Raw genomic sequence first — 56,013 nt, 5'->3', positions numbered from 1 at the left:
ATCGGTCAGTTCTTGCGGTACGCCGACGGCCGCACGCCGGTCTGCCGCAGGAAGGCCGACGACAACGAGCCCGCACCGGCGAACCCGCACCGCCCGGCGATCTGCTCGACGCTGAGCGAGGTGGACGACAACAGCCGCCGCGCCTCCTCGACGCGCAACCGGGTGAGGTACCGGTGGGGCGTCTGGCCGGTGCCCTCCCGGAACACCCGGACGAAGTGGTACACGCTCAGATGCACCTCGGCCGCGACGGCGGCCAGCGTCAGCGGCTCGGCCAGGCGCTCGGTCATGACGGCGACAGCCGCCCGGACGGCCGCGTGCTCCGGGCCGGGCAGGCGCTCGTCCCCGCCCTGGGTCAGCAGGTGCGTCACGAGGAAGGCGGCGGCGGACTCGGCGTACAGGTCGCCGGCCGCCGCGCGGCCGGGCAGCGCGCGCAGGAGCTGCTCGACGACCGGATCACCGGCCGCCAGGGCCGCGGCGGTCGCCTCGAGGTCGGGCTCGCGACCGCCCAGCGCGTCGGCGGCCCGCCGGACGGCCGCCGCGGGCACGTGCACCTGGACGGTGCGCAGCCCGGCCGCCGCCCGGTAGCTGATCGACCCGGCGCGGCCGGGGACCATGAGCTCCAGGTGGCCCGGGACCCAGCGCCGCCGGGCCGGCCTGCCGCCCGCGTGCATCCGCAGGTCGGCGTTCCCCGCCACGCAGAGCACGAGATGCAGGTCGGACACGGCGGGCAGCGCGAAGTGCTCGGCCTCGGGCGCGTGCCGGAAGCCCTGCACCAGCAGCGACCGCCAGCCGGCGTCGTCCCAGCTGTTGTACGTGTGCCGCACGTACGCCGAGGTGTCGAGGCCGGCGTAGGGCGCCAGGTCGAAGTCGGGCGAGTCGAACACGTCCCGAGCCTAACCGGATCACCGCGGCGGGGCCTCGGCGAGCGAGAGGCTGTTGCCGTCCGGGTCGAGGACGTCCACGTGACGCACGCCGTTGCCGTACGTCTCCACGGGCCCGTGCTCGATGCCGTGCCCGGCCAGCCTGGCCAGGATGTCGTCGAGCCCGGACACGCCGAACGTGATCATGGTGCCGCCGACGCGCGCGGCCCGCATGTGCCGGTCGTCGATGACGACCCACGCGTTCTCGCCGACCTGCCACAGGTGCTCCTCGCCGACGACCTCGTCCGCCGGGCGGCCGAAGAACGCCTCGTACCACTGCTGCGCCGCCGCCCGGTCGCGTACGCACACCACGCTGTACAGATCCACTCGGACCACTCCTTCCTGTCGCCATGGAGACTGCGCCGGTGGGGCGAACTCATCGGCTGACAGTGGGATGTGTGCGGTTTGTGAGCGGGGGGCCGGAGGGTGGGGGCGTTGGTGTCACCCGATGGAGGAGGAACCGGTTCATGTACCCCTGTGATGTCCCGTCCCGGCGGGCTGCCCGGCCGCGGTGGCGGCGCGCGCTCACGGCCGCCGTGCCGGCTGTGGGCCTGGCCGTGGTCGCGGCGCTCCCGGCCGCCGCCACGTCCCGGCCGGCCCTGGACGGGACGCCCGCCCTGCTGCAGCGCCTGGCGCGGGAGGTGGTGGCGGCCGGGGCGCCCGGCGTGCTCGTCCGGGTCGACGACGGCCGCGGCCGGCCCGTCGAGATCGCCGAGCAGGCCGCCTGGACCAGACGCGACCACCTGCTCAAGCCGGGCGACGAGTTCCGCATGGGGTCCAACACCAAGACCATGGTCGCCGTGCTGGTGCTGCAACTCGTGGCCGAGGGCAGGCTCGCCCTGACCGACCCGGTGGACAAGTGGCTGCCCGGCCAGGTGCCCGGCGGCGGCGCGATCACGCTGCGCATGCTGCTGAACCACACCAGCGGCCTGTACGACTACACCGACGACCCCGCGATCCGGCCCTCGCTGCTCGGCAAGGACAGGCGGCGGTGGACCCCGGCGAAACTGCTGGCCTTGGGGGTGAAGCACGCTCCGCTGTTCGCGCCCGGCGCCAAGTGGTCCTACAGCAACACCGGCTATGCCGCCGTCGGCGCGGTCCTGGAGCGGGTCACCGGGACGAGCCTGGCCGGCCTGGTCAGGGACCGGATCGCCCGGCCGCTCGGCCTCGCTCATACCTACTACGCGACCGGGCCCGCCTGGCGCGGCACGTACGCGCGCGGCTACGAGCCGGACGCCGCCCACCAGCCGCCCGCGGTGCCGGCCGCGTTCCGGCGGCTCGCCGGGCCGCGCCACGACGGGCATGTGGACGTCTCCGGCCACGACCCGGGCTGGGGCGGCCCGGCCGGGGCGATGGTGTCCAGCACCCGCGACTGGGCCCGCTTCCACGCCGCGCTCATGTCCGGCAGGCTGCTGCCCGCCGCCCAGCTCGCCCAGCTGCGCACCACCGTCCCGATGGACCCGCGGCAGCCGGACGGGCCCGGTTACGGGCTGGGCATCCAGACCGCCGCCCATCCGTGCGGCACGTTCTGGGGGCACGACGGCGGCATGCCGGGCTACCTGACCACCGGCCTCACCGACCGGACCGGCAGCCGCACGGCCACCGTGCTCGTCGCGTCGGAGTACTGGGCCGAGTTCGAGGCCGACCCGAAGCTCGCCAAGGCCGTCCAGGCGTTGCAGACGGCGGTGACCTGCACGATGTTCGGCAAGCCGGTGCCGGGCGCCGGCTGAGCGGCGCGTTGACCGGACAGCGCCGGCTGAGCGGCGCGTTGACCGGGCGGCGTCGGCTGAGCGGCGCGTAACCGGGCGGCACGTTGACCGGGCGGCGTCGGCTGGGCGGCGCTAGCTGGGCGGCGGCGTGACGGCTGCTGCCACCAGGCTCTCGGCCTGTGCTCGTGACATCGCCGCGCCGCCCGCGTGTGCGGCGGCGAACGCGGCGGGGCCCAGGGCGGTCTCGGCCCGGTGGGTGAGCCGCCGCAGGTCGGGGCCGCCGGGGCCGGTCCAGCCGCCCAGGACGGTGGCGGCCCCGAGCAGTCGGCCGGCCCGTTCCGGCCGGTCCCGGCCGAGCTCGATCGCGGCGGCCACCACCGCGGTCGCGGCCGCGACCGGCGTGTGCCAGGTCAGCGTCAGGCGCACCGCCGGGTGGTCGAGCCGGCGGGCCGCGCGGTCGGGGAACCCCTCCGCGAGGTCCGCCCGAGCCAGTACGCCCAGCAGCAGCGCGGTCAGCGGCGGCGTGGTGGATCGATCGGGAGGGGCGCAGGCCAGGCCGGCCAAGGCATGTTCGCGGGCCGCCGCCGCCCGCCCGGCGGCCAGCTCCAGCCGGGCCAGCCCCAGGCGCGCCTGGGTGCTCGACTCGGCCGACCCGCTGCGTCCGGCCCGGTCGAGCAGGCCGGTCAGGTCCCGCCGGCCGCCGTCCACGTCGCCGGACTCGGCCCGGTGCAGCGCGGCGGCCACTTCGTTCTCCATGGTGTGCTCGGGCATGCCGAGCTCGCGGAAGCACCGGGTGGCGCGCTCGGCCAGGGCGGGCGCGGCGGCCGCCGCGCCGGACCGGACCAGCGCCGAGCCGAGGGCGCTCAGCGTCATGCCCTGGCCCCACCGTTCGCCGAGCTGCTCGAACCCGGCCAGCGCGCGGCCCAGCGTGTCCTCGGCCTCGGCGAGGTGGCCGTTGTTCATGGCCAGCACGCCGCTGACCAGCAACGCCAGCGACCGGCTCCACGGATCCGTCCCCTCGGCCGGTGCGGCGTGGTCGCCCTTCGCGGCTATGCCGACCGCCAGGCGGGCCATCTCGGCGATGGGATGCGTGCCCGGGACGAGCTGGGCCAGGGCCGTCCTGATCCGGTCGAAGGCGGCGTCGGTCTCCTCCGGCCCGGCGGCCTCGACGGTGGCGATCGCGTGGGCGGCCGTGACCAGCGCGCGGGAGCGCGGGTCGGCCGGGCCGTCGGCCTGGAGCACCCGGCCGAGCAGGTCGAGCGACTCCGGCGGGAAGTCCCGCAGGAACCAGTACCAGCTCAGCGCGACGCCGAACCGGACGGCCCGTCCGGCGTCCCCGGACTCGACCGTCCAGCGGATCGCGGCCGACAGGTCGTCCCGTTCCGCCGACAGGCGGGCCAGCGGGCGGAGCTGGTCCGCCGTGCGCAGGTGGAGGTCGGCGGCCTCGGCCAGCCGCAGGAAGAACCGGGCGTGCCGGTCGCGCGTGGCGGCGACCTCGGCGCGTTGGGCCAGGCGCTGCAGACCGTACTCGCGGATGGTCTCCAGCAGGCGGTAGCGCGGCTCGGCCGGGTCGGCGGAGTCCACCAGGTGCAGCAGGGACTTGTCCACCAGCGCCGCCAGCAACTCCGGCACGTCGCCCGCCCCGCCGATGACCGCCGCGGTCTCCGAGCCACCGATGGCGGCCGCGGCGGCCTCGGTGAAGCTGCCGCGCACGACGGACAACCGTTCCAGCAGGGACCGTTCGCCGGGGTCGAGCAGGTCCCAGCTCCACGCGACGGCGGCGGCCAGGGTGCGGTGGCGCGGCAGCGCCGTCCGGCTGCCGGCGGTGAGCAGCCGGAACCGGTCGTCCAGCCGGGCCGCGACGGCCTCGACCGGCAGGACGCGCAGCCGGGCGGCGGCCAGCTCGATCGCCAGCGGCAGGCCGTCGAGGCGACGGCAGATCTCGACCGCCGCCGCCAGCGCACCGCCCTCCAGGACGAAGCCGGGCCGTACGGCGGCGGCGCGGTCACGGAACAGCCGGACCGCCGCGACGGACCGTGCCGCCTCCGGCGTCGAGCCCGGTTCCGGCAGGTCCAGCGGCGGCACCGGGTGCAGGGTCTCGCCGTCGATGCGCAGGGGTTCGCGGCTGGTGGCCAGCACCCGCAGCCGCGGGCAGCGGCTGAGCAGCGTCCCGCACAGCGTGGCGGCGGCCTCGATCACGTGCTCGCAGTTGTCCAGCACCAGGACCAGGTCGTCGTCCGCGAGGAGTTCGACCAGGTCGTCCGGCTCGGCCCGCGCGGGCGCGCCCTCCTTGCGCGTCCGGAGCAGGTCGAGCAGCACGCGGGGGACGTCGTCGGGCCCGACCGCGGCCAGCGGCACGAACCACACCCCGCCGGACGGCGTGAGCCGCCGGCCGACCGCGCCGGCCAACCGGGTCTTGCCCGCCCCGCCGGGGCCGACCAGGGTGACCAGCCGTGCCCGGCCGAGCAGGCCGGTCACCCGCCGCACGTCCTCGTCGCGGCCCACGAAGCTGGTGAGCGGGACGTCGAGATTGCCATGCGACCGGCTCGACGGCAACGGCCCGGACAGCCCAAGCGCCCCGGATGGCACAGGCGGCCCAGGGGACCCGGAGGGCACAGAGGGCCCACCCGGCCCGGATGTTCCGGGGGGACCGGCCGCCTGGCGGGGGCCGGGAAGGTCGCCGCGCAGGACCGCCAGGTGGGCTTGCTGGAGGTGCGGTCCTGGGTCGCCGCCGAAGTCGTCGGCGAGCCGGACACGGATGCGCTGGTAGGCGGCCAGCGCCTCGGCCCCGCGCCCGTCGCGGGCGAGCGCCCGGATGAGCTGGGCGTGCAGGCGCTCGCGCAGCGGGTGGGCGGCGGCCAGCGATTCCAGCTCGGCGACCAGGCCGAGGCCACCGCCCAGCCTCAGGCCAGCGCGCAACGGGTCGCCGTCCAGCGTCAGGTCACCGTCCAACCTCAGGTCAGCACCCAGCGTCAGGCCGGCGCCCAGTGTCAGGTCGGCCTCGATGCGGTCTTCCAGGGCGGCCAGCCGGGCGCGTTCGAGCCGGTCGGCCTCGACGGCGGCGAACGGGGCCGCCCGCACGTCGGCCAGGGCCGGTCCGCGCCACAGGCCCAGGGCCTCCCGCAGGACGGCGGCCGCCTCGGCGGGCCGGTCCCGAGCGGCCGCCCGCCCCTGACTGACCAGCCGCTCGAACCGCACGGCGTCGACGGCGTCCGGCTCGACGGCCAGCCGGTACCCGGCGGGGCCGGAGGTGAGCAGCCCGGGATGCCCGAGGACGCGCCGGAGCCGGGACACCAGCGACTGCAGCGCGTGCATGGGGGCCTCCGGCGGCGCGTCGTCCCACAACGCCTCGGCCAGGGTCTCGGGCCGGACGGCCCGACCGGCGTCCAGGGCCAGCCTGGCCAGCAGCGCCCGCAGCCGCGCGCCGCCGACCCGCGCCGGGCCACCGGCGGTCACCAGCGACAGAGGGCCGAGGACGCCCACGCGCAGCTGCCCGCCGTCGCCGTCCGGCCTGGTCGAGTCCGCCATGGCCAGGAGTCTGGCATGCGGCAGCGGGTCGTGCCGCCCTTGACTAACCGGACCGCAGTCCGATACGTTGCCGGACGTATTCGGACCGCAGTCCACTTGGAGATCGAGATGCTCAGGAAAATGATCACAGCCGGTTCGCTGGCGCTCATGGTGCTCGGCGCCCCGAGCGCGTACGCCGACTCGGGCCCCGGCAAGGTCGTCCACCACTCGCACAAGGAGGCCGGATCACCCTGCGAGGGGCTGAAGGGCTGCACGTTCGTGCAGCTGAAGGGCGACCCGAAGACCGGCCCCTCGGAGGCCGTGTTCACCCTCAAGGCCGGCACGCCCTTCCCGCCGCACTGGCACACCAGCCCCGAGCACGTCGTCGGCGTCTCCGGCGTGATGTTGTGGAACGTCAAGGGCCACAAGACGTACCGGATCGGCGCGGGCGACTACCTGTACTACCCGTCGAAGGCCGAGCACTGGGGCAAGTGCGCCGCGGGCGCCGACTGCGTCTACTACGTGTACGACTCCAAGCCCTACGACTTCCACCCCGCCGGCCGCTGAGCGGGCGTCGCCCCGCGGGCGCGGAAGGTGCGCCGGTAGGCGTCCGGAGGCACGCCGACCGTGCGGTTGAAGTGCCGGCGCAGCGTGGCCGCGGTGCCCATGCCGGTGGCCTCGGCGATGGCGTCCACGCCGTCGTCGGTGGTCTCCAGGAGCTCCTGGGCGCGGCGGATGCGCTGGGTGAGCAGCCACTGCAACGGGGTGGTGCCGGTCATCGACCTGAAGTGGCGGCCGAGGTGGCGCGAGCTCAGGTTCGCCCGGCGGGCCAGGTCCTCCACCGTCAGGGGCTGGTCCAGGTGCCGGCCCGCCCAGGCGAGCAGGTCGCTGAGGGGATGCCCGTGCGGCTCGGGGACGGGGGTGGCGACGAACTGGGCCTGGCCGCCGGGCCGGTGCGGCGCCACGACCAGGCGGCGCGCGATCGCGTTGGCGACCGCCGAGCCGTGGTCGCGGCGGACCAGATGCAGGCACAGGTCCAGGGCGGCGGCCTTGCCCGCGGCCGTGAGCACGCTGCCCTCGTCCACGTAGAGCACGTCGGGATCGACCTCGATCCGGGGATGGCGGGCGGCCAGGGTCTCGGTGTGGGCCCAGTGGGTGGTGGCCCGCCGTCCGTCCAGCAGGCCGGCCGCGGCCAGGACGAACGCGCCCGTGCACAGCGAGGCGACCCGCGCGCCCGCCTCGTGCGCCGCGCGCACGGCCGCGACGAGGTCGGCCGGCGGCTCCTCGTCCACCTCTGCCCAGCCGGGGACGATCACCGTGTCGGCCCCGACGAGCCGGTCCAGCCCGGCGTCGGGTTCGAGCAGGAACCGTCCGTCGGCCCGTACGGGACCGGCTCCGCAGATGACCGGCTCGTACCAGCGTTCGACGGGGACGGGCGGGGGTGAGCTGAACAGCTCGTAGGCCAGGGCCAGCTCGAAGTGCAGGATCCCGTCGGCGACGGCTACCGCGACTGTGGTCACGTCCGGAATTGTACGCATCACGTCGTTCCGGACGCTCGTGCGGCGGGGCGGTGGGCCGCCAGGATGTCCGCATGACGCATTCAGAGCTGACGAAGAACAAGGTGGCGGTCTACGGCGCGTACGGGCACACGGGCCGTTTCGTGGTGGCGGAGTTGCTGCGGCGCGGGCTGGCGCCCGTCCTGGCGGGCCGCGACGGCGAGGCGCTCAAGGCGCTGGCCGAGGCGTACCCCGGGCTGTCGGTCAGGCAGGCGTCGGTGGACGATCCGGCGGCGCTGGACCGCGTCCTGGACGGAGTGACCGCGGTGATCAACTGTGCCGGGCCCTTCGCCGCCACGGCCGCCCCCGTGATCGAGGCGGCCCTGCGCGCCGGCGTCCCGTACGTGGACGTCGCGGCCGAGATCGAGGCCAACGTGGACACCTTCGAGCTGTTCGCGGAGCGCGCCCGGGAGGCGGGGGCGGTGATCGTGCCCGCGATGGCCTTCTTCGGCGGGCTCGGCGACCTGCTGGTCACGGCGGCGATGGACGACTGGACCGGCGCCGACGAGGCGCACGTGGCCTACGGGCTGGACAGCTGGCACCCCACGAGCGGCACCCGGGCCGCGGGCAAGGTCTCCAGGGAGCGGCGCGGCGGCCGGCGCGTCCGCCATGCCGGCGGCCGGCTGGAGTACCGCGACGACCGGGCGCCGGCCGGGAAGTGGGCCTTCCCCGAGCCGACCGGGACGCGCGACGTCATCGCGGAGTTCTCGATGGCCGACATCGTGACCGTCCCGAGCCACCTGGACATCCCCGAGGTGCGCAACTACATGACGGTCGAGGCGGCCACGGACGTGGTGAACCCCGACACCCCGGCCCCGGTCGCGGCCGACGAGCACGGGCGGTCGGCGCAGCCGTTCGTCGTGGACGTGGTCGTGCGTTCGGGCGCCGGGGAACGCCGGGCGGTGGCCCGCGGCCGGGACATCTACGCCGTCAGCGCGCCGCTCGCGGTGGAGGCCGTCGAGCGCGTCCTCACCGGTCGGACCAGGACCGCCGGGGTGGCGTCGGCGGGGCGCATCTTCGACGCGCCGGACTTCCTGCGGGCGCTGTCGCCCCACATCGAGGTCGAGCTCGGCACCACCGCGCAGCGCTGAGGTGCGCGCCTGAACCACGTGCGCGTCGCGGCGGATCCTCCTGCCAGGCCCTGGTGGACACCGCGCGCCTGCGGCGGGCGCGGCGGGCGGGTTCAGCCCGGCAGCACCGACAGTTCGCAGGCGTAGGAGTCGGCCGGCGCGTTCAGCGCCCACACGACCATCGCGGCCAGCGATTCCGGCCGGATGCACGCCTGCGGGTCGTACGGGCGGCCGAAGGCGGCCCTGACCTCGCCCAGCAGGTCGGTCGCCGTGGCCGCGGGGTAGACCGTGGTGACCCGGACCCCGTGGACGGCCTCCTCCTCGCGCAGCGAGTCGGCCAGTTCGCGCAGCGCCGCCTTGCTGGCCACGAACGCCGACCAGCGCGGGACGCCGGTCAGCCCGGGGGAGGCGTTCACGAAGATCACATGGCCCTTGGACCGCCGCAACGCGGGCAGCGCGAGCCGGACGAGCTCGGCGGCGGAGGCCACGTTCACCGCCATCGTGCGCCGCCACGTGTCGGGGCCGGCCTCGGCGACGGCCTCCACGGGGGAGATGCCGGCGCAGTGCACCACGGCACGTATCTCCGTGACCTCCGCCGTCAGCGCTTCCATGGCGGGGGCCAGCGACGCGGGGTCAGCCAGGTCGGCCTCGATCCCGCGGACGTCCAGCCGCCCGACGTCACGTCCGACGGCGATCACCCGATGCCCGGCCGCGCCGAGCGCGGCGGCCAGCGGCCTTCCGATTCCTCCGGTGGCGCCGGTCAGCAGCACGTTCCCCATGGCGGCCGATCATTCCGGCAGGACGAGCAGGACGCAACGGCCTTTCCGCCCGTCCGCTCACATCCATCGGGAACGGTTCGATTTCACCTCTGGTGCACCAGGCGTATTCAGCGTACGTTACTCAGCACTCAGTATTCAGAGTGTGACATGTTACAGATCCAGAGGTCACCGTGAAGATCCACACAATCGCCGCCGGGCTGCTGGCCACCGGACTTCTCGCCGCCGGATGCGCCACCGGCGGAACCGGCACGGCCAAGGGACCCGCTCCCTCGATCGCCGCGTCCACCCCCGCGGAGTTGTCCGGTGAGGTCAAGGTGTGGTCGTTCGACGTGGGTGCGACCGCCCTGAAGCGTCTGGCGCCCGAGTTCACCAAGCTGCACCCCAAGGTGAAGATCGACGTGACGGACGTCGGCTACGACAACATCTACGAGAAGGTCACGGTCGGCATGCAGTCGGGCACCGGCCTGCCCGACGTCGTGCACCTTGAGGACGAGCGGGTCCCCGGCTACGCCAAGAACTTCCCCAACGGGCTGGCCGACCTCGGGCCGGTCGCCGGCAAGCTGAAGGCCGACTTCGACCCGGCCAAGTGGCAGACGGCCTCCGGCGAGGGCGGCAAGCTGTTCGCGCTGCCGTGGGACTCCGCGCCCGTCGGGCTGTTCTACCGGCGCGACTACTTCGAGCAGGCCGGCATCAAGGCCGAGGACATCCAGACCTGGGACGACCTGATCAAGGCCGGCGAGACGCTGAAGGCCAAGACCGGCAAGAAGCTCATGGTCTCCGACCTGGGCAACAGCGAGCCGCTGTTCACCACCCTGTTGCAGCAGCAGAAGCAGGGCAGGTTCGTGGACGGCAAGGTCGCGGTCAACACCCCGGCCGCCGTCAAGGCGCTGACCCTGATCAAGACGATGAACGACAAGGGCCTGCTGCAGAACGAGCAGGGGTGGGACGGCCGGGTCACCGCGACCAAGGAGGGCAAGGCGGCCGTCGCGCCCACCGCCGTCTGGTGGACGGGCACGCTGGTGTCGGAGATGCCGGAGCTCAAGGGCAAGTTCGGCGTGATCCCGCTGCCCGCGTTCGAGCCGGGCGGGGTGCGCACCTCGGCCAACGGCGGGTCCATGCTGGCGGTCACCGGCCAGACGAAGAACCAGCAGGCGGCGTGGGCGTTCGTCGAGTTCGTCACGGCGAACAAGGACAGCCAGCTGTCGATGATGAAGCAGGAGTCGCTCTTCCCGGCCTACCTGCCCGCGCTGGCCGACCCGTACTTCTCCGAGCCGGTCGAGTACTTCGACGGGCAGCCGGTCAACAAGATCTTCGCCGACCAGGTGCGCGCCATCCCGGCCGTGGAGTCCACCGACGACGACGCCGAGGCCAGTGAGCTGCTGAAGAAGCTGCTGCAGCGTGCGGTGGTGGGCGGCAAGGACCCCAAGGCCGTGCTGGACGAGGCGGCCGAGCAGATCGCGTCCGCCACGAAGCGGGAGATCGGATGACCGTTCGGCGCCGCCTGGTCCCCTGGATCTTCGCTGGGCCCGCCGCCGCGCTGCTGGCGCTCTTCTTCGCCTACCCCCTCGGGGCCAGCCTCTGGCAGAGCCTCCAGCGGACCGAGGACGGCCTGACCGAATGGGCCGGCCTGGAGAACTACCAGCGCCTCCTGCACGACGACAGGTTCCTGCAGTCCCTGGTCAACGTGGGGCTGATCCTGGTCGTGCAGGTCCCGATCATGATCGGGCTGGCGCTGGCGCTGGCGTACGTGCTCAACCAGTCGTGGCTGCGGTTCCGCGCCACGCTGCGGATCGCGTACTTCCTGCCCGCCGTGACGACGCTGGTCGCCTACGCGGTGGTCTTCCGGGTGCTGCTGCGCACCGACGGCGGCATGGTCAACCAGCTGCTCGGCGCCGAGATCGCCTGGCTGGACGACCCGGCCTGGGCGCGGGTGGCGCTGATCGCGTCCATCACCTGGCGGTGGACGGGCTACAACATGATCATCCTGCTGGCCGGCCTGCAGGCGATCGGCAAGGAGCAGTACGAGGCCGCCTCGATCGACGGGGCCGGGCCGCTGCGGTCGTTCGTCAGCGTGATCGTGCCGCAGCTCAAGCCGGTGATCCTGTTCTGCTCGATCACCTCCACGATCGGCACGCTCCAGCTGTTCGACGAGAACAAGCTGCTCACCGACGGCGGCCCCGACGACGCGACCACCTCGCCGATCCTGCTGCTCTACCAGGTCGGCTTCAAGCAGTTCGACTTCGGTTACGCCGCGGCGATGGCCTGGGTGGTGGTGCTGCTCATCGGGGTGCTCTCCTACGCCCAGTTCAAGTGGTTCGGGAAGGAGAAGTCATGAAACGCCTGCTGCTCTGGCTGCTCATGGCGGCCGGCGCGGTGGTCAGCATCGCGCCGTTCTACTGGATGTTCGTCGCCTCCACGCACGACACGTCGGAGCTGTTCCGCAGCCCGCCCCCGTTCCTGCCCGGCGACGACCTGCTGGACAACCTGCGGTCGCTGGAGGAGACGATCGGCTTCTCCCGCGTGGTGCTCAACAGCCTCGGCACGGCCCTCGTCTACACCGCGCTGTCCGTGCTGATCAGCGCCATGGGCGGGTACGGCCTGGCCAAGTACCGCTTCCGCGGGCGCGGCCTGCTGCTCGCGGTGATCCTGGCGACGATGATGATCCCGTTCCAGGTGCTGCTGGTGCCGCTGTTCCAGATGATGGCCAGCATCGGCTGGGTCGACTCCTACGAGTCGATCGTCATCCCGTTCCTGGCCAACTCCTTCGGCATCTTCCTCATGCGCCAGGCATTCCTCGACTTCCCCGACCAGCTCATCGAGAGCGGACGCCTGGACGGCGCCGGAGACCTGCGGATCTTCTACCGGATCGTGCTGCCCGTGGTCCGACCGCAGCTCGGCGCGCTGGTCATCTTCACGTTCATGAGCCAGTGGAACTCCTTCATCTGGCCCCTGCTCATGCTCACCAGCGAGGAGAAGTACGTGCTGCCGGTCGCGCTCAGCCACCTCACCGGGCTGACCCGCGTCGACTACTCGGGCCTGATGCTGGGCGCCCTGCTGGCCACGCTGCCGCTGATGCTCATCTTCTTCGTCTTCCAGAAGCAGTTCGTCTCCGGGCTGCTCGGCGGAGCGGTGAAGGGGTGAGTTCGCGGCCCGCCGGAACGCCTCGACTCCGGCGGGCCGCCCGCCTCGAACGACCTCGTATGACGTAACTCACCCTCCTCGACGTCACATCTCGGCCGCCGATCCCGTCTTGAAGGCGAAGGCGAAACGAGGAGGGTCCGATGCGCTCATCGGTGCGGAAACGTCAGTCGTCGGGGCTCGGTCATTGGTCGTTCATGTTCGCCGAGGTGGCGATCTGGTCCTTCGCCGTCCTGGTGGTGACCGGGCTGTTCCTCATGGTGTTCTTCGACCCGGACATGTCCCCGGTGCTCTACCACGGCGTGTACACGCCGCTGAGCGGCGTCCCGGTCAGCAGGGCGTTCGACTCGACCATGCGGCTGAGCCTGGAGGTGCGCGGCGGGCTCTTCGTCCGGCAGGTGCACCACTGGTCGGCGCTGGTGTTCGTGGCGGCGGTCGCGATGCAGTTGCTGCGCATGTTCGTGACCGGCGCGTTCCGGCGGCCGCGCGTGCCGCAGTGGCTGATCTGGGTGACGCTGCTGCCGCTCGGGATGGCCGCGGGGGAGACCGGCAACATCCTGCCCGACGACATGCTCTCCGGCGGCAGCCTGTGGCTGATCCAGTCGGTGCTGCTGTCGATCCCCGTCGTGGGGTCGTACGGCGCGCAGCTGCTCTTCGGCGCCGGGTTCCCCGGCGACAGCATCATCCCCACCATGTACTGGACGCACGTGCTGGTGATTCCGGCGGCCATGGTCGCGCTGCTGGCCGCCCGTGAATGGCTGGTGCGGCGGCACGGGCACTCGCGGTTCGCCGCGCCGGTCCCGGCCCGGGCGGGCGTGCGGCCGTTGATGGCCGGCACGACGATCGGCGTCCTGGTCATCCTAGGCCTGGCCTTCCAGATCGCCCCCATCTGGTTGTACGGCCCGGCCGGGCCCGGCCAGATCTCGGCCGGCTCGGTGCCCGACTGGTACATGGGCTTCCTCGACGGCGCTCTGCGGATCATGCCGGGCTGGGAGCTGACGATCGGGGGGTACACGCTCAGCCTCGCGGTCCTGGTGCCCACGCTGGTGGTCCCCGGGGCGTTCTTCACCGTCCTGGCCGGCTACCCGCTGGGCGAGCGCCTCATCCTGCGGCGTCCCGGCCGGCGCGACGCGCTCGGCCGGCCCAAGAGCAGGAGCCGCCTGGCCGCCGAGGCGAGCGGGCCGGCCGTGCTGGACCGGCCGCGCGAGGCGCCCGTGCGAACCGCCGTCGCCGCCGCCGGGGTCGCCTTCTACGGGCTGCTGTGGGCCGCCGCGGCCAACGACCAGCTCGCCCACCAGTTCCACCTCTCGGTGGAGGCCGTGACGATCTTCTTCAGGTACGCCGTCCTGCTCGGCCCGGTCGTCGCCTTCTGGCTGACCCACCGGCTCTGCCTCGGCCTGCGACTCCAGGACCGGCACGACGCGGAGCACGGGCCGGAGAGCGGCGTGATCGTCCGGACCGCGCAGGGCGGCTTCCACGAACGCCCGATGCCCGTGGAGCCCGAGCGGCAGCACGCGGTCACCGGGCCGCGCGACTGACCGCGCGGGCCGGGCCGCTTGACCTTGACACTGTGACAAGGTCTTCACTGGTCGCCGAGGAGGTGGTCCCGATGACCAGGCAGGAACAGGACCCGGACCCGAGCGGCGCCGTCGGAGGGCTGGCGGCCGGCGACCCGTCCGTACGGCTGCGGGCGGCCCTGGCGGTGGGCACGACGCCGGACCCGCGCCTCGTCGGCGCGCTCGTCGAGCGCTGCGCGGTCGAGCCGGAGTTCCACGTGCGCGACATGCTCACCTGGGCGCTCACCCGCCACCCGGCGGAGCTGACGGTCCCGAGGCTGCTCGGCGAGCTGCGTTCGGAACGCGCGCAGGCCCGCAGCCAGGCGCTGCACACGCTGTCCAAGATCGGCGACCGGCGGGCGTGGCCGGCGATCACCCGCGAGCTGCTGACCGACGCCGACGACGAGGTGGCGCGGAGCGCCTGGCGGACCGCGGTGCTGCTGGCACCCGAAGAGGAGAAGCCCGGACTGGCCGAAGTATTGTCGACACAGCTCGGGCGCGGCCGACGGGAGACCCAGCTGAGCCTCAGCCGGGCGCTGGTCGCGCTCGGCGAGGTGATCGAGCCGGTGCTGCGGGCCGCGATGGCCGACCCGGATCCCGGCGTGCGCACGCACGCCGGGGCCACGGAACGGCTGCTGCGCGACCCGGAGGCCGGATTCGAGTTCGCGATCGAGGAGGCGAAGCGCGTCGTGGCCCTCGGCGCCGGCGGCCAGGAGGGATGATGGGCTGTGCTGATCGGCGACGTCGCGCGACGGTCCGGGGTGAGCGCCCGCATGCTGCGCCACTACGACGCGCTCGGGCTGGTGCGCCCGACGGGCCGCAGCCACGCCGGCTATCGCGAGTACTCCGGCGAGGACATCCGGCGGATCTTCCACATCGAGAGCCTGCGGTCGCTGGGCCTGTCGCTGCGTGACGTCGGACGGGCGCTCGACGATCCGGGCTTCACGCCGTCCGGGCTCGTCGAGGACCTCATCCGGCGCACCCGGGAGCGCATCGCGGCCGAGACGGAGCTGCTCACGCGCCTGCGCCGGATCGACGCCGCCGACCCCGCCGGCTGGGACGACGTGCTCCAGGTCGTCTCCCTCCTGCAGGGGCTCGGGTCGAAGAACGCCGGCCGGCGCCAGAGCGCGGCGCTGTCCGCGGTCGCCGAGGTCCCGGTGGAGGCGCTGGTCGAGGCGGCGCTGGGCGAGAGCGACCCGAACGTCGCCGGAGCCCTGCGATGGGCTCTGGCGCAGTCGGGCGAGGGCGCCGCCGCGCTGCTGGCGCAGGGTCTGCACGCACCGGCGGCCGAGGTGCGCAAGCGCGCGGTCCAGTCGATCGCCGAGCTCCCGGACGTCACGGCGACCGCCCTGCTCCAGGACGCCCTGACCAGCCCCGACGTCGTGGTCCGCCGCTACGCGGCCCTGGCGCTCGGGGCACGCGGCGTGGACGAGGCCATCCCCACGCTCATCGACATGGTCGTCGAGGGGACGAACGACGTCGACGCGGCCGACGCCCTGAGCACGCTGGCGGGCCGCCCCGGCGCGGCGGACCCGATCGCCGCCGGGCTCGTGGACCGCCTCGCCCGGCGTGGCGCCGAGCCGTCCGCGCGCCGGCGGCTGACGCAGGCGCTCGCCGACATCCCGGGCGCCACCGCGTCACGCGCCCTCGCCGACCTGACGCAGGACGACGACCGCGCCGTCGCGCTCACCGCGACCTACATCCTGGGGCTGCGCGACACGCGATGAGCGCTCGGCCCCGTTCGGGGAGCGTGTCACCCTGCCGGGGTCCGGCGCTGCGCCGCCGCGGCGGCCTGGCCGACACCCTGCCTGATGCGGCTCTCCACCCGCGCGACCGCGCCCGTGCCGGCCGCCATGCTGGCCCCGGTGACCTGGGCCTGGCCGGTGACGAAGATGCCGTTGTTCAGGATGGTCGTCTGGCGGTCGCGCAGGTCGCTCACGTCGACGTTGTGCTCCTCCAGGAAGTCGGCGACGGCGTCCATGATGCGCTGCTCGGCGGCCTTGACGTACATCTCCTTGTCGAGCTGCTGGAAGTAGCGGTGGTAGAGGTGGTCGGTGGCGTGCTCGCGGGGGTTGTAGGCCGCGCCGTAGTTGAAGGTGTGGCCGCGGATGGCCTTGATGCTCGCCTTCTGCTGCCGCCTGCGCCTTCTCGGCTCCGAGAGCGCGGCGAGGGTGTTGGGCAGGGCCAGCACCAGCCCCGCGGCGGTGCGCCCCAGCGCCGACAGCGCGATGCGGGCCATCCGCTCCGAGGGCGCGCAGTTGACCAGCCGGTCGACGTCGCGGTAGGCCTCCCGCAGCGGCGGCAGCAGCGAGTAGCCGGCCTCGGTGAACATCATGCCCTTCTCGGCGAGCAGCACGAACCGCAGGAAGATCGAGATCACCACCTCGCCCTCCCAGCCGGTCACGCTCACCGTGAGGTAGGGGCGGGCCCGCGTGCGCGGGTTGTCGCGCAGCTGGTGGATGAACCGCTCGCTCACCGTCGGCACCGGCGGCAGGAGGGCGTCGGGCAGCACGGCGGCCTGGAGCTCGGGGTCGGTCTCGTAACGCAGGTCGAGGCCGTTGACGAAGAGCTTGTCGCCGACGGTGAGACCGGGCAGGCCGAGGGCGGCGATCTCGGCGGCCACCCGGTCGTAGAGCTCGCCGACCGCGAAGGGCACGACCGTCTCGCCGGGCCGGGCCTTGGCGACGTTCATGGTGAACGACCAGTTGTTGATCCTGCTGCCGTAGCCGACGAAGGGGGAGTAGTCGGCGAACACCGTGACGTTCCCGGCGCCGCGGTCGGCGATGTCCACCAGGTGATCGCGCAGGGCGGGCGAGTTGGGCAGCGGCGCCTCGGCCGGGTCGAAGGAGTCGCGGGTCAGCTTGGTCAGGATGACCGACTCGTAGGCGTCGTAGAGCTCCGCGAAGACGACGAGCCAGGCCACGAAGATCGGGAGCAGGACGAGCGGGCTGGACAGCAGGGCCAGGGTGGCCACGGCGAGCCCGGCCAGCACGGCGTCGCGCACGTGCTGGCGTCTTCGGGCCATCAGGCCGTACTTGAGCATCGTGGCCAGGTCGACGCCGGGGGACTGGGCGACGGCGCGGAAGCGGTCATGAAGAATCGAGCGAATGGTGGAATTACGCACTTTCGCGTCGAGCATCATGGCGATGCAGAGATATCGGGTGACTTCCGTCGCGGCCGGGCGATCGCCCTGGAAATGGCGGCCACAATTAGCGCAGACCAGGGAATCGGGCAGGTTGGGGCTGTCGCAGTGACCGCAGTTCATCAGCTCAGTCCTCTGGTTGGGGCTTCGTGGAGCCTGACGTCACCCCGACTTTAACGAGCGCGCGTCCGGCGTCGCCACGCAAAAAGAATTCGCCCTGAGGACATTATTCGCCAAACATAATAAACAACAATGCCGGACCTCAGATCTCCTTGAGGAAGACGATCGCGTCCGCCTGGTGGACGGTCGCGGGGTCGAGGGCCAGGTACGTGTGGTCCACCGGGACGCGGGGCGCCGGCCCGCGGTCGAGCGCCCCGGCCAGGCGGCGGGGATCGACGACGGCGCGGGCGTCGCACACCTCCGACAACATGCCTTCGAGGGTGTCGGGGGCCGGGACGTCGGCGCCGCGGGAGCCGAACGTCGAGGCGGCGAAGGCGTACCGGTCGCCGAGGCACGCGGCGAGCACCGCCCCCGCGCTCCACCACCGCAGCTCCTCGCCCGCGAACCGCAACCGGCTCTCGTCGCGCTGCAGGTGGCGGTTGTGGGCGAAGACGAGGGTGGGGCCCCGGCGCTCCTCGCGCCGGACGATCGCGTCGAGGTTGCCGGCCATCATCGCGTCGCGCAGGCTCATGAGCGCGCCGAGCCGGCGGGGCGAGGGGTCGGCCATGCCGGCGTGGTGGCGCAGCAGCCCGGTGGCGGCGCGGGCGTGCAGGCCGGCGCGCCACCGGTCGTCGCCGGACGTGACGGCCGCCAGGTGCGGGGCGTGCGCGGTGAGCAGCACGCCGAGGTCGTCGGCGATCAGGCGCAGTTCCCTGGCCTCCGGCGCGGCGCCGATCGAGCGGGCCGGGTCCGTGAGGGCGGCCGGGTCGGTCCAGCGCTCGTCGGGGCCGAGCAGCGCGTCGAGCCTTTCGCGGGTCAGGGGCAGGTCGAGGTGGGGGGCCAGGTAGTCGTACAGGGCGGTCAGGGCCGGGCGCGGGGCGGCCGGGCCGGTGATCTCCACCGGGGCGTCGAAGCCGTCGAAGCGCAGCCGGTCGCGCGGCGCGGACCGCTCGTTGCGGGCCCGCATCCAGCGCAGGAGCTCGCGGTTGGCGGGCGAGGCGCCGAACCCGTGGCTGAAGCCGCGGCTCATCGCCTCGTCGAGGCTGACGTCGCCGCCGGTGACGTACGCGTCGGCGGTCAGGCCGGCCAGGCAGTCGCTCTCGATGGCGATCGACCGGTAGCCCTCGTGCTCCACGAGGTGACGGAAGAGCTCGTTGCGCAGCTCCAGGAAGGCTTCGACGCCATGCGTGGGCTCGCCCAGGCCCAGCACGCGGACGCCGGGGGGCAGCAGCGCGGCGAGGGCGCCGCCGGTGAACGCCTGGGCGGCGTCCCGGATCGAGGTCGTCATGCCTTCAACCGTATCGTTGAACTTCTCGTGTAAACTTCCGGCCGTTCCCCCAGCGGGCAGGAGGGCATACCTTCAACATGCGGCCCATCGATCTGGCGCGCGCGCACGGCCTGTCCACGCAGGCGGTGCGCAACTACGAGGAGGCGGAGATCCTGCCGCCGTCCGAGCGTTCCGCGCACGGCTACCGCGTCTACACCCCACGCCACGCGGCGGCGCTGCGGACGTTCCTGGCGCTGGTCCCCGCCCACGGGCACGCGACCGCGACCGCGATCATGCGGGCCGTGCACGGCGGCGGCCTGGCGGCGGCGCTGCGCCTGATCGACGAGGGCCATGCCCAGCTCGCCGAGGACCGCGGCACGCTGGAGGCCGTCGAACGCGCGCTGCGCGACCTGGCGCCGCCGCGCGAGCCGGAGCCGGGCGTGACGTTCATCGGCCCGCTGGCCCGCCGGCTGCGCATCAAGCCGGCGACGTTGCGCAAGTGGGAGCGGGCCGGGCTGACCGTGCCCCGGCGCGACCCGCGTACCGGCTACCGGGTCTACACCGCCGCCGACGTCCGCGACGTGCTGCTGGCCCACCAGTTGCGGCGCGGCGGCTACGGGCTGGAGCAGATCCGGCAGGTGCTGGAGCAGGTGCGCGCGGCGGGCGGCATGGAACCCCTGCAGGCGACGCTGCGCGACTGGCACGACCGGCTCACGGCCAGGGGCCTGGCCATGCTCACCGCCGCCGGCGCGCTGGACGCCTACCTGCGCGAGGGGAACTTTGCGACCGGAGAGGGCATCTAACACGCCGTGGAAGCGTCGAACGCCGGAGAACCGCAGCGTATAGGGCAATACTGGCTGGCCGGACGGCTCGGGTCCGGGGGCCAGGGGGTGGTGTACGACGCCTACGACCCCGAAGGCCGCCGGGTCGCGCTCAAGGTCCTGCACATGGCCGACAGCCCGGTGAGCCGTGAGCGGTTCGCCAAGGAGGCGGCCGCGGCCGGGCGGGTGGCGTCGTTCTGCACGGCGCGGGTGCTCGACTGCGACCTGTCGGGCAGCAGGCCGTACATCGTCAGCGAGTACGTGCCGGGCCCCAGCCTGCGCCGGGCGGTCGAGCAGGGGCGCCGGTTCGCCGGGGACGACCTGCACCGGCTGGCCACGGCGATCGCCACCGCCCTGACCGCCGTGCACGACGCGGGGGTGATCCACCGGGACCTGAAGCCGGACAACGTGCTGCTCGGCACCGACGGCCCGCGGGTGATCGACTTCGGGGTCGCGCGCACCCTGGACATGTCGCTGACCAGGACCGGCGAGGTGGCCGGCACGCCCACGTACATGGCGCCCGAGGTGTTCACCGGACAGCGGGCGGGCGCGCCCGCCGACGTGTTCGCCTGGGGCGCGATCATCGTGTTCGCCGCCACGGGCGAGGACCCGTTCCGCGCCGACAACCTCGGCGGGGTCATGCACCGGGTGTTGTCGAGCCAGCCCGACCTGAGCGGGCTGCCGCCCCGGCTGGCCTCGCTGGTGTCGGCCGCGCTGGAGAAGGACCCGGCGGCCCGTCCCACCGCCCGCGACCTGCTGCTCGCCCTGGTCAGCGGCAACAGCGCCGACACCCGCGGGCTGCTGACGGCGGGCAGCCGCGCCGCCAGGGGCGTGCACGTGCCCGAGCAGGGCGACCCGGCGCTCGGCACGATCGCCGAGGACGCCTACGGCGCGCTCGCGCCCGAGGAGCGCGAGCTGGCCGCCGAGGTGTTCCTGCGCCTGGTGACGGTCACCGAGGACGGGCACGAGGCCGTGCGCTGGGCGTTGAAGGAGGACCTGCTGGCCGGGCGCTCCGAGGGGGAGACGCGCGCGATCGAGCACATCCTCCAGGTGTTCTCCTACCTGGTGACGCAGAAGAACGAGGCGGTGGCGCTGTCGCGTCCCGCGCTGCTGCGCGCCTGGCCGCGGCTGCGCGTCTGGGTGGACGGCGACCGCGACGGGCTCGCCGTGCTAGGCCAGCTCAGCGACGCCGCCCGCCAGTGGGCAGGCAACGGCCGCAAGGACGGCGACCTGCTCCAGGGCAGCCGCCTCGACCAGGCGCTGACCTGGGCCGCCACCGGCCGCAGGCACATCACGCTGACCCCGCTCGAACGTGACTTCCTGGCCGCGGGCACCGGCCTGGCCAGACGGCGCGTGCGCCGCCGGCGGCTGACCACGGCCGCGCTGGCCGGGCTGCTGGTGGTGGCGCTGGCCGCGGGCGGCCTCGCCGTGCTGCGCGGCAGGCAGGTGACCGAGCAGAGCAGCCTGGCGGGCCGGCAGCGCGACCAGGCGGTCGGGCGGCAGGCCGCCGCCGAGGCCGACCGGCTGCGGACGAGCGACCCGGTCACGGCGATGCTGCTCAGCGTGGCGGGCTGGCGGCTGGCTCCCACTCCCGGCACCCGGCGGAGCCTGACGACCTCGCTGACGATGCCGGAGAGCGCCGTCTTCCGCGACCCCGGCGCCAAGGGCGTCTCGGCGTCGGCGTCGGCGGCCGGCGGGCGCGTCCGGGCCATCGCCGGCGAGGACGGCGTGCGGGTCTACGACGTGCCCTCCGGGCGGCAGACCGCGTTCTGGCGGTGGCCGCGCGGCCTGGACGCGCTGCCGTCGGCGGCGGCGCTCAGCCCGAGCGGGCGCACGCTGGTGGTGGTCAGCAGGGACACGGCCTACGCCTGGGACGCCAGGACAGGCGCCAAGCTGCGCGAGCACCGCGTCGGCGAGGGCGGCGTGCAGGTCGCCTTCGACGGCAACGAGAACCTGGCCGCGGTGATGCGCGACAGCACCCTGGACTTCCTGTGGGACACCAGGACCGGCGCCTCCTACACCCCGAAGCTGGAGGCGAGCGGCGCTCCGGCGATCGCGCCCTCCGGCGCCTACATCGCGGGCGTCGGGCCGAACCAGGGCGGCCTCAAGGTGATCCGCCTGCCCGGTCTCACCGTGGACACCCGCCTGCCGAAGGCGTGCGGGCCGGTGGTGGCGTTCACGCCGGACAGCAGGCGGCTGCTGTGCGCGAACGGCGACATCGCGGCCTTCGACCTGGACACCGCCAGGAAGGTGCCCGACGCCGACCGGCCCTTCTGGCAGGAGTCGGCCCTGGACGACACGCTGGCCGGACGGCTGCGGCTGAGCCCCGACGGCCGCCGGATGCTGGCCGTCGAGGGCCGCACCCTGCACCTGCTCGACGCCGACGACGGCGACGAGGTGGCCCTCTACCAGGCCGAGGGCGAGCCCGAGGACGTCTGGCTGGAGGCCGACGGCCACACCGTCCGCTACGTGCTCGACAACTCGACCGTCACCGCCGACCTGACCTCCCGCCTTCCCTCCACCCGGCTGCCGCAGGGCTACGAGCTGGACGCCTTCAGCCAGGACGGCCGCCTGGCCGCCGCCACCAAGGACTCGGGGCCGGTCCGCGTGTGGGACGGCGGCCGGCTCGGCGTCCCGATGGCCGGCAGCGCGGGCGTCACCGGGCAGCTGTTCGACCCGGCGGGCGCCCGGCTGTCCGCCGAGGGCGCGGACTCCTCGGCCGGCCTCTGGGACGTCGCCACCGGCCGCCGGTTGTGGCGCCACGCCGTGCCGCGCACGCAGTTCGTGCTGTCGAAGACGTTCACCCCCGACGGCCGCCGCCTGGTGCTGTCGCTCAAGGAGCTCAGCCAGCGGGACGCCCGCAACGAGCTGGTCGTCCTCGACGCCGGCACCGGCCGGACGCTCGCCCGCCACCCCCTGGCCACGGCCACCGAGACCATCGTGTCCACCCGCGACGGCACGGGCGTGGTGACCGCCACCGGCAAGGTCTACGACCTGCGCACAGGCAAGGCCGTCGGCCCCGGCTTCAACCGGTCGGGCCTGGCGATCGCGCTCAGCCCCACGGCGCAGGTGCTCGCCCTCGGCTCGGCCACGGTCGAGCTGTGGGACGTCGCCGGCGGCCGCGAACTGCCGCCCGCGCTGCGCGTGGCCGCCCGGGCGCAGGTCGAGACCGTGCTGTTCAGCCACGACGGCTCGCTGCTCGCGCTGATCGGCAGGTCCATCGGGGAGACGTTCGACGACGTCTACACCGTCCAGGTCTGGGACGTCGGCTCGCGGGAGCGGATCGGCTCCTTCCCCATCGGCATCCTCGACCGGCTGGCCTTCAGCCCCGACGACCAGACCCTGTACGTCTCGGGCAACACCTCCGGGACGATCATCCGGATCCCGGTGGGCGCCGAGTCCGTGGCCCGCCTGGTGTGCGAGCGCGCGGGCCGCACGATGAGCCCGCAGGAGTGGCGGCGGCACCTGAAGGACGTGCCCTACCGGGACGTCTGCCCGGGCACGCGGCGCGGACGGTCGTGACGCGCGCCGGTCGTCAGATCGCGGGCAGGCCCCGGTCGCCGTTCAGCACGCCGCCGCGCAGGCCGTCCAGGGCCGTGACGCGCGGCGGCACGCGCAGCGTCAGCATGGCGACGTCGTCGTCGTTGTCCTCGGGCCGGACGCGTGCCAGCAGCATGTCGCCGAGCGCGTTCAGCGGCCGGTGGGTGTGGGAGGCGGCGTACCGGCTCAGGCGGGCCAGCCCCTCGTCCAGGGAATGCCTCGGGGACTCGATCAGCCCGTCGGTGTAGAGCACGAGGGTGGACCCCGGCGGCAGCTCCACGACGGCGTCGGCGCGCTCCCCCTGGATGCCGGTGCCCAGCAGCAGGCCCTGGCCCTCCTCCAGGAAGCGGGTACGGCCGTCGCGCTCGACCAGCAGCGGCGGCGGATGGCCCGCGTTGCTCCAGCGCAGCAGCCAGCGGCCGTCGTCGGTGTGCTCCAGCCGGGCCAGGACGACGGTGGCCATGGTGGCCTGCGCCATGCGCACCACCGCGCGGTCGAGCCGGTCGAGGATGGTGCTGGGCAGGTCCTGCTCGGCGCCGGCGTAGGCGCGCAGCATGTTGCAGACCTGGGCCATCCCGGCGGCGGCCTCCAGGTCGTGGCCGACCACGTCGCCGATCACCAGGGCGGTGGCGCCGTCGGGCATGGTGAAGGCGTCGTACCAGTCGCCGCCGACCTGCGATGCGCGGGGGGCGGGCACGTAGAGGGCGCTCATCTCCAGGCCGGGCACGGACGGCAGGCGCGGCAGCAGGTGGCGCTGCATGGTCTCGGCGACCCGGCGCTGCCGCTCGTACAGGCGGGCGTTGTCCAGGGCGAGCCCGGCGCGCCGGGCGATGTCCTCCACCAGCAGCAGGTCGGCGGTGGTGAACGCGCCGGGCCGCTCGGCGCGGCCGAGCGTCAGCGCCCCGACCACCTCGCGCACGCCGCGGATGGGCGCGATGCCCGCCGAGTGCATGCCGGTCCTGCGGAACAGCTCCTGCTGGAAGACCGCGATGCCGGAGTCGGGCGCGCCCTGGTAGGTCTCCGGCCCGGCCAGCGTCGCGGTGACCCCGCGCAACGCCCGCGACAGCGGCATCGGCGACTCCTCGGGGACCGCGGGCATCGGCCCCTCCAGGTCCTCGTGGTGCACCAGGACGCCGTCCTCGTGGTGGACGACGGCGGCCCGGCTCACGCCGCCGTGCTCGGTGAGCAGGTCCACCACCACCCAGTCCGCGAGCAGCGGCACCACCAGCCGGACGAGCTGGCGCAGCGTCTCGTCCACGTCGAGGCTGGCGGCGAGCGTCGTGGTGGTCTCGGCCAGCAGGGCCAGCCGGTCGAGCTCGGACATCGACGTCTCGTGCGCCGGCTCGGGGATCTGCGCGCCGGGCTCGTCGGCGTCGTGGAAGAGCACCAGCGCCCCGGTCCTGCCGTCGGCCAGCAGGCAGGGCGTGACCAGCCAGGAGGCCGGCAGCAGGGAGCCGTCGCCGCGCGCCAGCCATTCCCGCTCGCCCTGGGAGGTGCCGCCGGTGATGAGCGGGCGTCGCATCGCGCACCGGCTGCGCGGCAGCGTCTCGCCGCGCGGGCCGCGGTGGAGCAGGTCGTGGGCGTCGCCGCCGAGCAGTTCGGCGGCGGGGCGGCGGAGCAGCGCCTCGGTGCGCGGGGCGACCTCGACGATCCGGCCCCGGTCGTCCACGACGTACCCGCCGGCGTGGGTCAGGTCGCACAGCCCGCGGGGACGTCCGTCCTGCGGCCGGTGCGGCCCGGCGTCGTGCTCGGGCACGTTCATGGTGTCGGCTCCTCTCGTCCCCACCTCCTACCCGCCGGCCCGTCCGTCATCGACGCCTGCGGTCCTGACAGTATGGACGAGCTTATGGGGATGCGTTCAGCCGTCGAGGATCCGGGTGCGGTCGCCGGCCCCGTCGGAGAGGAACGACGCCAGGGCGCCTCCCTCCTCGCCGACGGCGGCGCGCTCGGCCGGGGACAGGCCGCGCAGCGGCGTGACGAGCACGGTGCCGTCCTCGACGGTCCAGGTGGCCGCGACCCGGCCGTCCACCAGGACCATCCGGGCGCCGGCGACCGACAGGCCGCGGTGTTCGCGGTCGATGATGCGGTCGCGGTCGTCGTAGCCGAGTATCGCGTTGTCGAACGCCGGCAGGAACCGCACGGGGGCGGGCGTGCCGGGGTCGGGGCGCGGCGCGCCGGGCAGGTCCAGCAGTTCGCGGCCGCGTTCGTCCCGGAAGGCGACCAGCTCGTCTCGTACCGCCGCCACGGCCTTGGGCAGGCCCGCCAGGCCGGACCAGGCGCGCAGGTCGGCCGTGGCGGCGGGGCCGTACGCCGCCAGGTAACGCCGTACGAGAGCCTGCCCCACGGGGTCGGAGCCGTCGGCGGACGGCGGGTCCACCTCCCGCCCCAGCCAGGACGACAACGGCAGGTTGCGCACGCCCGCCCGCGTCCGCCACAGCCCGCGCGGCGGGAGCTGCGCCATCGGGACCAGCGCGGCGACCAGCATCTCGCCCAGCGCCCGCGGCGCCGGTCCGGGCCAGCGATCGGCCACCGCCCGCGCGAGCTGCGACATCGAGCGCGGCTCGCCGTCGGCCAGCACCGCCCGTCCGGCCGCCGCGAGCTCGTCGAGGTCCACCCCGGCCAGCTCGCGGCGGTAGACCCCGAGCACCCGCTGGCGCAGCATCGCGTCGTGCCTGGATCGCCAGGTCAGGACGTCGGCGGCGGTGACCAGGTGGACGGTGCGCCGCATCAGGTGGGTCCGGACCACGTCCCGGCCGGTCAGCAGGTCCGACAGCGCGGCCGGGTCGAAGGCGCGCAGCCGTGACCAGAGCCCGGTGAAGGGCTCCTGCGGCTCCTGCGCCTGCAGGCCGCACAGGTGCCCGACGGCGTCGAGGACCGGCAGGCCGGCGCGGTCGAGCAGCAACTGGCGGGCGAGCGTGGCGCGGTTGAGCGCCCTGGTGCTCAGAACGGTCATCTTCTCTTCCCGCGCTCAGCCGTTTCCTCGCGCTCAGGACGCGCCGTGCTCGACGATCCAGGTCACCCCGAAGCGGTCGCGCACCATGCCGTGCAGCGGCACCCACTGCGCGGGCCCGAGCGGCCGCACGACGGTCGCGCCCGCGCCCAGCCCCTCCCAGTACGCGGTGGCCTCCTCGGCCGTGTCCGCGCCGAGCGAGACGAAGAACGCGTTCTCGCCCTGGTCCCAGGGCAGGTGGGCGGGCACGTCGTAGGCCATCAGGCGGAAGCCGCCGGGCGCGGCCACCTGGCCCCACATCACCCGGCCGGCGTCGGCGGGGTCCTGGACGTTCCCGGCGTCCGCGTAGGTCACGGTGGTGACGTCCCCGCCGAACACCGACCGGTAGAACGCGAGCGCGGCGGCGGCCTCGCCGCGGAAGTTCAGATGGATCACGACATTTACAGACATGGCAGGCTCCTCGCCGGTTCGGCTCATGGTCGCCGGGAACCGTCCGGCCCCGGTTGCGATGCCCATGCTGGCGCAGGAAGCGGTCAGGTTGTGGCCTCTTCTTGCGGCACCATGGAAACATGCAGAAGACCTCGGCACGCCTGCTGGCCCTGCTCTCGCTGCTCCAGATGCGCCGCGACTGGCCGGGGGCGCTGCTCGCCGAACGGCTGGAGGTCAGCCCGCGCACAGTGCGCCGCGACGTCGACCGTCTGCGCGACCTCGGCTACCCCATCGCGGCGATCAAGGGCCCCGACGGCGGCTACCGGCTCGACGCGGGCAGCGAGCTGCCGCCGTTGCTGTTCGACGACGAGCAGGCCGTCGCGCTGGCCATCGCGCTCCAGATCGCCGCCACCGCCGGGGCGGGCATCGAGGAGGCCGCGGCGCGGGCGCTCACCACCGTCCGGCAGGTCATGCCCGCACGGCTGCGCCACCGGATCGACACCCTCCAGGTGACCGCCGTCGAACGGGCGGGCGCACGGCCCGAGCCGCAGGTCGCGGGCGGGGTGCTCGTCGCACTCAGCGCCGCCGTCCATGCCCGTGAGGTGTTGCGCTTCGACTACCCGTCGGAGGCGGACGACGGCGGCGCGCTGCCGCCGCCCCGGCGGGTGGAGCCGCACCACCTCGTCACCTGGGGCGGCCGCTGGTATCTCGTCGCGTGGGACCTCGACCGCGCGGACTGGCGCACCTTCCGCGCCGACCGCATCCGGCCGCGCACGCCCACCGGGCCGCGCTTCACCCCGCGCGAGCTGCCCGGCGGCGGGGTGGCCGCCTTCGTCACCGCGCGCTTCCGCGGCTCGGACGAGGCGGGCGACTGGCCCTGCCGCGGCGAGGTGATCCTCGCGCTGCCCGCGGCGGTCGTGTCCCGTTACGTCCGGGACGGGCTCGTCGAGGAGGCGGGGCCGGACCGCTGCCGGATCGTCATGGGCTCGTGGTCGTGGCTGGGGCTGGCGGCCGCGCTCGGCAGGTTCGACGCCGACATCGAGGTCGTCGGCCCCGCCGAGCTCAGGGACGCCTTCGCCCAGCTGGCCCGCCGCTACACCGCCGCCTCCTCCTCCTGACCCCCGGCTCACTTCTCCGGGAGGCGGGCGACGTCGGAGACCGGGCCGAGATGGGCGAGCTTGTCCGGGTTGACCACCGAGTGGATCGCCTGGATCACGCCGTCGGCGACGTCCAGCTCGACCACGCCAGCCACGCGTCCCTCGGCGTCGTACATGACCGCGCCGGGGCGGCCGTTGACCCAGGCCGTCCGTACCGTGACGCCGAGCGCGCGGACCCGGCGCAGCCCCGCCACCAGCATCTTGACGACGCGGGGCGCCCCGGCCGCCGGTCTGGCCATCGCCTGGGCCTTGCCGCCGCCGTCCCCGTGCAGGACCACGTCGGGCGCGAGCATGCCGAGCAGCGCGTCCAGGTCGCCGCCGCCGGCCGCGTCGAAGAACCTGCGGGCCAGCTCCTCGCCCGCCGCCCGCCGCGCCTGGGTCGGCGCGTTGTCGCGGGACTGCCGTCCGGCGGCGACGCGCTGCCTGGCGCGGGCGAGGATCTGCCGGCAGTTCACCTCGGTCTTGCCGGTGATCCGCGCGACGTCCTGGTAGCCGTACCCGAACACCTCGCGCAGCATGAGCACCGCCCGTTCCACCGGCGACAGGGACTCCAGCAGCACGAGGAACGCCATCGACAACGAGTCGGCCAGCTCGGCGTGCTCGGCCGGCCCCGGCTCGCCGGGGTGCGCCACGACCGGCTCGGGCAACCACTCGCCCACGTACGTCTCCCGTCGCACCCGCGCCGAGCGCAGGTGGTCGATGCCCAGCCGCGTCACCGCGGTCGTCAGGTACGCCTTCGGCTCGGTGATCGCGGTGCCCGCGTTGCGCGCCCTGGTCAGGCCCAGGAACGCGTCCTGCACGATGTCCTCGGCGTCGCCCACGGAACCGGTCATCCCGTAGGCGATGGAGAACAGCAGCGGCCGGTATCCGGTCACGTCCGGCTCCTCCGCCAGGGGGGCGGTCGCGTCGGCTCCTGTACCGCGGCTCATCTGCTCGGCCTTCCCGTCCGGAGGTGCTTGTGTACGACCCGCAGCAGGGTAGCCGTGCGGCTGGACCTCCTCGTGACCAGGCGGGCCGGTCCGGTGGCGCACCGAGGTCACCACGCGATCGGGCCGAGGCGGTCGACGAAGACGCCGGTCGGGCCGTCGGGGCCCAGGGTCGCGAGCCGGACGATCGAGTCCGTGCCCTCGGTGACCGTCAGCAGGCCGGTGTGACGGTTCATGTCGGTGGCGGCGAACTTGTGGTTGGCGGTCTCGCCGGGGGTGGCGACGTTGAACTTGATGTGCGGGAGCGCCTGGGCGTACCGGACGGTGATCATGTTCAGGGCCGCCTTGGAGGAGCTGTAGGCGAGCTCGTGCATCTTCGAGACCGGCTGGTCCGGATCGGTGACGACGGCGAAGGAGCCGCCGCCGCTGGACACCATCACCACCCGCGGGTGCTCGGCGGCCTGGAGCAGCGGCAGGAAGGCGTGGGTGACCCGGACCGGGCCGTAGACGTTGGTGTCGTAGACCGCGTGGATCTCCCCGGCGGTGGCCTCCGCGGGCGGGACGGCGTTCCCCGGCGCGCCGGCGTTGTTGACCAGCACGTCCAGGTGGCCGGTGTGCTCGCGGACGAGCCGCGCGGCCTCGTTCACGGACGCGTCGGAGGTCACGTCCAGGGGGATCATGATCACGTCGATGCCGTCCTCGGCCAGCCGGGCGGCGGCGGCCTGCCCGCGGGCCTCGTCGCGGGAGCCGAGGAAGATCGTCCAGCCGAGTGCGCCGAGGCGCCGGGCGGCTTCGAGGCCGAGCCCCTTGTTGGCGCCGGTGATCAGTGCGGTGGTGCGTTCCGTGTTCGTCATGCGCTCTAAGACGGAACCCCCTCCGTGGCTGTGACAGCTTGTGAGCGACGTCACAACGGGGCGGTTCCGAGCTGGGGTACAGCCTGGCTTCGGTCGACGACCGTCACCGACTCCCGTGCCGGGTTCGCCGGTGGGGGCTTCCGAAGAGCATCGGTGGCCCTTCTCCGGTCGCGTCGCCCCGGCCGCTGAAGTCGCCGGGTGCTGGGATGGCACCTCGTCATGCCGCGAGGGCGGCCACCACCTTGTCCGCGAGCCGCTGCAGGCGGGCCGGGTCGGCGGGGGCCTGGCGGACGGTGGTGCTCCAGTAGAGGGGGCCCGCCAGCAGGTCCAGGCCGAGTTCGAAGTCAGTGTCGGGCGCGAGTTCTCCGCGCTCCACGGCCCGCCGCAGGACGCTGACCGCCTTCTCGCGCCGAGCTCCACCGACCCTGTCGCGCAGGGAGTCGGCGATGTTGGGATGGTGGATGCCCGCAGCGAACAGGTCGGGCAGAATTCGCGACACCAGTGGATGCCGGAGCGCCCCGTCGACCGCGGTCAGGAAGGCCAGGACGTCGCCGCGCAGGGTTCCGGTGTCGGGGGTGTCGGTTGCGGCGATGGAGACTTGGGTGATCAGGTCGATGGTCACGGCTTCCTTGGACGGCCAGCGCCGGTAGATGGCGGCCTTGCCCGAGCCGGCCCGCCGGGCCACGGCCTCCAGCGACAACCTTCCGTAGCCGACCTCGGCGAGCTCTTCCAAGAAGGCGGTGCGGATCGCGTCGGTGACGGCGCCCTGAAGCACGGGCCCGCCGGGCGGGCGAGCTGCTGGCGATCGACTCATGCCGCCGAGCATACCCGAGACGGAACGGTTGCGTCTCGGGTCGGGCCAGGGCTATGGTGCGAACATGACGAGACGGTCCCGTTCCGTCTCGTTCAGTGAGGGGAGTCCGCCGTGAAGTTCCTCTTCGAGTCCCTTCGTACGGCGTGCGTCGCCCCCCACGGCGGGCCCGACCTGGGCAAGGTGATCGGAACCGCACGGGCCATCCCGGACGAGGAGCAACGGGGAGTCCGGGCCCGCGCTGCGGGACTTCCCGGTCGACCAGCGGGGCTCCTGTCGGCGTTCGCGCCGGCGTTCGTCCTGCCCACGGTGGCACGCGCCGTTCCTGCTCCTGGTCGCCTTCCTGCCGTTCCCGACCGCGGTGATCAGCGCATCGATCACCAACCCGAGGGCGCGGACCCTGTTCGCCGCTACGGCGGACCCCGCCGTCCGCCTCCGCACTCGCCCGCCCGATTCCAAGCCGGGGCAACCCGTGAACCTCAGCGGTGAACCCGGGCCGGACCTGATCAATCCCCAAGCGCGATGAGTACCGAAATGAGCAACCAGATGACCAACACCATCGGCCGGATCGACCAGGCCGTCCACATGACCGCGACCATCGTCAAGGCCATCACCGACGAGCAGCTCACCGCCCCCACACCCTGCCCGGGATGGGACGTGCGTACCGAGCTCAACCACCTGGTCGGCGGCATGCGCATCTTCGCCGCCGAGCTCACCGGCACCGACCCCGGCGGCGAGCACGAGGATGACTGGCTGGGCACCGACCCGCAGGGCGCTTTTCTCGGAGCCGCCCGGCTCGATCTCGCGGCCTGGCACCGCGAAGGTGCCCTGAAGACGACCGTGCGGCTGGGATTCGGGGAAGTGCCCGGGCCGATGGCCGCACTCATCCATCTGACCGAGGTCCTGGTGCACGGCGTCGACCTGGCGATCGCCACCGACCAGGAAACGCTGGTGGACGAGCAGGCCTGCGACGACTTGCTCGCCACCATGCGCGGCATGGACTTCGATGCCTTCCGCCGCCCCGGAATGTTCGGCCTCGAACTTCATCAGCCCGCAGGCGCACCCGCCCACCGGCGGCTGCTGGCCTTCCTTGGCCGCGACCTCGCCCCGCATCGGGCCAAGTGACGTGCAGGCCACCGTGACCAGAACCCCGGCCAGGTGAGGCGTGGCCGGCCTTCAAGTCCGGCCGCTCGGGTCGGAGGTGAGGTAGTTCTGCGTAATCGAGGGCGCTTCGAGCTCGACCTGACCCGCCACCTGGGCTGGAGGTCGTCGCCGGTCCGCCACAGTGACCGGCGCGGCGAGGGCGGACCGGCTGGTCGGTGAAGCTCCGCCCGGATCACGAGCGGCGGTTTCTTCAGCCTCTGCGGCTGCTCATGTGGCGATCATCGAGAAGACGGCCAGGTCATGAGCCTCGCACCCGTCCCGCTCCGCGACCCGCACCGTGCCCTCCCGCTGGTATCCGGCCTTCTCGGCAACCCGCAGGGAAGCGGCGTTGTCGATCCGGGAGCGCAGCTGAACACGCCGTATCCCACCGTTGACGAGCGCCCACCGTCCAACCGCGCGCGCGGCCTCGGTCGCGTAGCCGCGGCCGCGCTGACCAGTGTGAATTCCGTAACCGATCTCGGCACAGCCGGCCTCCCAGTCTGTGTCGCGCAGCCCGATACTGCCGACGATCTCGCCGGTGGTCTGCTCCACGATCGCCAGGTGTACGCCCTCGCCGTCCAGCCGTCGCCGGCGCACGGTGTCGGTCAGCCACCCGTGCACGTCGGCGACCATCTGTGGAGAGCCGGGCGGCAGGGCCGTTCGATCCCCGGAGGCCACGAATGCCGCACAGGCACGGCATCCTGCGGCCCGAACTCACGAATCACCAACCCATTGGAGATGATCTTCACTGGAGGAAACACGATGGGCAGTTTAAGTCCCTCACCTGGTGCGAAATGTGCCGGATGGCCCCCGGGGCGGCTCGCGAGCGGCGGCAGATGTTCCGTCCTCCCGCCGGCCCCTGTGCGTTGGAGCGGAATCCGGCATTGACGACGTTCGGAGGCCCGCGCGGCCAGGGGTTCACTGACCTGGAAGAACCCAGCTGACGTCGGATTCCGCTCCAAATCTCTCTGCCCCGGTCCCCTTGACGCCTTCGTCGCAGCCGTCTCGCGACGTCGGCCCCCGTGGGCAGCGGGCCAGGTGGCTACGAAGTCGAGGTGCCCGACGATTCGACCGAGCCGGGATTTGATCGTCAGGCGCGCTCACCTCGAAGCTCCGCCCTGTCTCCGTGATCGCCCCGGGCGACGGCGCGAACGGCGCCATGATCCCGGGGCCCTCACGATGTGCGGCGCCGTGCCGCTCCTTGACGGCGGGCAATTCGACGGCGGGCGCCACCCGCACGACAGGGACGAACAGCCACCGCCGCGGCCGCAGGCGGGCGGCCGCGCCGGGCGCACGCGCGGCCGCGGCGGGCGCGTCCCGGCACCGCAACGGACGGTCACCGTGTGCGGGCTCATGGCGGTGTTCGCGCTGCCCCGTCGGTCAGCCCTGCGCACCGCGTGGCGCGACGTGGCGCTGAGCCTGACGAGAGTGGCGCGAATCGTACGAGCTCGTCATCGTCCTGTGAGTGTGCGCGCGGGAACGTGGAGCTGGTGGTCACGTCCGGCATGGTGGCCGACGCGCCGGCACGGCGGCGGACACGAACGAACTGTCGGTGCGGCACGGCATTGTGGTGAGCGGCGGAGACGCGAAGAGGGCGACACGCCGGAGACGTTTCATGTCCGTCCGGTGGGCCGGAGGCGGCGCGGCCGGGGGCTGTGCTCAGTGGCGGACGTCCGGCCGTTCACCAGGGCAGGGCGCTGACCTGCGGTGGCGAGGGCTTACCTCGCGCGCATGGCACTGCGATGGCGACTTCGTCGTGACCTCGCATGCGCATGGTCAATTTCTGGAATCGAATTTCCAGAAACTAGAAAATGTTAGGGTGTCGCCGTGACTGCGGAGGTCGGCGTGGTGACGCCTTGCAAGCATTGTGGAGCTCCCATCGAGCAGCGGCCGGGGCGCGGGCGGCCGAAGTCGTACTGTCCGGAGAAGGGGTGCCAGGCGGCGGCCAAGCGGGAGCGCGAGCTGCGGCGGGCCACCCCCGGGCTGGAAGGCGCGCTGGCCAGGGCCGAGCAGTTGTACGACCGGATGGAGACCGGGCTTCTCGCGGCCATCGAGCCGCTGGCCAAGGCCCTGTCCGACGAGCTGAGCCCGGCCGGGGTCGAGGCCAAGCTGAGCGCCGTCCAGGCAGAGGCGCACACCCGCGTGGCGATCGCCCGCACCGAACGGGAGCAGGCCTTCGAGCAGGTACGCCTGGCCCGGGAGGCCACCGAGCACGCGCGCCGGCAGACCGCCGAGATGCGAGCCCGGCTGGAGGAGGCCGAGAACGAGCGTGAGACGGCGCTGCAGGACGCCGAACGCGCCCGCGAGCAGGCCCTGGCCGCGTTGCGCGAGGCGGCCAGCACCGAACGGCAGGCGTTGCAGACCGCCGAGAAGGCGGTCCGGCGGGCCGAGCAGGCCGAACGGCGGGTGAAGGAGGCGTCGCGCCAGGCGGAGCTGACCGAGCAGACCCGGGATCAGGTCGTCCAGGAGCTGGCCGAGCAGGCGGAGGCGGCCGAGGAGCGGGCCGAGGAGGCGCGGGCGCAGGCCGTACAGGCCGGACTGGAGGCGGACCGGGCGCGGGAGGAGAGAGATCGCGCCCGGGAGGAGGCGGCGGCGGCCGGGCGGGCGCGCGAGCTGGCGGGGCGGGCGATGATCGCGGCCACCGCCAGGGAGGAGGCGGCCGCGCAGGAGCGGGAGCGAGCCGTTGAGCGGGCCGAACGTGCCGAACGGGCGGCCGCAGAGGCCGAGCGGGACCGGGCGGTCGCGCAGCGGGAGGCCGCCCAGGCCGCGACCGAGGTGGGTGACCTGGCCCGGAAGCTGGCGTCGGCCGAGGAGGACGCCGCCGCGGCGCTGGCCAAGGAGCGCAGACAACACGCCCGGGAGAAGGTACGGGCCGCGGCGGCGGTCAAGGAACGCGACCAGCTGCTGGGGGAGTTGCGGCTGGAGCGCATGCGCCTGGCGGACGTAAGGGCCGAACTGGACGCCGCACGCGCCGAGGCCGCCCTGCTACGCGAACGAGCGGTCGCCGCCGAACTCACCCAACGAGCCCTCGGCCCCGAACCACAGGCGACACAGGCCGACTGACCGCGGGCGACACCGGGCAACGAACTTGCGGGCAGCGCGGACGCGGGGCATCAACCAGAAACACCCGCCCGGCCGCAGACAACCAGAACCACATGCCGCATCGCGCATCACCTGCACCGCAGACTGCCCGAACCGCACTCCGGACCGCACCTCGGACCGCGGGCTGCGCGACTCGGACCTCGTAGCTCGCGGGCGGCGAAGGCGATCAGGTCGCCGCGGTAGTCATGGCGCCAAAGATCAGGTCCGATCCTCCCCGGAGGCCTACTCCTCCGGCTCCCAGGCGCGGAGCAGGTCGAGCAGCCCTGCGTCTCCGTCAACGTGCAAGGAGCCGGCCTGGATACGGTCGTACAGGTAGAGGACCAACTCGCTGGCCGTGCCGTGGACGGAGGCGCCGGCTGCGTCCCAGTCCTCGCCGGGCGCGGCAGTGGGCGACGGGATGCGGGTGGAGCGTGCGCCGTCGCCGTCGACCGTGAGGCGCCAGGAGCGGCCCTCGGCGGCGTGGAAGTCGAAGGCTGTGGGCTTGTGCGGCCAGGCGCTGGGCGTCGCGACGCAGGTGAACAGGAACTCCTCGACACCGTCGAGGGCGACCTCGGCCGGCACCGGCTGCGGGGCGCCCGCGGCCAACTGGGCGTCGTACGTGTGCACGGCGCTCTCCTGAACCCGGTGCCGGGCGACTCCGCCGGAGGTCCGTGGCGTCTGCAGGGCACTCCACCACGCCCAGCAGCCGGCGTCCGGGCCCGCCTCCCGCAGCACGCCCAGCAGAAGTTGCGTGGACTCCTCCAGCCAGGACAGCAGGGCCTCGCGCTCCCGCGGCACCTCCAGCGCGGCGCGCGCGGCGGCGGCCTCGGCCGGGGGAGCGTCGGCAGGCCCCGCGCCGACGATGGCGGCCCAGAAACGGTCTCCCCCGCCCAGGTGCTTCACCAGATCGAACAGCTTCCACCCGGGGCAGGTCGGCACCGGTGCGTCGAGACTAGGCGCGGCGGCGACCGTGGCGCGGAAGGCGGTCGACCGTTCATCGATCAGTCGCAGCAGGTCAGGGAACTCCAGGTTCTTTTCCACGCCGGATGTCTATCACCGTCGATCCCGGGACCGGTAGCGGGGCGGTTCGGTCAATGCGCACGAGGTCGCGGCGGAAGTGGTCAAGCGGCCGGGGCTGTGCACTGAGCATGCGGTCACCGATCGCGAAGACTGCTTGAAGGCCCGCCAGGCATGTTCGGCAAGTGATGGGAAGGCCCGGAGGCGCCGGGGCATGCTGGAGGCATGAAGGATGATCAGGTGGCCGCCGCTGTCCGTGTGCTGATCAATCGGTACGACCCCGAAGGTCTGTTGGGCATGGGGGCTCCCGAGGACGAGTACGACCCTGAAGTGCGTGATCTGACCGCTCTGGTGCGCGGTGAGGAAGAGGTCACCGCCGAGGCTGTGGGCGCGGTCTGGAACCGATGGTTCAACGAGGTCTCCGAGTGGAGCACCCGGAAACCTGAGCAGGTCCATGAGGTTGCGGCCGCGCTGGAGAGGCTTCGTGGCCGGCAGCAGCGCTCGAATCTGCCCTGATCACAGGGCTCGCGATCGCCGGCTCGGGCGAACGGGTCGTCATTCAGGTGGTAGCCCGAGCGTCGCCGGTTTCTCCCAGGCCGTCAGCTGCCTGGCGCTGAGGTCCAGCCTGATGACGACCTCGGTGAGGGCTCTGGCAAGAGTGCGATCGAGCGGAGTCATGACGGGGGCTCCTGGGCGCTGCATTCGGGCCGTGCGCGCGGGGGCTTCGGCGGCCCTCACTGCGGCTGAACGGCGACCGATTCGGCGGAGAGCGTGACCTCGACGGTGATGTGCGGATTGTCCGGCTGCGGGAGCTGAAGACCACGCTTGAACTCCTCGGCATCGTCCGGCATCACCTTCGGCTGGATTGTGACCTTGACCTGGCCGGTCTCCTCATCTGGGCGCGCCGTCATCGTGGCCACCTCAGGACGGGACCGGAGCCAGGAGACGACCGTGTCCTGGGCCTGCCGGAGCTCCGAGGCCGAGAATCCCTTGCCGCCGATCAGGGTGACCTCCATGGGAAGAGTCCTGGCCAGCTCGATGGCGCGAGCCGGGATGGGGCCCTTGAAGCCGACGCGCAGCCCCCGCTGGCCGTCGACGTAGCTGACGCCGGAGATCTCGTCAGGGAACTCCGCATGAAGTTTGTCGATCACCTGGCTGTTGGACGACTGTGAGCCGAAGCGGTCGAGGGCCTCCTCGTAGGAGATGCCCTCCGATCTGGCGACGGCCCCGAGGTCGACCAGTTCGGCGTAGGGGATGCCGTCGATGACCACGTCCGGCTCGGTCACGGCAGGGTCGTAACCCTCGAAGTCCGTCGGCCTGGGCGAGGAGGTGGCGGCCACCCGGGTCGCGTACCGCTTGACGACCTCTTCCAGGGGGCGGCCCGACGACGCCGCCTCCCGCTTGAGCCGCTCCAGGGTGGGCCGATGCGCCTTGGGCTGATCGGCCCGCGGCAACACGATCGTCTCGGTCCCGGCCGCAGAAGGCACCGGGCCGGCACCGGACGGGCCGCAGGCGCACAACGACGCGAGCAGCGCGATGACGGTCAACCGCGATCTCTTCATACCAAAAGGACGCCCCGCCGGCCTGGAGGGTTCATCCAGACACCCCATCCAGTACGGCGAGTCCAGTACGGCGAGGCCCGTTCATCGGCCCGGATGCCCGTGCCGGACGCTGCGGATGGCCGCCACGCCGTACCGGTTCGGCTGCCCCGGCCACCGAACGGAGTGGCTGTGAGCGGCATCGTCCTCGGCTGAGGACGTCTGTCGATGGCGCCGGGTCGGGACGGACCCGGGCGACGAGGACGCCTTCCCCGAGATCGGGTGAGGGCCTGGTGGGGGGCGGGGGTGAACCGTGGCCCCGCCAAGGGCGCGGCCACGGTGGCGCGATGCGGGTTGAGTCCTAATCGGTTCGGGCCGTCCTGGCGGCCTGCTCGATCTTCGCGCAGTAGGCTGCACGGGCTTCCTCGTCGATCTGCTCCTCGTACTCGGCGCGCGACCCGGTCCGGCCGTCGAGGCCCTCGCGCAGGATGTCGGCGTGCCCGGCATGCCGGGTGGACTCGCCGAGGACGTGGACCATGATGGCGAACAGGTTCATGTGCCAGGCCGGCGTTGACTCCGGCCACCACGGCACGTGGCCGGGGGCGTCGAGGGGCAGCTCGTTGATCGTCGCGTCCGAGTGTTCCCACGTGCGCCGGTAGAACCCGATGATCTGATCGCGAGTCTCGTCCTCGGTCGCCCACAGATCGCTGCCGTTGGAGTCCTGCCATCGGGGCAGCGGTTCCGGGGAAGGGCGGTCGAAGACCTCGCCGAAGTACCTGGCCTCGACGGTGGCCAGGTGTTTGACCAGGCCAAGGAGGTTGGTCCCGGTCACTGTCAGAGGTCGGCGGGTGTCGTATTCGGACAGCCCGTCGAGTTTCCAGAGCAGCGCCTTGCGGTCCCGTCGCAGTCTCTCGTGCAGGTTGTCTTTCGCGAAATCGTCAATCATGAGTCTCGATCCTGTCAGGCTGCGTCGGTGGTACCCGTACTGGCGTAGGACGTGGCCAACGACGACTGGCGTACCTTCCGGGCCGACCGGATCGAGCAGCCGCTCGGGCCGCCGGGGACGCGCTTCACGCCGCGCCTGCCGTCCGAGGAGGACATGGCCGCCCACGTCTCGCACGCCATCAGCTCGGCTCCGTACGCCGACCAGGCCCGCGTGCTCTTCCATGCCCCGCTGGACGCGGTGGCGAAGCGTGCGTCGCCCGGCGCTGGACGGCTGGAGGCGTGGACGCGCGTACCTGCCTCTTCACGGCCGGCTCGAACTCGCTGCGAGAGCGTTCACGGAGCCGGAGGCGTTCGACATGGTCCGCGCTCTGGACGAGACGGCGGGCTGCCCCTCCCCCTCTCTGATCATCCCGTCCCGTTCCGGCATCGGGGCGGGACGGTAGCGCATCTCTTCAGGTTCCGTGTGCCGTCCGTGCGGCGTGCGCGCGGAACCTGCCGGAAGGAACCACCCCGCATGACCAGCACCAACCGTGCCTTCGTGCATGTCGTCCACCTCGACTGGGAATCGCTCAGCACCGCCGAGCCCGTGATCCTGGTGGGCCCCCGACGAGGCCGTGTCAGGCAGTCCGCTTGAACCCGAAGGCATGGAGCTTGTGCCAGATCAGCGCGTAGTCATCAGTGCTGACCGCCAGCGGTGCCGCGGGCAGATTGTCGCCGAGTACCTTGCCCGTCCTGTCGTCCAAGGCCAGGTAGAGAGGCTCGGCTCCCTGCTCTTGCTTGACCTTGAGGTAGGCGATTCCACCGAAGGCCGACTCGACCGACGCCTCACGCTGGTTTTCCACAGTGGGGACGAGGAGCTTGCCAGTCCTGGAATCGATCAGCGTCAGTGGCTCGTCGCACAGCACTGCATCGCTGTCGGCGTCGAAGGCGGACGTCGCGCATCGCACCCCCACCGAGTTCGAAACCTCGAACCCGCCCACCCGCTCACCCGACATCAGGTCGTAGAGCGAGTGAGTGGAGGACATCCCGTCCGACTGCCAGGTGAGCAGAAAGTCGCCGACGATGGTTCGGGCCTGCACATCTCGCGGTAGCCGCCAGGCCAAGCTCCCGCCCTTGGAAAGGTCAAAGCCATGAACGACCGCCGCCTCCTCGTCCAGGAGCATCCCCTTCGGCCAGTACACCGCCTTGTCCTTGATGACGCCGAGCAAGGAGTTTTCTTCCTCGGCGCCGATCGGCAGGGCGACGGCCTGTTGGCCTGCGAGGGTGGACAGTTTGGACACGTTGCTGAGACCGGCTCCGTCCGCCTCGCCTTGGGCGGCGTAGCCACCGATGAAGAAGGTGCCCTGTCTGCCGTCGCCGTCCTCTGGCGAGCGCCAGACCTCCGAGCCTGTCTCGTCGATCACCAGGTCGGACACCTGGCTGGACTCGGCGGTCAGCCCCGATGCGGCCAGTTGCCGCCGATGCCGTACCACTGCCACCGGTTTGCCGTGATCAGTGTCCGCGCGCAGGGTCGCGTCCTCGTCTTCGATCGGAATGCTCTTGAGCTCTCTGCCCGTGGCGGCATCGATCACCTGGAGGGCGAAGATGTCGGCGGCCCGCCCAAGTACGGCGAAGGACTTGCCGACGGCGACGGCGTCACGGATGGAGCCGAGGGGCAGCGTCCACGCCTGCTCCGTCGCGAGTCCCGGCAGAGCGGGGCCCTCGTAGGCGCGTCCTGCAGGCGCGGTTGTGGCCGCAGTTGGCGCGGGCCCTCCAGGTGTCGCTGTCGAGCACGAGCAGAGCAACAGGACGATCAGTGAAGCCAGTAACCGACTGGGCATTCATGGAACGTATGTCCAAGATCACCCCCTGTCAACGCTGTCAAAGTCGGCCTCCCCGAAGGCCGATCATTTTGTCAAGGGGTGATCCACCAGTCTCAGGAGCGGACAGCGGACGGTCCTCAACACCCCGAATAAGGCCGCGCCGCAGGACTGGATGTGCGAGCCCGAGATGCTCGACAAGACCGGCCTCACCGTGGCCGAGCACCAGCGGCGCACCGTCGCCGACTTCCTGCGCCTGGTCGAGCGGGGCCGCAGTTCGGCGACACCGACTGTCCGGTCATGCCCGTCATCCAGGGCTGGACGGTGGACGACTACCTCGCCTGCGTCGCCCTGTACGAGGAGCACGGCGTCCGCCTGGCAGCGGACTACGAGATCGTCGGCGTCGGCTCCGTCTGCCGCCGGCAGGCCAGCACGGAGATCGGCGACATCTTCCGCACGCTCGCCCAGCTCGACCTGCCGCTGCACGGGTTCGGCGTCAACCTCGCCGGCCTGCGCCGGTACGGCCGCTACCTGGTGACGGCCGACAGCATGGCCTGGTCGTTCGCGGGCCGCCGCACTCCTACCCGGTGCGGCTCCACCCGTCACAAGAGCGAGGCCAACTGCCTGACGTTCGCGCTTGCATGGTGGGATCGTGTCGAAGCGGTCGCGGCCGACGCCAAGCGCGAGATCGGCCAGCCCGACCAGCTCGACCTGTTCCCCACCCCGGCCCGCGCCGCCCAGCGCGCCCCCAAGCTCGTTCAGCAGCTCCGGCCCACGCGGGCCGCCGAGGACGACCAGCTCGACCTGTTCGCGGCGGCATGACCTGATCGGCGGACGCAGACGCTAGCCCGCCCGGCCGTGTTCCCTGCCCTGCACACCGGCACGGGGCAGAGCAGGGGGCACGGTGGCCAACAAGCGGACGTGGACAATCGGCGGAGTCACCTACACCGCCAGCCTGGAGGAGAAGGCCCGCAGGCTGCGCAACGCCTTCGACCCCGACCAGCCGCGCGACCGGAAAGGCCGCTGGCGCGCGTACGGCTGTCGAACGGCGCCGAGGGCACCGTGGCCAGAACCCGCGAGGACGGCGCACTCCTGGTCCGGCTCGACTCTGGCAGCCAGGTCAACGCGCATGCGTGCCGCCGTCACACCGGCGCTGCGCCTGATCGTCGCCCTGGACGCGATCCACGCCGCTCACCCACAGGCCATCCGCCAGCTCACCCTCGACGGCATCGACCTGCCCAACCGGCGCATCATCCTCGACAGCATCGCCCGCCCTCTCGACGAGCTGACCCACGAAGCCCTGCGCGACCACCTCGCCGAGCGCCGCCAGCTCTGGCCGCACATCGCCAACCCGCACGCCCTGATCTCCCGGCTCACCGCCACCGGAGTCGAGCCCGTCAGCACCTATTACCTCAAGCAATACCTGCTCCTCCGGCACCAGGTCCGGCTCGAACCGGGCGATAGCCGACAACCTGCCGTGCACGAGCGGGGCTTCGTGTCGCGGGACCTGACGCCGAACACCGTCACCGTCGGGCCGGACGGCTCCTGCCGGTTGATCGATCTGGAGACAGCCGCTGTCCCCGGCGCTCTCATCCCCCCGCACCGCGCACTGCCGGGACAGTGCCTCGGCCGTGGATCGCCTGGGCCGCGCTTCGCCGGAAGCGGAGCTCCGGCTGTGGTTACCAGAAGCGCACCTCGGGCCAGTCCGGTGACGGCCTGTCCAGGGCGGGGGCGGGCTTGTGCTTGAGGTGCAGGTCCAAGAAGGCGGTGACGTACCTGCGGGTGATCGCGATGGCGCGTTCGCCGTCGATCGGGGTCTTGGGCAGGCCGAGTTGCGGCTGGAGCACCGCGTAGTCGATGAAGCTCATGTGCTCGGCCCCCGTCACGGTCAGCCACCGCTTCCCGTCGCCGGTCACGTGCGGCCAGAACGTGTCCCACGAGCCGTCGGGGCCGCCGGATCTCGGCTGGTGCCGGGGGTTGCCGATCATCATGAAGGGCTTGTCCAGCGGCTGGGCGGGGGTCTTCGGGTTGTAGGTGCCGTCGAGGTTGACCACCGCCTTGATCCGCCGGGAGACGGGCAGCAGGTGCGCGGCGCTCTGGCCGCCGACCGAGTGTCCGACCATCGCGATGCGCCGCTCGTCGATCAGCGCGTTCCAGCGCCTGCTCCGGTCCAGTTCGTCGAGGACGAACTCGGTGTCGGCGGCCCTGACCCGGGCCACCTTCTCGCCTGTCTCGGGGGTCTGTCCGGCCTTGCCGGCCTCGAAGGTGACGGTGCGGCCGTCGGGGAAGGTGGTGGCGACCGACTCGTAGGTGTGCTCGATGGCCGCCACCAGGTAGCCGTGGGTGGCGAACTCCTCGGCCAGCGAGGTCATCGTCGCGCGGGGCAGCGTCATGCCGGGTGACAGGACCACCAGGGGCCATCCGCCCTTCCGCCTGACCGCGGGGGCGCCGGCGCGGGCGTGTGTCCTGGTCCTGGCGAGCGTGTCGGACGGGAGGTCCTTGAGCTGCGGCACGCCCTTGAGGACCAGTTCCGACTCCTTCGGCGTGAGGTACGGCGCCGGCCTGCTCGTCCCCTTGCGGGCCGGGTACCAGAGGGAGACCATCAGCTCGCGGGCGTCGCGGCCGGTCACCCAGGGGTCGGGGCGGCTGCGGTCCACCAGGTGCAGGTCCACCTTGCCGATCGGGTACGGGCCGGTCGGCGCGGGCAGCGCGGTCACGGGCGCGGTGGTCACGGCTTCAGCAGCCGCGGCTTGGGCGGGGTACGGAGTGGTGGCGGCGAGCGCGAGGGCACTCGCGACAAGGATCTTGTTCATGCGCTCCACCGTGCCGCGCACCCCCGCCGAACCGTCCCCGGCGAAAGTCACAGGCCATGTGCGACTTTCGTAGGGGATGGGTGGCCTGCCGGGACTTGTAGCCTCTGGCCATGATTGACCGGACATCGACGATCGCCGAACGGGTCACGCCGTGGGCGCTCGGCACGACGGTTCTCCTGCTGTCCATGGCCTCGGTGACCGGTTCGGCAGGGGTGCGGTCCGCGCTGCCCCTGCCGGTGCTCGTGGCGGTGGCGGCATGCTGCGGGCTGGCCGCGGCGCTCGGGCGGCGGTGGTTGTGGCCGCTCGTCGCGGTGGGCGCGGTGGCCCACCTCTGGCTGGTGATGTGGCCCGCCGCGGTGGTGGCCTCCTACTACGCGGGCACGCGGTTCCGCCGCCGTCGCGACCTGTGGCTCTACGTCGCCGGCGCGGTCGTGCTGTTCGCGCTCGCGGGGCTGGTGTCGTCCTGGAACGAGGGGTATCGCGCGCTGGTCGCGGGCACTGCCGTCAACGTGCTGCTGATGGGCGGCGCGATGCTCGGGCTGCCGCTGGTCGCCGGCCTGTGGGTGGGCGCGCGGCGGCAGGTGCTCGACGCGATGCGCGAGCAGTCCGAGCAGTTGCTGCGCGAGCAGGTGCTCCGCGCCGACCAGGCGCGCGACCAGGAGCGGGCGCGCATCGCGCGGGAGATGCACGACGTGGTCGCCCACCGGGTGTCCCTGATGGTGCTGCACGCCGGAGCGCTGGAGGTCAACGCCCCCGACGCCCGTACGGCCGAGGCCGCCGCGCTCATCGGCGGCGTGGGCAGGGAGGCGCTGACGAACCTGCGGGAGGTGCTGGGCGTGCTGCGCTCAGCAGATCCGGGACGCGGCCCGCAGCCCACGCTGGCCGACCTCGACCGCCTGCTCGACCAGTCCCGGGCCCTGGGCATCGTGGTCAACCGCCACGACGAGGGACGCCCCCGCCCGCTGCCGCCCACCGCGGAGCGCACCGCCTACCGGGTGGTCCAGGAGGCGCTGACCAACGTGCACAAACACGCGGGCGACGCCGAGACCGACGTCTACGTCCGGTACCGGCCGGCCGAGCTGGAGGTGCTGGTCCGGAACCGGTCCTGCGCGGTGGCGGAGGGCGACCTGCCCGGCTCGGGCTGGGGCCTGGTGGGGCTGCGCGAACGCGTCGAGCTGGCCGGCGGCAGGCTGGAGGCCGGTCCCCGGGACGAGGGCGGCTTCCAGGTGCTGGCCGGGATCCCCGCCGCATGATCCGCGTCCTGGTCGTCGATGACGAGGCGCTGGTCAGGTCGGGGTTGCGGATGATCCTGGAGGCGGCGGGCGAGATCGTGGTCGTCGGCGAGGCGGCCGACGGCGACGGAGCCGTGACCGCGGTGGCCCGGCTCAGGCCCGAGGTGGTCCTGATGGACGTGCGCATGCCCGGCGCCGACGGCCTGACTGCCGCCGCCCGCGTCCTGGCCGCCCCCGACGCACCCAAGTTGATCATGCTCACCACGTTCGACCTGGACGAGTACGTCCACGAGGCGCTCCGGCTCGGCGCGGTGGGCTTCCTGCTCAAGGACACCCCGCCGCGCGACCTGGCCGCCGCCGTCCGGACGGTCGCGGCGGGCCAGGCCATGTTGTCCCCCACCGTCACCAAGCGGCTGATCGGCTCGTTCGTGGACCGGGCGCCCTCCCGTGCCGAGTCGGCGCGCAGGCGGCTCGCGGCGCTGACGGCCAGGGAGGAGGACGTGATCAGGGCCGTGGCCCGCGGCCTGTCGAACGCCGAGATCGGCCGGGAGCTCAGGCTGACGGAGGCCACGGTGAAGGCGCACGTCAGCCGGGTGCTGAGCAAGCTGGCCCTGGCCAACCGGGTGCAGGCCGCCATCCTCGTGCACGACGCCGACCTGGGCTGACCGTCCCGCACGACGCCGACCCGAGCTGACCGTCGGCGGCGCGCCCCGGCCCCGGCAGTCGGCGGCGAGCCGAGGAGTCAGCGCAGGGGGCGGAAGAAGGTCCTGACGTCCTCGACGAACAGGTCGGGGGCCTCCATGGCGGCGAAGTGGCCGCCGCGGTCGAACTCCGACCAGTGCACGACGTTGTGCTCGCGCTCGGCGATCCGGCGCACCCCGGCGTCCCCGGGGAAGACGGCGACGCCGTGCGGCAGCCCGGAGTACTCGGCCACCGCGCCCCAGCCCTTCTGCCCCTCCTTGTAGAGGCGGGCCGAGGAGGCGGCGGTCCCGGTGAACCAGTAGACGCTCACGTCGGTGAGCAACTGGTCAAGGTCCACCGCGTCCTCGGGCAGCTCGCGGGCGGGGTCGGTCCACTCCTTGAACTTCTCCGCGATCCACGCCAGTTGCCCGGCGGGGGAGTCGTGCAGCCCGAACGCGAGGGTCTGCGGCCGGGTCGCCTGGATGATCGCGTAACCGGCCCGGTCCTGGTCCTGGTACTGGCCCAGGCGGGCGAGCTCGGCGGGGGTGAGCTCGCGCAGCTCGGCCGGGTCGCCGCTGGGAAACCCGAGCGCGCCGTTGACGTGCACGCCGACGACGTTGCCTGGCGCGGCGCGGCCGAGCATCGGCGAGATCACCGAGCCGCTGTCACCGCCCTCCGCGCCGTACCGGGGGTAGCCGAGGCGGTTCATCAGCTCGGCCCACGCCCGCGCGACCCGCTCCAGGTCCCAGCCGGGCTCGGTGGTGGGGCCCGAGAAGCCGAAGCCGGGGATCGAGGGGGCGACGACGTGGAAGGCGTCGGCCGGGTCGCCGCCGTGGGCCGCCGGGTCGGTGAGCGGGCCGATGACGTTCATGAACTCGGCGACCGAGCCCGGCCAGCCGTGCGTGACGATCAGCGGCAGCGCGCCGGGCTCGGGGGAGCGGACGTGCAGGAAGTGCACGTTCTGCCCGTCGATGAGGGTGGTGAACTGCTCGAAGGCGTTCAGCCGCCGCTCGGCGTCCCGCCAGTCGAACGAGGTGCGCCAGTACTCGGCCAGCTCCTTCGCGTAGCCCACCGGGACGCCGTAGGACCAGCCGACGCCGGGCAGCTCGTCCGGCCAGCGCGTCGCCGCCAGCCGGGCGCGCAGGTCGTCCAGCTGGGCCTGCGGGATGTCGATGCGGAACGGGTGGATGCGCGGGTCGTCGTTCATGTTCATGACCATAGGCGGGGGTTAGGACAGTTCCGGTCCTAGGATGGACGGCATGCTGGAGACGTCGGCGCGATTGTTGCGCCTGTTGTCGCTGTTGCAGACCCCCAGGGACTGGTCGGGCGCAGAGCTGGCCGAACGGCTCGGCGTCTCGCCCCGCACGGTCCGCCGCGACGTCGACCGGCTGCGCGAGCTCGGCTACGTCGTCGACGCCACCCCGGGCACGGCCGGATACCGGCTCGGCGCCGGGGCCGGGCTCCCGCCGCTGCTGCTCGACGACGAGGAGGCGGTCGCGGTCGCCATCGGGCTCGGCACGGCGGCGGTCTCCGGCGTGACCGGCATCCAGGAGACCTCGGTCCGGGCCCTGGCCAAGCTCGAACAGGTGCTGCCGGCCCGGCTCCGGCACCGCGTCGGCGACCTGCGTTCGGTCACGGTCCCGCTGGCGGGGGCGGCGGAGGCGGTGGACCCGGCCGCGCTCACGGCGATCGCCGCGGCGGTCCGCCGCCGGGAGAGCCTGCGGTTCGACTACCGCTCCCACGACGGCGTCGGGGATCGCCGTGCCGCGGAGCCGTACCGGCTGGTCAACTCGGGTCGCCGCTGGTACCTGGTGGCCTGGGACACCGGCCGGGCGGACTGGCGCACGTTCCGCGTCGACCGGCTGCGGCTGCACACCCCGAACGGCCCGCGTTTCACGCCCCGCGAGCCGCCCGCCGCCGACCTCGTCCGTTACGTCTCCGAGCGGATCTCCGTAGACCCCTACCGCTACCAGGGGCGGTTCACGGTGCGGGCGCCGGCGGACGTCGTCGCCGCCCGGATGCCGCCGACCATGGCGGTGGTCGAGCCGGCCGGCGACGGCTCCTGCGTCCTGTCCGCCGGGTCGCACTCGCTGGACGAGCTGGCGATGTGGGTCGCGCAGCTCGGCGTGCCGTTCGAGGTGCACGAGCCGCCCGAGCTCGTCCGGCACGTCCGCGCCCTCGCCGCCCGTCTCCTCGAAGCCGTCCCCGATGCCGATCCGGCGTGACGCGGCTACGGCTGCCCGCCGGGCTGGGCGAGCCAGGCCAGGCACCGGCGGGTCAGTTCCGGGTCGCGGGCCGCGTCCAGGTGACCCGTTCCCGGGTGCACGGTCACCCTGATCCGGCCGGCGTGCCGCGGGTAGACGTGCTCGATCGTCTCGCGGAAGCGCAAGGCGCCCTGGGGCGGCACATGGCTGTCGTCGGCGCCGCACTCGAAGGCGATGGCCGGGCCGTGGGCGTAGGCGCCGATGTTGGTGAGCGGGTTCAGGCGGTCGAACCACCACTGGGCATGGCGGCCCGCGTGCCCCTGCGGCAGGAGGCGGCCCGGGTCGTCCAGCGCGCACATGCCCGGACGGGTCCAGTCGGCGGTGGCCGCGACGGCCGCCACCCTGCGTACCCGGTGGTCGAGTCCGGCCAGCGCCACCGCGCAGTCGCCGCCCATCGACACCCCGCCCGCGACCGCGCCGGGTCCCGCGCCGAGCTCCGCGGCCGCCCAGTCCAGGACCCGGACGCACTCCACCGCCGTACGGCCCAGCAGCGGCCACATCTCCTGGCGGAAGTCGCCCAGGACGCGCTCGGTCAGCTGCGCGGCGCTCTCGCCGCCGCGCCGGCCGTGCCGCCACGGGTCTAGGCTCACGGCGATCATGCCTAGTTCGGCCAGCTCGCGCATGGCGGGCAGGCAGGCTTGCGTGCTGCCGCCCAGGTGCGGGAGCCACAACGCCACGTTGGCTCCGCCCGCGCCGGCCGGCGGCTCGATCCATGCCACGGGGACGTCGTCCACCCACCCGTGACGCACGCCCTCGCTCTCCTCAGTGCTCATCACGACCTCCTCCGGCTCGAAAGTGCCAGATTCCCCGTTCGGCGCGACGTAGTCGGGGCCGGGGTGGCGCGGCCGGCGGTCGCCATGCCACACTCACTGTTATAGAACTCTTGTCAGAGTTATAGAACGAGGTGAGCAGGATGCGAGAAGCGACGCCACTGCGCGAGCCCGTCCCGGCGGCCGGGCTGATGGGCGAGCCGGGAGCCCGCGGCCGGTTCGGCGAGTACGGCGGCCGGTACGCGCCGGAGTCCCTGGTGGAGGCGTGCCGCGAGGTGGACGAGGCGTTCCGGCAGGCGTGGGCGGACCCGGGCTTCCGCGGCGAGCTGGCCGAACTGCTCGCGCTGCACGCCGGACGGCCGACCCCGCTGACCCCGGCCCGACGGCTGTCGGGGGAGCTGGGCGTGCGGCTCCTCCTCAAACGCGAGGACCTCACCCACACCGGCTCCCACAAGATCAACAACGTGCTGGGCCAGGCGCTGCTCGCCAGGCGGATGGGACGGCGCCGGCTGATCGCCGAGACGGGCGCGGGCCAGCACGGCGTGGCCACCGCGACCGCCGCCGCGCTGCTCGGGCTGGAGGCCACCGTCTTCATGGGCGAGCGCGACATCGAGCGGCAGGGCCTGAACGTCTTCCGCATGCGCATGCTGGGCGCCGAGGTGGTCCCGGTCACCACGGGCAGCCGCACGCTCAAGGACGCCACCAGCGAGGCCATGCGGCACTGGGTCGGCGTCACCGGCGACACCCACTACTGCGTCGGCTCGGTCATCGGGCCGGACCCCTACCCGTGGATGGTCAGGGAGTTCCAGCGGGTCATCGGCGAGGAGGCGCGCGCCCAGTTCGCGGCCGGCCAGCCGACCGGCGTCCCGGACCACGTCGTCGCCTGCGTCGGCGGCGGCTCCAACGCGGCCGGCACGTTCGCCGGCTTCGCCGGCACCACGGCGCGCCTCGTCGGCGTCGAGGCGGAGGGCGGCGCGGGGGCGGCCCGCGGCAGGCTCGGCGTCCTGCACGGCTGCCGCTCGCTGTTCCTCCAGGACGACGACGGCCAGATCGTCGAGGCCCACTCCGTCGCCGCCGGGCTGGACTACCCGGGCGTCGGCCCCGAGCACGCCCACCTGCGCGAGCTGGGCCGGGCCCGGTACGTCACGGTGACCGACGAGGAGGCCGTCGCCGCGGCGCTGCGGCTGGCGCGCACCGAGGGCATCGTCCCGGCGCTCGAATCGGCGCACGCCCTGGCCTGGGTGATCCGCGCGGCCGGCGGCGAGCTGCCCGCCGGATCGACCGTCCTGATGACGCTGTCGGGCCGGGGCGACAAGGACGTCTCCGCCCTGAAGGAGCTGCTGTGACCGACATCCTGACCCCCGGCGCGGTCGAGCGCCACCTGCGTGCCCGCCGGGACACCGGCCGCGCCCTGCTCATGCCGTACATCACCGGCGGCATCACGCCCGGGTGGACGGCTCACCTGCGGGCGTTCGCCGCGGCCGGCGCGGACGCCGTCGAGATCGGCCTGCCCTTCTCCGACCCCACGCTGGACGGCGTCACCGTCCAGCAGGCGAGCCAGGCGGCGCTGGCCCGGGGGGCGAGCACCCGCCGGATCCTCGCCGACCTCGCCGACGTGCGGGACGTGGGCGTGCCGCTGATCGCCAGCACCTACTACAACCTCGTGCTGCACGACGGGCCCGAGGCGTTCTGCGCGGCGCTCCGGCGGGCCGGCGTCGACGGCCTGATCGTGCCCGACCTGCCGGTGCACGAGGCGGACGAGCTGGCGGACGTGGCCGCCGCCGCCGGGATCGACCTGGTCCTGCTGGCCTCACCGGCGACGCCGGAGCCGAGGCTGGCCGAGATCGCGCGCCGCAGCCGCGGATTCGTCTACGCGGTGTCGCTGATGGGCACCACCGGCGAGCGGACCACCCTGGCCGCCTCGGCGGCGGAGCTCACCGCCCGGCTCAGACGCGGCACCGACCGGCCGATCTTGCTAGGATTTGGCATTTCCACGCCTGACCAGGCGCGGGAGGCCGGCCGGCACGCCGACGGAGTGGTGGTCGGGGCCGCGGTCATGCGGCGGGTGCTCGACGGCGCCGGGCCGGACGACCTGCGGGCCTTCGTCGCGACCCTGCGGAAGGCCCTCGACCAGGAGTGACGCACCACGATGACCCCCGACGCCGGGCACGAGGCGAGATACCGCGCCATCGCCGCCGACCTCGCCGCGAAGATCCGGTCGGGCCATTACGCCCCCGGGGAGGCGCTTCCTCCGCAACGGGAGCTGAGCGCCTCCTACGGGGTCACCCTCATGACGCTGCGCCAGGCGTTGCGTGAGCTCAGCGACGAGCACCTGATCGTGCAGCGGCCCGGCAAGGGCACGTACGTGGCCCCGCCCCACCTGGCCTACCAGCTCGGCTCGCTCCGCAGCCTGGCCGACGACCTGCGGGAACAGGGCCATGACGTGCGGACCGTGGTGGCCGGGCGGGCGATGCGCCGGGCCCCCGACCGGATCGCCGCGGAGCTGCGGCTGCGTCCCGGCGACACGGCCCTGCGGCTGGAGCGGGTGCGGGAGTTCGCCGGGCGGCCGGCCGTCCATCAGGTGTCGTGGGTGCGCAGGCCGGTGGCCGACCAGATCCGCGACCGCGACTTCACCGCCGTCTCCCTCTACGCGGCGCTCGCCGACGCGGGGGTGGCGGTCACCCGCGCCTCGGAGGTGGTCGGGCCCGGCCTGCTCGACGCCGCCGCCGCGCGCCGCCTGCACGAGCCCGAGGGCAGCGCCGTGCTGGTCAGCACCCGGATCACCTACACGCCCGACGGCGTTCCCGTCGTGTCCGACCACGCCACCATCCTGGGCACCATGATGGAGATCCGTACCGAACGGGCGGCCACCGGCCTCTCGCTCGCCTGGCGGGCCACCAGCTAACGCCTCACCGCAGGGCGGCGACGGCCTTGTCGACGTCGTCGTGGAAGGACAGCAGGCGGGTCAGCCCCATGATCTTGAACGGGTGCTCGAGGTCCGGGCTGAGCCCGGCCAGCGTCAGGCCGGCGCCCGCGTCCTGGGCCCGCTGATGGGCGCTGACCAGCACGGAGATGCCGGTGGAGTCGCAGAACCGCAGCCCCGACATCTCGATCACCAGGCCGTCGCCCGGCGCGAGGCCGAGCTCGTCCAGGGCCTCGTGCAGGCGGGGGGAGGTGTGGTGGTCGAGGTCGCCGGCCACCGTGAGGATGCGGACGCGTCCCGAGTGGGGCCGAGAGGTGATGGTCAGACCGTGGTCGTGCTGCACTGGGGCTCCTCAGAACAGACGCCCGTCGAGCGGGCGGGGACGGACAGGGCGAGCACCGCGGTGTCGTCCGACACGCCGTCGCCGAGGGTCGTGATCAGTTCGTGCACCGTGGCCAGCAGGCCGTCGGCGCTGGTGGGGGCGGCGGCGGCCAGGTGGGCGGCCAGGCCCTCCTCGTCCAGCCTGGCCCCGGTGCCGGTGCGCGCCTCGGTCAGGCCGTCGGTGTAGAGCAGGAGGGCGTCGCCGGGCCCCAGGCGGGTGCTCACCTGGGCGAAGTACGGGTCGCGCAGGATGCCGATGAGCTGCCCGCCCTCGGGATGGACGGCCTCGACCGCGCCTGCCGCGCGCACCACCAGCGAGGGCGGATGCCCGCCGCCCGCCAGCGTGACCTCGAAGCCGCCCGCCACCGGGTCGAGCACGCCGAAGACCGCCGTGCAGTACGGCGGCGGCATGACCTGACCGGCGTGCTCCTGCTGCAGCACCGCGTCCAGGTTGGCCAGCACCGCGCACGGGTCGGGGTCGTAGACGGCGGCGGCGCGCAGGGTGTAGCGGACGAGCGAGGTCAGCACGGCCGCGTCGGCGCCCTTGCCGCAGACGTCCCCGAGGAAGAACGCCCAGCGGTTGCCGTCGAGCGGGAACAGGTCGTAGAAGTCGCCGCCGACCTCGTCCACCGAGACGGGGTGGTAGGCGGCGGCCGCGCGCAGGCCCGGCACCTCCGGCAGGGTGTGCGGGACGAGCGTCTGCTGCAGGGTGCGCGCCAGGCGCTCGGCGTCGGCGCGCAACGCGCGCTCGGTGGCCAGGGTGCGCGAGGCGGCCAGGCGCAGCGCCAGCTCGTCCATGACCAGGGCGGCCAGGTCGCGCAGGGCGCTGACGTCCTCGTCCGCGGCCTGCCGGGGACGGACGTCCATGACGTTGACGCTGCCCACGCAGCGGCCGTCGGGGACGGTGATCGGGGCCGCCGCGAAGAAGCGCACGCCCGTCCCGCCGGACGGATCGGCGGCCGTCGCCGGGTCGGCCGTGACGTCCGGGATCACGCACACCTCGCCCCTCGCGAGCACGGCGGCGTACAGGCTCTCCTCGCAGCCGCCGGGGAACGGGCCGGCCGGCGTGCCGTGGGCGGCCACCCGGCGCACCCCCTCGTCACCGGCGAACGCCACGGTCGCCATGGGGGCCTGGAACATGCGAGCCGCCAGCGAGGCCACCCGGTCCAGCGTCGCCTGGCCCGGCACGGCGGGGAGCTCGTGCCCCTGGAGGGCCGCCGCGCGGTGCGTGTCTTCGGCGGTGCTGACGTCCGGCTCCTTCCGCTCAGCTCCGCCGGCACGGGCGCCGAGCAGGGGCGGAGGCCCGACCCCCGGAGTGATTTGCCCTATTCTACCTACGGTCGAGGTGATACCTGACCTGCTGGTCCACGGCCGCGGCGGCATCACCGGCGCGACGCGGGGTAGGCGCGCCCGCAGCGAACGAGGGGGAGCCGGATGACACACGACGACCACGGTGAGCGGCGGCCAGCGGCGGCGGCCGGTGCCGGGATCTTCACCGTGGACGACGAGGTCGGCCGCGACCTGGCCGAGGTCGACTGGGAGGCGACCCCGCTCGGCGGTCCGGAGCGCTGGCCGCAGAGCCTCCAGACGGCGGTCAGCATCCTGCTGTCGTCCCGGTTCTCCATGTGGATGGCCTGGGGACCGGAGCTGACGTTCTTCTGCAACGCCGCCTACCGCCGCGACACGCTGGGCCAGAAGTACCCGTGGGCGCTGGGCCGGCCGGCCCGCGAGGTGTGGGCGGAGATCTGGGACGACATCGGCCCGCGGATCGACGCCGTCCTGACCACCGGGAAGGCGACCTGGGACGAGGCGCTGCTGCTGTTCCTGGAGCGGGCCGGCTACCCGGAGGAGACGTACCACACCTTCTCCTACAGCCCGCTGCGCGACGACCACGGCTCGGTGGTCGGCATGCTCTGCGTGGTCAGCGAGGAGACCGAGCGGGTCATCGGCGAACGCCGCATGGCCACCCTGCGCGATCTCGGCTCCGACCCCAGCGTGGTCCGCACCGAGCAGGAGATGCTCGCCTTCGCCTGCCGCCAGCTCGGCCGCAACCTCCAGGACCTGCCCTTCACCCTGACGTACCTGTTCGACGGCGACGGCCGGGCGCGGCTGGCCGGCTCGACCGGGCTGCCCGCCGGGCATCCGGCCGCCCCGGCCGTCGTCCCGCCCGGCGACCCGGACGCGGTGTGGCCGGTCCAGGCCCCGGCCCGCGGCGAGCCGGCGCTCGTGGCGCTCGACGCGGCCCCGTACGCCGGGCTGCCGCCGGGGGACTGGCCAGAGCCGCCCACGCACGCGCTGGTGATGCCGCTGCTGCAGCAGGGAGGCAGGCCGTACGGGTTCCTGGTGGCCGCGCTCAACCGCTACCGCGCCCTGGACGACGGGTACCGCGGGTTCGTCGAGCTGGCCGCGGGGCACGTCGCCACCGGCATCTCCTCGGCCCGCAGCTACCAGGCCCAGCAGCGGCGGGCCGAGGAACTGGCCGAGCTCGACCGGGCGAAGACCGTCTTCTTCTCCAACATCAGCCACGAGTTCCGCACGCCGCTCACCCTGATCATGGGCCCGGTGCAGGAGCTGCGGAACACGCTGGCCGGCGCCGCCCCCGAGGTGCGCCAGGACCTGGAGGTGGTCCACCGCAACGCCCTGCGCCTGGGCAGGCTCGTCAACACGCTGCTCGACTTCTCCCGGATCGAGGCCGGCCGCATGCAGGCCCGCTACGAGCCGGTCGACCTGGCGGCGGTGACCGCCGACCTGGCCAGCGTCTTCCGTTCGGCGGTCGACAAGGCCGGCCTGTCCTTCGAGGTGGACTGCCCGCCGCTGGACGAACCGGTCTACATCGACCGGACCATGTGGGAGAAGGTCGTGCTCAACCTGCTGAGCAACGCGCTGAAGTTCACCTTCGACGGCTCGATCGCCGTCCAGGTGGGCATGCGGGACGGGCAGGCCGTGGTGACCGTCTCCGACACGGGCATCGGCGTCCCGGCCGAGGAGCTGCCGCGCCTGTTCGAACGGTTCCACCGGATCGAGAGCGCCCGCTCGCGCTCCAACGAGGGCAGCGGCATCGGGCTGGCTCTCGTCCAGGAGCTCGTCGGCCTGCACGGCGGCACGATCACCGCCGAGAGCGCCGAGGACAAGGGCACGACCTTCACCATCCGGCTGCCCTTCGGCGCCGACCACCTCCCGGCCGGGAGCCTGGCGCCGGCCCGCCCGGCGGAGCCGGTCTCGTCCGGCGCCGAGCCGTTCGTGCAGGAGGCGCTGCGCTGGCTGCCCGAGGACGACGTCACCGGCGCGGGGACGTCCTCGGACGTCTCGGCGGACGGCGGCGGCTCCCAGGGGCCGAGCGCCGGCCCGCCGGCCCGGGTGCTGATCGCCGACGACAACCGGGACATGCGCGAGTACCTCGTCCGGCTGCTCAAGGGCGCCGGCTACCACGTCACCGCCGTCGGCGACGGTCTGCAGGCGCTCGACGCCGTGCACGCCGAGGAGCCCGACCTCGTGGTCAGCGACGTGATGATGCCGCGCCTGGACGGCCTGGCCCTGGTCGCGGCCCTGCGGGCCGATCCGCGTACCGCCGGGGTGCCGGTGCTGCTGCTGTCGGCGCGCGCGGGGCAGGAGGCCTCGATCGAGGGCCTGGCGGCGGGCGCCGACGACTACCTGGTCAAGCCGTTCTCCGCGGCCGAGCTGCTGGCGCGGGCGCGGGCCAACGTGGAGCTGGCGCGGCTGCGCAACCATCACACCCGCTGGCGCAACGCCATGATCGACTCCTTGCAGGAGGCGTTCTTCGTGACCGACGAGGACGGCGCGGTGATCGAGATCAACTCGGCGTTCACCGACATCCTCGGCTACGGCCCCGACGGCCTGCCCTACCGGCCCCGGCACCCCTGGTGGCCGGACGAGCAGCGCGACCCGCAGGCCCACGGCCTGGTCGCCGAGGCATTCGGCCGGCTCGTCGGCGAGGGCAGGGGCAACGCGGTCATCCCCGTCACCCACCGCGACGGGCACCAGGTGTGGGTCGCGGTCACGTTCAACTCGGTCACCGACCCCGACACCCGGCGGCGCCGCGTCGTGGGCACCCTGCGGGACGTGACCGCCGAGCACTACCTCGTGCAGCGCGAGAGCGCGCTCGCCGCGCTGGGCCTGCGCGTCTCGCAGGCGGGCAACATGAACGACGCCCTGGCCGGCGGGCTGGACGCGCTGCAGGAGGTCTGGCACGCCCGGCAGGTCGCGGCCGTCGTCTGGGACGAGGACGGCTCCCGCGGCCTGGTCGCCGCGCCGTCCGGCCCGGCCTGGCAGGACCTGCCGGAACAGGTGCGGGCCAAGCTGGCGGGCCTGCGCGAGCAGCCGCCCCTGCGGGCCGTCGCCTCCGAGACGGACGGGGCCGGCATCACCCTGGAGCACCCCGAGGGCCTGCTCGCCGTCTGGATCGACCTGGGCCAGAACCGGCCGTTCACCCACGAGGACCAGACCCTGCTGGCGCTGCTGGCCGGCCACCTGGGCCAGGCGCTGCACCGGGTGCACCAGCTCGACCAGCAGCGCGAGGCGGCCGTGGCGCTCCAGCGCGCCATCCTCGGCCCGTCCCGGCTGCCCAGCGGCTTCGCCGTGCGCTACGAGCCCGCCACCAGCCCGCTGGAGGTCGGCGGCGACTGGTACGACATCGTGCCGCTGTCCGGCGAGCGCATCGGGATCGTCGTCGGCGACTGCGTGGGGCGCGGGCTGGAGGCCGCGGCCGTCATGGGACAGCTGCGCAGCGCCTGCCGGGCCCTGCTGCTCCAGGACGCCGGGCCCGCCCAGGTGTTCACCGCCCTCGACCGGTTCGCCGCCCTCATCCCGGGCGCCAAGTGCACCACCGCCTTCTGCGGCGTCCTGGACACCGCCACCGGCGACCTCGTCTACTCCAGCGCCGGCCATCCCCCCGGCATCCTGGCCCACGCGGACGGCAGCACCGAGCTGCTGGAGGGCGGCCGCTCGACCCCGCTGGCCGTACGGTCGGCCCGCGGGCGCACCGAGGCCAGGTGCACCATGCCGCCCCGGTCCACCCTGCTGCTCTACACCGACGGCCTGGTCGAGCGGCGGCGGCGTCCGCTGACCGCGGGCATCGGCGAGGCCAGCACCGCCGTCCAGGTCGGGCGGTCCACCCC

Annotated in this window: 48 protein-coding genes (1 of these 48 cut by a window edge); 23 read left to right on the top strand and 25 right to left on the bottom strand. The window is 73.4% G+C overall.

The genetic code is table 11. From position 1 onward, the window contains the following. Nucleotides 1–5: 5 nt before the first annotated feature. Both ACIBQ6_RS12465 and ACIBQ6_RS12460 read right to left on the bottom strand, forming a co-directional pair. Entirely contained in the window at nt 6–884 is an 879-nt protein-coding gene (locus ACIBQ6_RS12465; RefSeq protein WP_397211661.1) for a helix-turn-helix domain-containing protein, read from the bottom strand. An 18-nt stretch (nt 885–902) separates the two neighbouring features. Further along, nucleotides 903–1,247, bottom strand: coding sequence for a VOC family protein (locus ACIBQ6_RS12460; RefSeq protein ID WP_358287011.1), 345 nt, complete (start codon nt 1,245–1,247; stop codon nt 903–905). Nucleotides 1,248–1,387: 140 nt separating this feature from the next. On the opposite strand from ACIBQ6_RS12460, the gene ACIBQ6_RS12455 reads away from it, so the two are divergent. Beyond that, nucleotides 1,388–2,650 carry a serine hydrolase domain-containing protein gene (locus ACIBQ6_RS12455; RefSeq protein WP_397211659.1) on the top strand — a complete coding sequence of 421 codons (1,263 nt, stop codon included), beginning with the start codon at nt 1,388–1,390 and terminating at the stop codon, nt 2,648–2,650. Nucleotides 2,651–2,761: 111 nt separating this feature from the next. On the opposite strand, the gene ACIBQ6_RS12450 is transcribed toward ACIBQ6_RS12455, so the two are convergent. Beyond that, complete coding sequence (locus ACIBQ6_RS12450) at nt 2,762–6,157, bottom strand: AfsR/SARP family transcriptional regulator (protein ID WP_397211657.1); 3,396 nt, start codon at nt 6,155–6,157, stop codon at nt 2,762–2,764. A 120-nt stretch (nt 6,158–6,277) separates the two neighbouring features. Between ACIBQ6_RS12450 and ACIBQ6_RS12445 the strand changes: the two genes are divergently transcribed. Further along, nucleotides 6,278–6,703, top strand: a complete 426-nt coding sequence (locus ACIBQ6_RS12445; protein WP_397211655.1) for a cupin domain-containing protein — start codon at nt 6,278–6,280, stop codon at nt 6,701–6,703. On the opposite strand, the gene ACIBQ6_RS12440 is transcribed toward ACIBQ6_RS12445, so the two are convergent. After that, a complete protein-coding gene (locus ACIBQ6_RS12440) occupies nt 6,676–7,656 on the bottom strand; it encodes a helix-turn-helix domain-containing protein (RefSeq protein WP_358287003.1) in 981 nt (326 codons plus the stop codon). The genes ACIBQ6_RS12445 and ACIBQ6_RS12440 overlap by 28 nt on opposite strands. Before the next feature lie 71 nt (nt 7,657–7,727). On the opposite strand from ACIBQ6_RS12440, the gene ACIBQ6_RS12435 reads away from it, so the two are divergent. Next, on the top strand, nt 7,728–8,783 hold the full coding sequence (locus tag ACIBQ6_RS12435; RefSeq protein WP_397211653.1) for a saccharopine dehydrogenase family protein: 1,056 nt from the start codon (nt 7,728–7,730) through the stop codon (nt 8,781–8,783). Nucleotides 8,784–8,875: 92 nt separating this feature from the next. On the opposite strand, the gene ACIBQ6_RS12430 is transcribed toward ACIBQ6_RS12435, so the two are convergent. After that, nucleotides 8,876–9,541, bottom strand: coding sequence for an SDR family NAD(P)-dependent oxidoreductase (locus ACIBQ6_RS12430; protein ID WP_397211651.1), 666 nt, complete (start codon nt 9,539–9,541; stop codon nt 8,876–8,878). 170 nt (nt 9,542–9,711) lie between these two features. Between ACIBQ6_RS12430 and ACIBQ6_RS12425 the strand changes: the two genes are divergently transcribed. The 6 genes from ACIBQ6_RS12425 (at nt 9,712) to ACIBQ6_RS12400 (ending at nt 15,962) form a co-directional block, all read left to right on the top strand. Next, nucleotides 9,712–11,028: a sugar ABC transporter substrate-binding protein gene (locus ACIBQ6_RS12425; RefSeq protein ID WP_358286997.1), complete on the top strand. Its 1,317-nt coding sequence runs from the start codon at nt 9,712–9,714 to the stop codon at nt 11,026–11,028. Then, nucleotides 11,025–11,876 carry a sugar ABC transporter permease gene (locus ACIBQ6_RS12420; protein ID WP_352356638.1) on the top strand — a complete coding sequence of 284 codons (852 nt, stop codon included), beginning with the start codon at nt 11,025–11,027 and terminating at the stop codon, nt 11,874–11,876. The genes ACIBQ6_RS12425 and ACIBQ6_RS12420 overlap by 4 nt, the downstream gene beginning before the upstream one ends. Then, nucleotides 11,873–12,682 (top strand): carbohydrate ABC transporter permease, encoded by an 810-nt coding sequence (locus ACIBQ6_RS12415; RefSeq protein WP_397211649.1) that lies wholly within the window; start codon nt 11,873–11,875, stop codon nt 12,680–12,682. Before ACIBQ6_RS12420 ends, ACIBQ6_RS12415 begins: the two co-directional genes overlap by 4 nt. 140 nt (nt 12,683–12,822) lie before the next feature. Further along, entirely contained in the window at nt 12,823–14,217 is a 1,395-nt protein-coding gene (locus ACIBQ6_RS12410) for a cytochrome bc complex cytochrome b subunit (protein ID WP_397211647.1), read from the top strand. A gap of 71 nt (nt 14,218–14,288) precedes the next feature. Then, nucleotides 14,289–14,957: a HEAT repeat domain-containing protein gene (locus tag ACIBQ6_RS12405; protein ID WP_397157575.1), complete on the top strand. Its 669-nt coding sequence runs from the start codon at nt 14,289–14,291 to the stop codon at nt 14,955–14,957. A 6-nt stretch (nt 14,958–14,963) separates the two neighbouring features. Next, complete coding sequence (locus ACIBQ6_RS12400; RefSeq protein WP_397211645.1) at nt 14,964–15,962, top strand: HEAT repeat domain-containing protein; 999 nt, start codon at nt 14,964–14,966, stop codon at nt 15,960–15,962. A gap of 26 nt (nt 15,963–15,988) precedes the next feature. On the opposite strand, the gene ACIBQ6_RS12395 is transcribed toward ACIBQ6_RS12400, so the two are convergent. Further along, on the bottom strand, nt 15,989–17,359 hold the full coding sequence (locus ACIBQ6_RS12395; RefSeq protein ID WP_397211643.1) for a hypothetical protein: 1,371 nt from the start codon (nt 17,357–17,359) through the stop codon (nt 15,989–15,991). A gap of 280 nt (nt 17,360–17,639) precedes the next feature. After that, nucleotides 17,640–18,824 carry an erythromycin esterase family protein gene (locus ACIBQ6_RS12390; protein WP_397211641.1) on the bottom strand — a complete coding sequence of 395 codons (1,185 nt, stop codon included), beginning with the start codon at nt 18,822–18,824 and terminating at the stop codon, nt 17,640–17,642. A gap of 77 nt (nt 18,825–18,901) precedes the next feature. On the opposite strand from ACIBQ6_RS12390, the gene ACIBQ6_RS12385 reads away from it, so the two are divergent. Continuing rightward, nucleotides 18,902–19,606: a TioE family transcriptional regulator gene (locus tag ACIBQ6_RS12385; protein WP_397211639.1), complete on the top strand. Its 705-nt coding sequence runs from the start codon at nt 18,902–18,904 to the stop codon at nt 19,604–19,606. A 6-nt stretch (nt 19,607–19,612) separates the two neighbouring features. Further along, nucleotides 19,613–23,146, top strand: coding sequence for a protein kinase (locus tag ACIBQ6_RS12380; RefSeq protein WP_397211637.1), 3,534 nt, complete (start codon nt 19,613–19,615; stop codon nt 23,144–23,146). Between the two features lie 13 nt (nt 23,147–23,159). Here the strand turns inward: ACIBQ6_RS12380 and ACIBQ6_RS12375 are convergent, their stop codons facing one another. The 3 genes from ACIBQ6_RS12375 to ACIBQ6_RS12365 form a co-directional block, all read right to left on the bottom strand. Beyond that, the gene (locus tag ACIBQ6_RS12375; protein ID WP_358286974.1) at nt 23,160–24,926 is read right to left on the bottom strand and encodes a SpoIIE family protein phosphatase; all 1,767 of its coding nucleotides are present in this window, start codon (nt 24,924–24,926) and stop codon (nt 23,160–23,162) included. 96 nt (nt 24,927–25,022) lie between these two features. Further along, nucleotides 25,023–26,117 carry a winged helix DNA-binding domain-containing protein gene (locus ACIBQ6_RS12370; protein WP_397211635.1) on the bottom strand — a complete coding sequence of 365 codons (1,095 nt, stop codon included), beginning with the start codon at nt 26,115–26,117 and terminating at the stop codon, nt 25,023–25,025. A gap of 33 nt (nt 26,118–26,150) precedes the next feature. After that, the gene (locus ACIBQ6_RS12365; RefSeq protein ID WP_397211633.1) at nt 26,151–26,564 is read right to left on the bottom strand and encodes a VOC family protein; all 414 of its coding nucleotides are present in this window, start codon (nt 26,562–26,564) and stop codon (nt 26,151–26,153) included. 119 nt (nt 26,565–26,683) lie between these two features. Between ACIBQ6_RS12365 and ACIBQ6_RS12360 the strand changes: the two genes are divergently transcribed. Further along, nucleotides 26,684–27,661, top strand: a complete 978-nt coding sequence (locus ACIBQ6_RS12360; protein WP_397211631.1) for a helix-turn-helix transcriptional regulator — start codon at nt 26,684–26,686, stop codon at nt 27,659–27,661. An 8-nt stretch (nt 27,662–27,669) separates the two neighbouring features. On the opposite strand, the gene ACIBQ6_RS12355 is transcribed toward ACIBQ6_RS12360, so the two are convergent. From ACIBQ6_RS12355 to ACIBQ6_RS12345, 3 genes are all read right to left on the bottom strand, one after another. Beyond that, entirely contained in the window at nt 27,670–28,575 is a 906-nt protein-coding gene (locus ACIBQ6_RS12355) for an RNA polymerase sigma-70 factor (protein WP_358286966.1), read from the bottom strand. A gap of 161 nt (nt 28,576–28,736) precedes the next feature. After that, nucleotides 28,737–29,480, bottom strand: a complete 744-nt coding sequence (locus ACIBQ6_RS12350) for an SDR family oxidoreductase (RefSeq protein WP_397211628.1) — start codon at nt 29,478–29,480, stop codon at nt 28,737–28,739. A gap of 217 nt (nt 29,481–29,697) precedes the next feature. Then, complete coding sequence (locus ACIBQ6_RS12345) at nt 29,698–30,294, bottom strand: TetR/AcrR family transcriptional regulator (RefSeq protein WP_358286962.1); 597 nt, start codon at nt 30,292–30,294, stop codon at nt 29,698–29,700. Between the two features lie 543 nt (nt 30,295–30,837). On the opposite strand from ACIBQ6_RS12345, the gene ACIBQ6_RS12340 reads away from it, so the two are divergent. Beyond that, entirely contained in the window at nt 30,838–31,416 is a 579-nt protein-coding gene (locus ACIBQ6_RS12340; protein ID WP_397211626.1) for a TIGR03086 family metal-binding protein, read from the top strand. Between the two features lie 246 nt (nt 31,417–31,662). Here ACIBQ6_RS12340 and ACIBQ6_RS12335 read toward each other — a convergent pair whose 3' ends face one another. Further along, nucleotides 31,663–32,112: a GNAT family N-acetyltransferase gene (locus ACIBQ6_RS12335; protein WP_397211624.1), complete on the bottom strand. Its 450-nt coding sequence runs from the start codon at nt 32,110–32,112 to the stop codon at nt 31,663–31,665. 1,149 nt (nt 32,113–33,261) lie between these two features. Between ACIBQ6_RS12335 and ACIBQ6_RS12330 the strand changes: the two genes are divergently transcribed. Further along, nucleotides 33,262–34,497, top strand: coding sequence for a hypothetical protein (locus tag ACIBQ6_RS12330; protein ID WP_397211622.1), 1,236 nt, complete (start codon nt 33,262–33,264; stop codon nt 34,495–34,497). A 261-nt stretch (nt 34,498–34,758) separates the two neighbouring features. Here the strand turns inward: ACIBQ6_RS12330 and ACIBQ6_RS12325 are convergent, their stop codons facing one another. Beyond that, nucleotides 34,759–35,556, bottom strand: coding sequence for a maleylpyruvate isomerase family mycothiol-dependent enzyme (locus ACIBQ6_RS12325; RefSeq protein WP_397211620.1), 798 nt, complete (start codon nt 35,554–35,556; stop codon nt 34,759–34,761). A gap of 201 nt (nt 35,557–35,757) precedes the next feature. On the opposite strand from ACIBQ6_RS12325, the gene ACIBQ6_RS12320 reads away from it, so the two are divergent. After that, the gene (locus ACIBQ6_RS12320; RefSeq protein ID WP_358286954.1) at nt 35,758–36,048 is read left to right on the top strand and encodes a hypothetical protein; all 291 of its coding nucleotides are present in this window, start codon (nt 35,758–35,760) and stop codon (nt 36,046–36,048) included. Between the two features lie 39 nt (nt 36,049–36,087). Here ACIBQ6_RS12320 and ACIBQ6_RS12315 read toward each other — a convergent pair whose 3' ends face one another. The 4 genes from ACIBQ6_RS12315 to ACIBQ6_RS12300 form a co-directional block, all read right to left on the bottom strand. Continuing rightward, entirely contained in the window at nt 36,088–36,210 is a 123-nt protein-coding gene (locus ACIBQ6_RS12315) for a hypothetical protein (RefSeq protein ID WP_397211618.1), read from the bottom strand. A gap of 56 nt (nt 36,211–36,266) precedes the next feature. Further along, on the bottom strand, nt 36,267–37,079 hold the full coding sequence (locus ACIBQ6_RS12310; protein ID WP_397211616.1) for a hypothetical protein: 813 nt from the start codon (nt 37,077–37,079) through the stop codon (nt 36,267–36,269). Between the two features lie 352 nt (nt 37,080–37,431). Further along, nucleotides 37,432–38,238, bottom strand: coding sequence for a DinB family protein (locus ACIBQ6_RS12305; protein ID WP_397211614.1), 807 nt, complete (start codon nt 38,236–38,238; stop codon nt 37,432–37,434). Nucleotides 38,239–38,632: 394 nt separating this feature from the next. After that, nucleotides 38,633–39,835 (bottom strand): hypothetical protein, encoded by a 1,203-nt coding sequence (locus ACIBQ6_RS12300; protein ID WP_397211612.1) that lies wholly within the window; start codon nt 39,833–39,835, stop codon nt 38,633–38,635. Nucleotides 39,836–40,114: 279 nt separating this feature from the next. Between ACIBQ6_RS12300 and ACIBQ6_RS12295 the strand changes: the two genes are divergently transcribed. Then, nucleotides 40,115–40,636, top strand: coding sequence for a hypothetical protein (locus ACIBQ6_RS12295; RefSeq protein WP_397211610.1), 522 nt, complete (start codon nt 40,115–40,117; stop codon nt 40,634–40,636). A gap of 298 nt (nt 40,637–40,934) precedes the next feature. Here the strand turns inward: ACIBQ6_RS12295 and ACIBQ6_RS12290 are convergent, their stop codons facing one another. Further along, nucleotides 40,935–41,297 (bottom strand): hypothetical protein, encoded by a 363-nt coding sequence (locus ACIBQ6_RS12290; RefSeq protein WP_397211608.1) that lies wholly within the window; start codon nt 41,295–41,297, stop codon nt 40,935–40,937. 196 nt (nt 41,298–41,493) lie between these two features. Further along, a complete protein-coding gene (locus ACIBQ6_RS12285) occupies nt 41,494–42,627 on the bottom strand; it encodes an alpha/beta hydrolase family protein (protein ID WP_397211606.1) in 1,134 nt (377 codons plus the stop codon). 110 nt (nt 42,628–42,737) lie between these two features. Here ACIBQ6_RS12285 and ACIBQ6_RS12280 point away from each other — a divergent pair, with 110 nt between their 5' ends. After that, nucleotides 42,738–43,880, top strand: a complete 1,143-nt coding sequence (locus ACIBQ6_RS12280) for a sensor histidine kinase (RefSeq protein ID WP_397211604.1) — start codon at nt 42,738–42,740, stop codon at nt 43,878–43,880. Continuing rightward, nucleotides 43,877–44,524, top strand: coding sequence for a response regulator (locus ACIBQ6_RS12275; protein WP_397211602.1), 648 nt, complete (start codon nt 43,877–43,879; stop codon nt 44,522–44,524). Before ACIBQ6_RS12280 ends, ACIBQ6_RS12275 begins: the two co-directional genes overlap by 4 nt. A 77-nt stretch (nt 44,525–44,601) precedes the next feature. Here the strand turns inward: ACIBQ6_RS12275 and ACIBQ6_RS12270 are convergent, their stop codons facing one another. Beyond that, nucleotides 44,602–45,747, bottom strand: coding sequence for an epoxide hydrolase family protein (locus ACIBQ6_RS12270; RefSeq protein ID WP_397211600.1), 1,146 nt, complete (start codon nt 45,745–45,747; stop codon nt 44,602–44,604). Between the two features lie 52 nt (nt 45,748–45,799). On the opposite strand from ACIBQ6_RS12270, the gene ACIBQ6_RS12265 reads away from it, so the two are divergent. Beyond that, on the top strand, nt 45,800–46,765 hold the full coding sequence (locus ACIBQ6_RS12265) for a WYL domain-containing protein (protein WP_358286932.1): 966 nt from the start codon (nt 45,800–45,802) through the stop codon (nt 46,763–46,765). 5 nt (nt 46,766–46,770) lie between these two features. On the opposite strand, the gene ACIBQ6_RS12260 is transcribed toward ACIBQ6_RS12265, so the two are convergent. Beyond that, nucleotides 46,771–47,577, bottom strand: coding sequence for a prolyl oligopeptidase family serine peptidase (locus tag ACIBQ6_RS12260; protein ID WP_397211598.1), 807 nt, complete (start codon nt 47,575–47,577; stop codon nt 46,771–46,773). 140 nt (nt 47,578–47,717) lie between these two features. Here ACIBQ6_RS12260 and trpB point away from each other — a divergent pair, with 140 nt between their 5' ends. From trpB to ACIBQ6_RS12245, 3 genes are read left to right on the top strand one after another with little or no spacing between them, the layout of a single operon-like run. Continuing rightward, complete coding sequence (gene trpB / locus ACIBQ6_RS12255) at nt 47,718–48,920, top strand: tryptophan synthase subunit beta (protein WP_358286928.1); 1,203 nt, start codon at nt 47,718–47,720, stop codon at nt 48,918–48,920. Continuing rightward, nucleotides 48,917–49,714 carry a tryptophan synthase subunit alpha gene (gene trpA, locus ACIBQ6_RS12250; RefSeq protein ID WP_397211596.1) on the top strand — a complete coding sequence of 266 codons (798 nt, stop codon included), beginning with the start codon at nt 48,917–48,919 and terminating at the stop codon, nt 49,712–49,714. The genes trpB and trpA overlap by 4 nt, the downstream gene beginning before the upstream one ends. 9 nt (nt 49,715–49,723) lie before the next feature. Continuing rightward, nucleotides 49,724–50,479 carry a GntR family transcriptional regulator gene (locus ACIBQ6_RS12245; protein ID WP_397211594.1) on the top strand — a complete coding sequence of 252 codons (756 nt, stop codon included), beginning with the start codon at nt 49,724–49,726 and terminating at the stop codon, nt 50,477–50,479. Between the two features lie 4 nt (nt 50,480–50,483). Here the strand turns inward: ACIBQ6_RS12245 and ACIBQ6_RS12240 are convergent, their stop codons facing one another. Both ACIBQ6_RS12240 and ACIBQ6_RS12235 read right to left on the bottom strand, forming a co-directional pair. Beyond that, nucleotides 50,484–50,840: an STAS domain-containing protein gene (locus tag ACIBQ6_RS12240; protein ID WP_397211592.1), complete on the bottom strand. Its 357-nt coding sequence runs from the start codon at nt 50,838–50,840 to the stop codon at nt 50,484–50,486. Next, on the bottom strand, nt 50,819–52,066 hold the full coding sequence (locus ACIBQ6_RS12235; RefSeq protein ID WP_397211590.1) for a PP2C family protein-serine/threonine phosphatase: 1,248 nt from the start codon (nt 52,064–52,066) through the stop codon (nt 50,819–50,821). Before ACIBQ6_RS12235 ends, ACIBQ6_RS12240 begins: the two co-directional genes overlap by 22 nt. 246 nt (nt 52,067–52,312) lie before the next feature. On the opposite strand from ACIBQ6_RS12235, the gene ACIBQ6_RS12230 reads away from it, so the two are divergent. Further along, a protein-coding gene (locus tag ACIBQ6_RS12230; protein ID WP_397211588.1) for a SpoIIE family protein phosphatase crosses the window boundary here: on the top strand, nt 52,313–56,013 show its 5' portion. The gene runs 475 nt beyond the window's last position; only the first 3,701 of its 4,176 coding nucleotides appear in the window; its start codon is at nt 52,313–52,315; the stop codon falls past the right edge of the window.

It is taken from the genome of Nonomuraea sp. NPDC049655 (assembly GCF_044465465.1).
In the GTDB taxonomy this organism is placed as follows: Bacteria; Actinomycetota; Actinomycetes; order Streptosporangiales; family Streptosporangiaceae; genus Nonomuraea.
This window is presented reverse-complemented; position numbering and strand designations above follow the sequence as displayed.

What these genes read in the sequence shown, in the direction of transcription:
- ACIBQ6_RS12455 (WP_397211659.1), top strand. Translation starts at nt 1,388, where the DNA reads ATGTACCCCTGTGATGTCCCGTCCCGGCGGGCTGCCCGGCCGCGGTGG.
- ACIBQ6_RS12450 (WP_397211657.1), bottom strand. Translation starts at nt 6,157, where the DNA reads ATGGCGGACTCGACCAGGCCGGACGGCGACGGCGGGCAGCTGCGCGTG.
- ACIBQ6_RS12445 (WP_397211655.1), top strand. Translation starts at nt 6,278, where the DNA reads ATGATCACAGCCGGTTCGCTGGCGCTCATGGTGCTCGGCGCCCCGAGC.
- ACIBQ6_RS12435 (WP_397211653.1), top strand. Translation starts at nt 7,728, where the DNA reads ATGACGCATTCAGAGCTGACGAAGAACAAGGTGGCGGTCTACGGCGCG.
- ACIBQ6_RS12430 (WP_397211651.1), bottom strand. Translation starts at nt 9,541, where the DNA reads ATGGGGAACGTGCTGCTGACCGGCGCCACCGGAGGAATCGGAAGGCCG.
- ACIBQ6_RS12420 (WP_352356638.1), top strand. Translation starts at nt 11,025, where the DNA reads ATGACCGTTCGGCGCCGCCTGGTCCCCTGGATCTTCGCTGGGCCCGCC.
- ACIBQ6_RS12415 (WP_397211649.1), top strand. Translation starts at nt 11,873, where the DNA reads ATGAAACGCCTGCTGCTCTGGCTGCTCATGGCGGCCGGCGCGGTGGTC.
- ACIBQ6_RS12410 (WP_397211647.1), top strand. Translation starts at nt 12,823, where the DNA reads ATGCGCTCATCGGTGCGGAAACGTCAGTCGTCGGGGCTCGGTCATTGG.
- ACIBQ6_RS12405 (WP_397157575.1), top strand. Translation starts at nt 14,289, where the DNA reads ATGACCAGGCAGGAACAGGACCCGGACCCGAGCGGCGCCGTCGGAGGG.
- ACIBQ6_RS12390 (WP_397211641.1), bottom strand. Translation starts at nt 18,824, where the DNA reads ATGACGACCTCGATCCGGGACGCCGCCCAGGCGTTCACCGGCGGCGCC.
- ACIBQ6_RS12385 (WP_397211639.1), top strand. Translation starts at nt 18,902, where the DNA reads ATGCGGCCCATCGATCTGGCGCGCGCGCACGGCCTGTCCACGCAGGCG.
- ACIBQ6_RS12375 (WP_358286974.1), bottom strand. Translation starts at nt 24,926, where the DNA reads ATGAACGTGCCCGAGCACGACGCCGGGCCGCACCGGCCGCAGGACGGA.
- ACIBQ6_RS12370 (WP_397211635.1), bottom strand. Translation starts at nt 26,117, where the DNA reads ATGACCGTTCTGAGCACCAGGGCGCTCAACCGCGCCACGCTCGCCCGC.
- ACIBQ6_RS12365 (WP_397211633.1), bottom strand. Translation starts at nt 26,564, where the DNA reads ATGTCTGTAAATGTCGTGATCCATCTGAACTTCCGCGGCGAGGCCGCC.
- ACIBQ6_RS12360 (WP_397211631.1), top strand. Translation starts at nt 26,684, where the DNA reads ATGCAGAAGACCTCGGCACGCCTGCTGGCCCTGCTCTCGCTGCTCCAG.
- ACIBQ6_RS12350 (WP_397211628.1), bottom strand. Translation starts at nt 29,480, where the DNA reads ATGACGAACACGGAACGCACCACCGCACTGATCACCGGCGCCAACAAG.
- ACIBQ6_RS12345 (WP_358286962.1), bottom strand. Translation starts at nt 30,294, where the DNA reads ATGAGTCGATCGCCAGCAGCTCGCCCGCCCGGCGGGCCCGTGCTTCAG.
- ACIBQ6_RS12340 (WP_397211626.1), top strand. Translation starts at nt 30,838, where the DNA reads ATGACCAACACCATCGGCCGGATCGACCAGGCCGTCCACATGACCGCG.
- ACIBQ6_RS12320 (WP_358286954.1), top strand. Translation starts at nt 35,758, where the DNA reads ATGAAGGATGATCAGGTGGCCGCCGCTGTCCGTGTGCTGATCAATCGG.
- ACIBQ6_RS12315 (WP_397211618.1), bottom strand. Translation starts at nt 36,210, where the DNA reads ATGACTCCGCTCGATCGCACTCTTGCCAGAGCCCTCACCGAGGTCGTC.
- ACIBQ6_RS12305 (WP_397211614.1), bottom strand. Translation starts at nt 38,238, where the DNA reads ATGGAAGAGCACGCGGGCCTGGTCGGCGTACGGAGCCGAGCTGATGGC.
- ACIBQ6_RS12300 (WP_397211612.1), bottom strand. Translation starts at nt 39,835, where the DNA reads ATGCCCAGTCGGTTACTGGCTTCACTGATCGTCCTGTTGCTCTGCTCG.
- ACIBQ6_RS12295 (WP_397211610.1), top strand. Translation starts at nt 40,115, where the DNA reads ATGCCCGTCATCCAGGGCTGGACGGTGGACGACTACCTCGCCTGCGTC.
- ACIBQ6_RS12285 (WP_397211606.1), bottom strand. Translation starts at nt 42,627, where the DNA reads ATGAACAAGATCCTTGTCGCGAGTGCCCTCGCGCTCGCCGCCACCACT.
- ACIBQ6_RS12280 (WP_397211604.1), top strand. Translation starts at nt 42,738, where the DNA reads ATGATTGACCGGACATCGACGATCGCCGAACGGGTCACGCCGTGGGCG.
- ACIBQ6_RS12275 (WP_397211602.1), top strand. Translation starts at nt 43,877, where the DNA reads ATGATCCGCGTCCTGGTCGTCGATGACGAGGCGCTGGTCAGGTCGGGG.
- ACIBQ6_RS12270 (WP_397211600.1), bottom strand. Translation starts at nt 45,747, where the DNA reads ATGAACGACGACCCGCGCATCCACCCGTTCCGCATCGACATCCCGCAG.
- ACIBQ6_RS12265 (WP_358286932.1), top strand. Translation starts at nt 45,800, where the DNA reads ATGCTGGAGACGTCGGCGCGATTGTTGCGCCTGTTGTCGCTGTTGCAG.
- ACIBQ6_RS12260 (WP_397211598.1), bottom strand. Translation starts at nt 47,577, where the DNA reads ATGAGCACTGAGGAGAGCGAGGGCGTGCGTCACGGGTGGGTGGACGAC.
- trpB (WP_358286928.1), top strand. Translation starts at nt 47,718, where the DNA reads ATGCGAGAAGCGACGCCACTGCGCGAGCCCGTCCCGGCGGCCGGGCTG.
- ACIBQ6_RS12245 (WP_397211594.1), top strand. Translation starts at nt 49,724, where the DNA reads ATGACCCCCGACGCCGGGCACGAGGCGAGATACCGCGCCATCGCCGCC.